Source organism: Thermoflexus hugenholtzii JAD2 (genome assembly GCF_900187885.1).
GTDB lineage: Bacteria > Chloroflexota > Anaerolineae > Thermoflexales > Thermoflexaceae > Thermoflexus > Thermoflexus hugenholtzii.
The window spans coordinates 1-55,699 of the sequence record NZ_FYEK01000020.1 but is presented as its reverse complement, the minus strand read 5'-3'; the positions used below and the strand labels follow the sequence as shown (position 1 = coordinate 55,699).

General features: G+C 68.4%; 52 protein-coding genes, 1 tRNA gene, 1 pseudogene and 2 riboswitches (1 of these 56 cut by a window edge). Of the genes and pseudogenes, 9 read left to right on the top strand and 45 right to left on the bottom strand.

Annotated features, from left to right (window positions below):
• The 5 genes from gatA to CFB18_RS04905 form a co-directional block, all read right to left on the bottom strand.
• Nucleotides 1-952 carry the 5' portion of an Asp-tRNA(Asn)/Glu-tRNA(Gln) amidotransferase subunit GatA gene (gene gatA / locus CFB18_RS04925; RefSeq protein ID WP_200808084.1) on the bottom strand. Its footprint begins 551 nt before the window's first position, so only the first 952 of its 1,503 coding nucleotides appear in the window; it begins with the start codon at nucleotides 950-952; its stop codon lies off the left edge, out of view.
• Between the two features lie 11 nt (nucleotides 953-963).
• On the bottom strand, nucleotides 964-1,257 hold the full coding sequence (gatC, locus tag CFB18_RS04920; protein ID WP_088570690.1) for an Asp-tRNA(Asn)/Glu-tRNA(Gln) amidotransferase subunit GatC: 294 nt from the start codon (nucleotides 1,255-1,257) through the stop codon (nucleotides 964-966).
• A 148-nt stretch (nucleotides 1,258-1,405) separates the two neighbouring features.
• Entirely contained in the window at nucleotides 1,406-2,656 is a 1,251-nt protein-coding gene (locus CFB18_RS04915) for an MFS transporter (RefSeq protein ID WP_088570689.1), read from the bottom strand.
• Nucleotides 2,656-3,789 carry a GNAT family N-acetyltransferase gene (locus CFB18_RS04910; protein ID WP_088570688.1) on the bottom strand — a complete coding sequence of 378 codons (1,134 nt, stop codon included), beginning with the start codon at nucleotides 3,787-3,789 and terminating at the stop codon, nucleotides 2,656-2,658. Before CFB18_RS04910 ends, CFB18_RS04915 begins: the two co-directional genes overlap by 1 nt.
• Before the next feature lie 50 nt (nucleotides 3,790-3,839).
• Nucleotides 3,840-4,757: a diacylglycerol/lipid kinase family protein gene (locus tag CFB18_RS04905; RefSeq protein ID WP_159461583.1), complete on the bottom strand. Its 918-nt coding sequence runs from the start codon at nucleotides 4,755-4,757 to the stop codon at nucleotides 3,840-3,842.
• Nucleotides 4,758-5,080: 323 nt separating this feature from the next.
• On the opposite strand from CFB18_RS04905, the gene CFB18_RS04900 reads away from it, so the two are divergent.
• Nucleotides 5,081-5,455 carry a roadblock/LC7 domain-containing protein gene (locus tag CFB18_RS04900; protein ID WP_088570686.1) on the top strand — a complete coding sequence of 125 codons (375 nt, stop codon included), beginning with the start codon at nucleotides 5,081-5,083 and terminating at the stop codon, nucleotides 5,453-5,455.
• Nucleotides 5,456-5,547: 92 nt separating this feature from the next.
• Nucleotides 5,548-7,152, top strand: a complete 1,605-nt coding sequence (locus CFB18_RS04895) for a CTP synthase (RefSeq protein WP_088570685.1) — start codon at nucleotides 5,548-5,550, stop codon at nucleotides 7,150-7,152.
• On the opposite strand, the gene CFB18_RS04890 is transcribed toward CFB18_RS04895, so the two are convergent.
• The 5 genes and pseudogenes from CFB18_RS04890 to CFB18_RS04870 all read right to left on the bottom strand — a co-directional run bounded on the left by CFB18_RS04890 (nucleotide 7,149) and on the right by CFB18_RS04870 (nucleotide 10,008).
• Complete coding sequence (locus tag CFB18_RS04890) at nucleotides 7,149-7,568, bottom strand: hypothetical protein (RefSeq protein ID WP_088570684.1); 420 nt, start codon at nucleotides 7,566-7,568, stop codon at nucleotides 7,149-7,151. The genes CFB18_RS04895 and CFB18_RS04890 overlap by 4 nt on opposite strands.
• Before the next feature lie 93 nt (nucleotides 7,569-7,661).
• Nucleotides 7,662-8,193 (bottom strand): annotated as a pseudogene (locus tag CFB18_RS16490) (inorganic diphosphatase).
• A 122-nt stretch (nucleotides 8,194-8,315) separates the two neighbouring features.
• Nucleotides 8,316-8,816: a HEAT repeat domain-containing protein gene (locus tag CFB18_RS04880; RefSeq protein ID WP_088570683.1), complete on the bottom strand. Its 501-nt coding sequence runs from the start codon at nucleotides 8,814-8,816 to the stop codon at nucleotides 8,316-8,318.
• Nucleotides 8,817-8,837: 21 nt separating this feature from the next.
• Entirely contained in the window at nucleotides 8,838-9,275 is a 438-nt protein-coding gene (locus CFB18_RS04875; protein WP_088570682.1) for a hypothetical protein, read from the bottom strand.
• Nucleotides 9,247-10,008, bottom strand: a complete 762-nt coding sequence (locus CFB18_RS04870) for a DUF6062 family protein (protein ID WP_088570681.1) — start codon at nucleotides 10,006-10,008, stop codon at nucleotides 9,247-9,249. Before CFB18_RS04870 ends, CFB18_RS04875 begins: the two co-directional genes overlap by 29 nt.
• 35 nt (nucleotides 10,009-10,043) lie before the next feature.
• Nucleotides 10,044-10,126, bottom strand: a riboswitch (Fluoride riboswitch).
• Nucleotides 10,127-10,277: 151 nt separating this feature from the next.
• Here CFB18_RS04870 and CFB18_RS04865 point away from each other — a divergent pair.
• From CFB18_RS04865 to CFB18_RS04855, 3 genes are all read left to right on the top strand, one after another.
• Nucleotides 10,278-12,287: a heterodisulfide reductase-related iron-sulfur binding cluster gene (locus CFB18_RS04865; RefSeq protein WP_088570680.1), complete on the top strand. Its 2,010-nt coding sequence runs from the start codon at nucleotides 10,278-10,280 to the stop codon at nucleotides 12,285-12,287.
• 35 nt (nucleotides 12,288-12,322) lie between these two features.
• Nucleotides 12,323-12,820 carry a DinB family protein gene (locus CFB18_RS04860; protein ID WP_088570679.1) on the top strand — a complete coding sequence of 166 codons (498 nt, stop codon included), beginning with the start codon at nucleotides 12,323-12,325 and terminating at the stop codon, nucleotides 12,818-12,820.
• Nucleotides 12,821-12,919: 99 nt separating this feature from the next.
• On the top strand, nucleotides 12,920-14,047 hold the full coding sequence (locus CFB18_RS04855; RefSeq protein WP_088570678.1) for a coiled-coil domain-containing protein: 1,128 nt from the start codon (nucleotides 12,920-12,922) through the stop codon (nucleotides 14,045-14,047).
• A gap of 26 nt (nucleotides 14,048-14,073) precedes the next feature.
• On the opposite strand, the gene cbiR is transcribed toward CFB18_RS04855, so the two are convergent.
• The 5 genes from cbiR to CFB18_RS04830 all read right to left on the bottom strand — a co-directional run bounded on the left by cbiR (nucleotide 14,074) and on the right by CFB18_RS04830 (nucleotide 18,152).
• On the bottom strand, nucleotides 14,074-14,985 hold the full coding sequence (cbiR, locus tag CFB18_RS04850; protein ID WP_088570677.1) for a cobamide remodeling phosphodiesterase CbiR: 912 nt from the start codon (nucleotides 14,983-14,985) through the stop codon (nucleotides 14,074-14,076).
• A 109-nt stretch (nucleotides 14,986-15,094) separates the two neighbouring features.
• On the bottom strand, nucleotides 15,095-16,333 hold the full coding sequence (locus CFB18_RS04845) for an MFS transporter (RefSeq protein ID WP_088570676.1): 1,239 nt from the start codon (nucleotides 16,331-16,333) through the stop codon (nucleotides 15,095-15,097).
• A 30-nt stretch (nucleotides 16,334-16,363) separates the two neighbouring features.
• Nucleotides 16,364-16,732: an SHOCT-like domain-containing protein gene (locus tag CFB18_RS04840; protein WP_088570675.1), complete on the bottom strand. Its 369-nt coding sequence runs from the start codon at nucleotides 16,730-16,732 to the stop codon at nucleotides 16,364-16,366.
• A gap of 42 nt (nucleotides 16,733-16,774) precedes the next feature.
• Entirely contained in the window at nucleotides 16,775-17,761 is a 987-nt protein-coding gene (locus tag CFB18_RS04835) for a GNAT family N-acetyltransferase (protein WP_159461582.1), read from the bottom strand.
• Between the two features lies 1 nt (nucleotide 17,762).
• Nucleotides 17,763-18,152 (bottom strand): DUF2089 domain-containing protein, encoded by a 390-nt coding sequence (locus CFB18_RS04830; RefSeq protein WP_088570673.1) that lies wholly within the window; start codon nucleotides 18,150-18,152, stop codon nucleotides 17,763-17,765.
• Between the two features lie 236 nt (nucleotides 18,153-18,388).
• Between CFB18_RS04830 and gyrB the strand changes: the two genes are divergently transcribed.
• Entirely contained in the window at nucleotides 18,389-20,407 is a 2,019-nt protein-coding gene (gene gyrB, locus CFB18_RS04825) for a DNA topoisomerase (ATP-hydrolyzing) subunit B (protein WP_088570672.1), read from the top strand.
• A 243-nt stretch (nucleotides 20,408-20,650) separates the two neighbouring features.
• Nucleotides 20,651-24,295 (top strand): HEAT repeat domain-containing protein, encoded by a 3,645-nt coding sequence (locus CFB18_RS04820; protein WP_143597521.1) that lies wholly within the window; start codon nucleotides 20,651-20,653, stop codon nucleotides 24,293-24,295.
• A gap of 25 nt (nucleotides 24,296-24,320) precedes the next feature.
• Here the strand turns inward: CFB18_RS04820 and CFB18_RS04815 are convergent, their stop codons facing one another.
• From CFB18_RS04815 to CFB18_RS04805, 3 genes are all read right to left on the bottom strand, one after another.
• Nucleotides 24,321-26,264: a glycosyltransferase family 39 protein gene (locus CFB18_RS04815; RefSeq protein ID WP_159461581.1), complete on the bottom strand. Its 1,944-nt coding sequence runs from the start codon at nucleotides 26,262-26,264 to the stop codon at nucleotides 24,321-24,323.
• 113 nt (nucleotides 26,265-26,377) lie between these two features.
• Entirely contained in the window at nucleotides 26,378-27,568 is a 1,191-nt protein-coding gene (locus CFB18_RS04810; protein ID WP_159461580.1) for a methionine adenosyltransferase, read from the bottom strand.
• A 176-nt stretch (nucleotides 27,569-27,744) separates the two neighbouring features.
• Nucleotides 27,745-27,898: riboswitch (SAM riboswitch) on the bottom strand.
• Between the two features lie 152 nt (nucleotides 27,899-28,050).
• Nucleotides 28,051-28,848, bottom strand: coding sequence for a TlyA family RNA methyltransferase (locus tag CFB18_RS04805; protein WP_088570668.1), 798 nt, complete (start codon nucleotides 28,846-28,848; stop codon nucleotides 28,051-28,053).
• 96 nt (nucleotides 28,849-28,944) lie between these two features.
• Here CFB18_RS04805 and CFB18_RS04800 point away from each other — a divergent pair, with 96 nt between their 5' ends.
• Nucleotides 28,945-29,361: a hypothetical protein gene (locus CFB18_RS04800; protein ID WP_088570667.1), complete on the top strand. Its 417-nt coding sequence runs from the start codon at nucleotides 28,945-28,947 to the stop codon at nucleotides 29,359-29,361.
• Nucleotides 29,362-29,374: 13 nt separating this feature from the next.
• Here CFB18_RS04800 and CFB18_RS04795 read toward each other — a convergent pair whose 3' ends face one another.
• Together CFB18_RS04795 and CFB18_RS04790 are read right to left on the bottom strand one after the other, a co-directional pair.
• Complete coding sequence (locus tag CFB18_RS04795; protein ID WP_088570666.1) at nucleotides 29,375-30,295, bottom strand: isoaspartyl peptidase/L-asparaginase family protein; 921 nt, start codon at nucleotides 30,293-30,295, stop codon at nucleotides 29,375-29,377.
• Between the two features lie 76 nt (nucleotides 30,296-30,371).
• The gene (locus CFB18_RS04790; protein ID WP_143597520.1) at nucleotides 30,372-31,748 is read right to left on the bottom strand and encodes a S8 family peptidase; all 1,377 of its coding nucleotides are present in this window, start codon (nucleotides 31,746-31,748) and stop codon (nucleotides 30,372-30,374) included.
• A 233-nt stretch (nucleotides 31,749-31,981) separates the two neighbouring features.
• Between CFB18_RS04790 and CFB18_RS04785 the strand changes: the two genes are divergently transcribed.
• Nucleotides 31,982-32,218 (top strand): hypothetical protein, encoded by a 237-nt coding sequence (locus CFB18_RS04785; RefSeq protein WP_088570664.1) that lies wholly within the window; start codon nucleotides 31,982-31,984, stop codon nucleotides 32,216-32,218.
• 116 nt (nucleotides 32,219-32,334) lie between these two features.
• Here the strand turns inward: CFB18_RS04785 and amrB are convergent, their stop codons facing one another.
• From amrB to CFB18_RS04665, 25 genes are all read right to left on the bottom strand, one after another.
• The gene (gene amrB, locus CFB18_RS04780) at nucleotides 32,335-33,744 is read right to left on the bottom strand and encodes an AmmeMemoRadiSam system protein B (RefSeq protein ID WP_088570663.1); all 1,410 of its coding nucleotides are present in this window, start codon (nucleotides 33,742-33,744) and stop codon (nucleotides 32,335-32,337) included.
• A 45-nt stretch (nucleotides 33,745-33,789) separates the two neighbouring features.
• The gene (locus tag CFB18_RS04775) at nucleotides 33,790-34,074 is read right to left on the bottom strand and encodes a DUF503 domain-containing protein (RefSeq protein WP_159461579.1); all 285 of its coding nucleotides are present in this window, start codon (nucleotides 34,072-34,074) and stop codon (nucleotides 33,790-33,792) included.
• On the bottom strand, nucleotides 34,065-34,922 hold the full coding sequence (locus tag CFB18_RS04770) for a lipoate--protein ligase family protein (protein ID WP_159461578.1): 858 nt from the start codon (nucleotides 34,920-34,922) through the stop codon (nucleotides 34,065-34,067). The genes CFB18_RS04775 and CFB18_RS04770 overlap by 10 nt, the downstream gene beginning before the upstream one ends.
• Nucleotides 34,892-35,080 (bottom strand): HicB family protein, encoded by a 189-nt coding sequence (locus tag CFB18_RS04765; RefSeq protein WP_088570727.1) that lies wholly within the window; start codon nucleotides 35,078-35,080, stop codon nucleotides 34,892-34,894. The genes CFB18_RS04770 and CFB18_RS04765 overlap by 31 nt, the downstream gene beginning before the upstream one ends.
• 103 nt (nucleotides 35,081-35,183) lie before the next feature.
• Entirely contained in the window at nucleotides 35,184-35,642 is a 459-nt protein-coding gene (locus CFB18_RS04760; protein ID WP_088570660.1) for a GIY-YIG nuclease family protein, read from the bottom strand.
• Nucleotides 35,639-36,706 (bottom strand): tRNA epoxyqueuosine(34) reductase QueG, encoded by a 1,068-nt coding sequence (gene queG, locus CFB18_RS04755; protein WP_088570659.1) that lies wholly within the window; start codon nucleotides 36,704-36,706, stop codon nucleotides 35,639-35,641. The genes CFB18_RS04760 and queG overlap by 4 nt, the downstream gene beginning before the upstream one ends.
• A 3-nt stretch (nucleotides 36,707-36,709) precedes the next feature.
• On the bottom strand, nucleotides 36,710-37,888 hold the full coding sequence (locus CFB18_RS04750) for an acyl-CoA dehydrogenase (RefSeq protein WP_088570658.1): 1,179 nt from the start codon (nucleotides 37,886-37,888) through the stop codon (nucleotides 36,710-36,712).
• 97 nt (nucleotides 37,889-37,985) lie between these two features.
• Nucleotides 37,986-39,314 (bottom strand): LCP family protein, encoded by a 1,329-nt coding sequence (locus tag CFB18_RS04745; RefSeq protein WP_088570657.1) that lies wholly within the window; start codon nucleotides 39,312-39,314, stop codon nucleotides 37,986-37,988.
• 10 nt (nucleotides 39,315-39,324) lie between these two features.
• On the bottom strand, nucleotides 39,325-39,720 hold the full coding sequence (gene cdd / locus CFB18_RS04740; protein WP_088570726.1) for a cytidine deaminase: 396 nt from the start codon (nucleotides 39,718-39,720) through the stop codon (nucleotides 39,325-39,327).
• Nucleotides 39,721-39,797: 77 nt separating this feature from the next.
• On the bottom strand, nucleotides 39,798-40,562 hold the full coding sequence (locus CFB18_RS04735; RefSeq protein WP_088570656.1) for an amino acid ABC transporter permease: 765 nt from the start codon (nucleotides 40,560-40,562) through the stop codon (nucleotides 39,798-39,800).
• Nucleotides 40,563-40,572: 10 nt separating this feature from the next.
• A complete protein-coding gene (locus CFB18_RS04730; RefSeq protein WP_088570655.1) occupies nucleotides 40,573-41,214 on the bottom strand; it encodes an amino acid ABC transporter permease in 642 nt (213 codons plus the stop codon).
• A gap of 94 nt (nucleotides 41,215-41,308) precedes the next feature.
• Nucleotides 41,309-42,199, bottom strand: a complete 891-nt coding sequence (locus CFB18_RS04725; protein WP_088570654.1) for a transporter substrate-binding domain-containing protein — start codon at nucleotides 42,197-42,199, stop codon at nucleotides 41,309-41,311.
• Nucleotides 42,200-42,268: 69 nt separating this feature from the next.
• Nucleotides 42,269-42,997, bottom strand: coding sequence for an amino acid ABC transporter ATP-binding protein (locus CFB18_RS04720; RefSeq protein WP_088570725.1), 729 nt, complete (start codon nucleotides 42,995-42,997; stop codon nucleotides 42,269-42,271).
• A gap of 100 nt (nucleotides 42,998-43,097) precedes the next feature.
• Nucleotides 43,098-43,171: transfer RNA gene (locus tag CFB18_RS04715), tRNA-Arg, on the bottom strand.
• A 52-nt stretch (nucleotides 43,172-43,223) separates the two neighbouring features.
• On the bottom strand, nucleotides 43,224-44,627 hold the full coding sequence (locus CFB18_RS04710) for a sensor histidine kinase (RefSeq protein ID WP_143597519.1): 1,404 nt from the start codon (nucleotides 44,625-44,627) through the stop codon (nucleotides 43,224-43,226).
• A gap of 14 nt (nucleotides 44,628-44,641) precedes the next feature.
• A complete protein-coding gene (locus CFB18_RS04705; protein WP_088570652.1) occupies nucleotides 44,642-45,322 on the bottom strand; it encodes a response regulator in 681 nt (226 codons plus the stop codon).
• A gap of 34 nt (nucleotides 45,323-45,356) precedes the next feature.
• Nucleotides 45,357-45,743, bottom strand: coding sequence for a zinc ribbon domain-containing protein (locus CFB18_RS04700; RefSeq protein ID WP_088570651.1), 387 nt, complete (start codon nucleotides 45,741-45,743; stop codon nucleotides 45,357-45,359).
• 12 nt (nucleotides 45,744-45,755) lie between these two features.
• Nucleotides 45,756-46,541 carry a hypothetical protein gene (locus CFB18_RS04695; RefSeq protein WP_088570650.1) on the bottom strand — a complete coding sequence of 262 codons (786 nt, stop codon included), beginning with the start codon at nucleotides 46,539-46,541 and terminating at the stop codon, nucleotides 45,756-45,758.
• A gap of 205 nt (nucleotides 46,542-46,746) precedes the next feature.
• Nucleotides 46,747-49,608: an alpha-mannosidase gene (locus tag CFB18_RS04690; protein WP_088570649.1), complete on the bottom strand. Its 2,862-nt coding sequence runs from the start codon at nucleotides 49,606-49,608 to the stop codon at nucleotides 46,747-46,749.
• A 42-nt stretch (nucleotides 49,609-49,650) separates the two neighbouring features.
• Complete coding sequence (locus CFB18_RS04685; RefSeq protein ID WP_088570648.1) at nucleotides 49,651-51,075, bottom strand: CehA/McbA family metallohydrolase; 1,425 nt, start codon at nucleotides 51,073-51,075, stop codon at nucleotides 49,651-49,653.
• Between the two features lie 11 nt (nucleotides 51,076-51,086).
• Entirely contained in the window at nucleotides 51,087-52,172 is a 1,086-nt protein-coding gene (locus CFB18_RS04680; RefSeq protein ID WP_088570647.1) for an ABC transporter ATP-binding protein, read from the bottom strand.
• A gap of 88 nt (nucleotides 52,173-52,260) precedes the next feature.
• Nucleotides 52,261-52,431, bottom strand: a complete 171-nt coding sequence (locus tag CFB18_RS14945; protein ID WP_143597518.1) for a DUF433 domain-containing protein — start codon at nucleotides 52,429-52,431, stop codon at nucleotides 52,261-52,263.
• 61 nt (nucleotides 52,432-52,492) lie between these two features.
• Nucleotides 52,493-53,320: a carbohydrate ABC transporter permease gene (locus CFB18_RS04675; RefSeq protein WP_088570646.1), complete on the bottom strand. Its 828-nt coding sequence runs from the start codon at nucleotides 53,318-53,320 to the stop codon at nucleotides 52,493-52,495.
• Nucleotides 53,317-54,225, bottom strand: coding sequence for a carbohydrate ABC transporter permease (locus tag CFB18_RS04670; RefSeq protein WP_088570645.1), 909 nt, complete (start codon nucleotides 54,223-54,225; stop codon nucleotides 53,317-53,319). Before CFB18_RS04670 ends, CFB18_RS04675 begins: the two co-directional genes overlap by 4 nt.
• 94 nt (nucleotides 54,226-54,319) lie before the next feature.
• The gene (locus CFB18_RS04665; RefSeq protein ID WP_088570724.1) at nucleotides 54,320-55,618 is read right to left on the bottom strand and encodes an extracellular solute-binding protein; all 1,299 of its coding nucleotides are present in this window, start codon (nucleotides 55,616-55,618) and stop codon (nucleotides 54,320-54,322) included.
• Between the last annotated feature and the right edge of the window lie 81 nt (nucleotides 55,619-55,699).

The following is a 55,699-nucleotide window of genomic DNA, read 5'->3' as shown; positions in this document are numbered from 1 at the left end:
CGATCAGATAGTAAGTCGGCAGGGCGTAGCGGGTGTGGGGCAGGGAGACCTCGATCACCTCCGCGCCCAGCTCGGCCAGGACCTCAATGGCCTCCCGGACGGCCCGCTCCACCTCCGGCTGCATCCCGGGGATGAAATACTCCGGGGGAACCCCGACCCGCATCCCCCGAAGATCCGGGATCAGGGCCTGGGTGTAATCCGGGACGGGCGCCGGCCATGAGGTGGCGTCCCGTGGGTCCGGCCCCGCGATGATCTGCAACAACAGCGCCGCATCCCGCACGTCCTTGGTGATGGGCCCGATTTGATCCAGGGAGGAGCCATAGGCCACCAGGCCGTAGCGGGAGACCCGTCCGTAGGTGGGCTTGAGGCCCACCACGCCGCATAGCGCGGCCGGCTGGCGGACGGAACCCCCGGTGTCGGTGCCCAGGGCTCCGGCGCAGAGGTCGGCCGCCACCGCCGCCGCACTGCCCCCGGAGGATCCGCCGGGCACCCGCTCGGGGTTCCAAGGGTTGCGAGTGGGCCCGAAGGCCGAGTTCTCCGTGGAGGAGCCCATGGCGAACTCATCGGTGTTGGTCTTCCCCAGGAAGACCGCCCCGGCCTCCCGCAGCCGGGCCACCGCGGTGGCGTCATAAGGCGGGACGAAGTTCTCGAGGATACGGGAGCCACAGGTGCAGCGCACTCCCCGCACGCAGATCACGTCCTTAATGGCCAGGGGGATCCCGTTGAGCGGCGGGAGCGACGTCGACGGATCCCGTCGCCAGGCCGTCCAGCGGGCGTCCGCCTCCCGGGCCTGGGCGAGGGCTTCCTCCGGCGTCACCGTGATGTAGGCGTGCAGGAAGGGATCGAGGGCCTCGATGCGGTCGAGATACGCCCGGGTGACCTCCACCGCGGAGATCTCGCCGCGCCGCAGATGCTCCAGGGTCTCGTGAATCGTCCACCGCCAGGGGGCCACGGCCTGCCTCCTCAGTCGAACTCCAGGATCGGCTGCACCTGAAAACATCCGTCCGCCTGGGCGGGGGCGTTCCGAAGCAGCTCCTCCCGGGACATCGGCTCCCCCGGCTCATCGGGCCGGAAGACGTTGCGGATCGGCAGGACGGTGGCCGTCGGCGGGATCCCCGAGGTATCCACCTCCTGCAGCTGGCGGAAATACTCCAAGATGGCGGAGAGCTGTTCCGCGTAGAGGGTTTTTTCTTCTTCCGTCAGAGCCAGCTTGGCCAGCTCGGCGATGTGCTCCACTTCCTCCCGGGAGATCGCCATGATTACCTCCGGTGCATTCCTGGAGATAAAGGCCTGGATTTAAAGAGATCGGCCGCTCTCACTGAATTATAGTGCAGCGCGAGCCTCTGCTTCAGACAGGAGCGGGATCCAGCGTGCATCACCGGATGGGGGAACCGAGGGTTCAGGGTCAAAGCTGGACCCGGGATTCCGGCTCATAGACCAGCCTGCGCATGCTGAGGGTCGCCAAGCCGCCCACCGCGATCATCAGGAGGCCGGCCCCCAGGAGCACCGGGCGAGGCCCCCACAACTGCCCGAAGAGCCCGGCGCTCCCCTGGGCCAGGGCCAGGGCCCCGTTGACCGAGAGGTTAAGCAGGCTATCCACCCGCCCACGCAGGCCATCCGGGGTCAGCTGTTGCATCAGGGTGGCCAGCCCCGCCCGGGCGATCACCACGCACAATCCCATCGCCAGGGCGGCGATGAGGACGAAGGCGAAGGTCTGGGCCTGACTGAAGAGCACGGTGGCCAGGCCGGCGGCCGCCAGGGCCAGCCCCACGGCCCGGTGCGGAGGAAGCCAGCGGCCCAGCAGCGGCATCCCGCCCAGCCCCAGTGCCAGGCCCACGCCCATCATCGCCATCGTCCACCCGAAGCCTCCGGCTCGCACGTTCAGGACCTCCGCCAGGAAGGCCAGGCCGAGGACCTGGACCGTCCCGATCCCCACGGTGGCGAAGGGAGTGATGGCCGTCACCCGGCGGAGGGCCCGTTGCTCCCAGACGAAGCGAAGGCCCTCTAACAGATCCCGGCCGGGGGAGTTCTGCAGGGCAGGCTGGGGGCGATTGACGGCCGGCGGCAGGCGGATACAGGCCAGGCTGATGGCGGAGATCAGGAAGGTGAGGCTGTCCAGAACGAAGGCCGTGTAAGGGCCGAAGCGATCCACGAAGAGGCCAGCTGAGATCCCCCCCACGATCAGGGCCAGGATGTAGCTGGCCTGGAGCACCGCGTTGGCCTGGAGCAGGTGGGCGGGCGGGACCAGGGCGGGGAGCACGGCGTTGCGGGCGGGGTAGAAGAAAAGCCCGGCGATGGCCAGGGCCGAGGCCAGCGGATACATCCGCCACAGATCGGCGTTCGTCTGCACGGTCAACGCGCCCAGGACGATCAGGGCGCGGGCGATGTCCGAGCCGATCAGCACGAAGCGGCGGGGCCATCGATCCACGAAGACCCCGCCCCACAGCCCGAAGAGGATCTGAGGGACGGTGATGGCCAGGGCCAGCCCCCCGAAGGCCGCCCGGGAGTCCGTCAGGCGGTTCAGGAGGCTCAGGCCGGCGATGAACAAGAACTGATCGCCCACCTGCGAGAGGAACTGGCCCAGCCAGAGCAGGGTGAACGACCCTCCGAAGGGCCAGAGCGCCCGCCCCTTCCGCCAGAGCGTCCGGGCCCACATCACAGCGGCAGCTCATACATGCGGTAGATCTTATACAGCCGCCCGCCCATCGTCCGGATGTCCCGGTTCATCATCAGGTTGTTCTCCAGGATCCAGGACATCTCCGCGCGCCGGTAGCCCTTGGGCAGAGCCGCCTTCGCCGTCTCGTAGTAAAACAGGGCGCTCACCCCCTGGGCGCGCCAGCTCTCCACCACCCCCATGGCCAGCACGCGGATGGTGTCCACCACCCGGCGCACTTTCCAGTAGTAAAGAAGCTTGATCAACGTCCACCACTCCGGCACCCCGGGCCGCGGGTAGGCTTTGCGCAGGGCCTGGTTCAGATCCGGCAGGGTTAGGGAGAAGCCGATGGGCTCGTCATCGACCTCGGCGATGAACACCAAATCCGGGTCCACGAAGCGGATCAGCTGGGCCGCCATGTGCTCGATCTCCGCATCCGTCAGCGGCACGAAACCCCAGTTCCGCTCCCAGGCGGAGTTGTAGACCTTCTTGATGCGATCCAGTTCCTCCCGGAAGCGCCGGATGTTTCCCGGGCGAACCCGGAACTTCGCCCGGCTCTTCAGCTTCTCCACCACCCGGACCAGCTTCTCCGGCCAGTTGAAGACCTCCACTGTGAGTTCATAGGCGTAGAGATCCATCGCCTTCTGGAAGCCGAAGCTTTCAATGAAGTCCCGGTAATAGGCAGGGTTGTAAGCCATCAGGATGCGCGGGGGCTCTTCGAAGCCCTCAATGAGGAGGCCGCACTCCTCGTTGGTGCTGAAGGTGGCCGGGCCCCGCAGGGCCGTCATCCCCCGCTCCCGGACCCAGTCCCGGGCGGTGGCCAGCAACGCATGGGCGGCCTCCCGGTCCGGCAGCACCTCGAAGGCTCCGAAGAACCCCACCCGCTCGTTGTGGAAAGCGTTGTGCTGGTGATTGATGAGGGCAGCGATGGTGCCCACCGGCTCCCCATCCCGCCGGGCCATGAAAAGGGCCACCTCCGCGTGCTGATAGAAGGGGTTCCGCTGCGGGTCGAAGAAGGCCATCCGCTCGCTGATCAGCGGAGGCACCCAGTGAGGATCACTCCGGTAAACCCGCCAGGGGAACGTCACGAAAGCCCGGCGCTCCGCCGGCGTCCGGCATTCCTGAATGGTTAGCATACCGGCTCGGCTCCTCCACAGGATGCGAGGCGCGGAGGCGGACGTCGCCCTCAGGCCAGGAAGGGCAAGGCCCGGGGGAGGAGGCGGAAAGCGGCGGGAGCCTCCCCGATGAGCTCCCCCTCCGCCTGCAGGAACATCCGCTCCTGGGCTTCCACATGGACCTCCCGGGCGCGCCGCCAGGTGATCTTCGGATGCGTCAGATGGGTTCCCCGATACACCCGGGGGAGGTTCCAGACGATCTCCCCCTTCCCGAGATCTCCCAGCACGATGACGTCGAACCAGCCGTCGTCGACAGCAGCCTGAGGGGCGATGAACATCCCGCCTCCGAAGTAACGACCGTTGCAGACCAGCACCGAGTTCATCCGCCCGGCGTGCTCCTCTCCGTCCAGGCGGAGGCGGACGGTTTTATTCTGATACATGAGGAGCGTGAGGAAGAGATAGACCAGATAGGTGCCGGTGGCGCCGAAGGCCTTGATCCCCCGGTTGGTGCGATCGGCCACCTCCCCATCGAAGCCCAGGCCGGCGGCGTTGACGAAATAACGGGTGACGGTCTCTCCGGCCCGCCGGCAGGTCACCTGCCCCACGTCCACCCAGTGCACCCGCCCCTCCCGCAACCGGAGGGCCGCCGCCACCGGGTCCCGGGGCAGCCCAAAGGTGCGGACGAAGTCGGAGCCGGTGCCCAAGGGGAGCATGCCCAGGCGGATCCGCTGCATCCGCTCGGGATCCTCCAACGGGAGGCCGTTGAGGATCTCGTGGAGGGTCCCATCGCCGCCCACCCCCACCACGGTGGTGAACCCGGCTTCGATCCCTTGACGGGCCAGGGCCGTGGCGTGGCCCGGCTCCTGGGTGAAGACGACCTCCATCCGGATCCCTTCCACGCGCAGGCGGGCCTCCAGCCCGCCCCACCGGCGCCCGGTGCGGCCGTTGCCGGCCACCGGATTCACGATCACCCACCAGCGCTCCTCCACTGCCCCTCGCTCCAATGGCGATTTGGCTCGCTGATTGAAATCGGTCTCCGCCGACACCTTTCCCCGGTCGGCGCAGGCCGACCACTGGCCGAAGGCCTTCACGCCGATTGAAATCGGCCTCCCAAGGCGCTGCGCGCCAGGCGTCGGCCTCCGCCGACGCAAAAACACCTTTCCGGTCGGCGCCCAGGCTGACCATCGGCCGAAGGCCTTTTGAGGCCGAATTCATTCGACACCGCCGGGAAGGAGAGCTCCCAGGCGTTGACGGCCTGGGGAGGCCATGGTATGCTCAGAGCGGTAAATCCTCAAGCCGTGGAGCGACTCCGATGGCCAGGTCCCGCACCGAGCTGATCGTGCAACGACTGAAGGACCTCCAGGCCAGCACGCCGGACATCGAGGCCTCAGCTCTGGTTTCCGTGGATGGGTTGATCATCGCCTCCGCGCTCCCCCGGGATGTGGAGGAGGATCGGGTCTCCGCCATGTCCGCGGCCATGCTCTCCCTGGGGGAGCGGATCGCCAGCGAGCTGGGGCGAGGGACCCTGGACCAGGTTTATGTGCACGGTTCCAACGGCTACGTGATCCTGATGGCCGTGGGCCAGGAGGCCGTGCTCACCGTCCTGGCGCGGGAGAACGCCAAGCTGGGTCTGGTGTTCCTGGACATGCGCCGGGCAGCCCAGGATCTGGCCAAACTGATGGGGTGAACCGGCAATGGGATCCGGGAGCTCACGTCGATGGGGAGCGGCCCAACAGCCCTCCCCATCGACGTTTATAGGGGCTCTGGGAGGAGAGAGCGATGACCAAATACATCTTCTGCACCGGCGGCGTGGTGAGCAGTGTGGGCAAGGGCGTGGCGGCGGCGGCCCTGGGCCGGGTGCTCAAGGCCCGGGGGCTCCGGGTGACCATGCAGAAGCTGGACCCTTACATCAACGTGGACCCAGGGACCATGAACCCCTTCCAGCACGGGGAGGTCTTCGTCACTGAGGACGGCGCGGAGACGGACCTGGACCTGGGGCATTACGAACGGTTCATCGATGAGAACCTGACCCGGGCGAGCAACGTCACCACCGGCCAGATCTATGCGGAGGTGATCGCCAAGGAGCGCCGAGGGGATTACCTGGGCGGCACCGTCCAGGTCATCCCCCACATCACCAACGAGATCAAGCGGCGCATCGGGCTGGTGGCCAAAGCCCACCAGAACCCCGACGTGGTGATCGTGGAGGTGGGCGGCACGGTGGGCGACATCGAGGGCCTCCCCTTCCTGGAGGCCATCCGGCAGATGCGACGCGACGTCGGCCGGGACAACGTCCTTTACATCCACGTGACCTGGCTCCCCTACATCGGCGCCACCGGCGAGCTGAAGACCAAGCCGACCCAGCACAGCGTCAACACCCTGCGCAGCGTGGGCATCCAGCCCGACGCCATCATCGCCCGGGCCGACCACCCCGTCCCGGATAGCCTGCGGGAGAAGATCGCCCTGTTCTGCGACGTGGATCTGCGGGCGGTGATCCCGCTGCCCACGGCGAAGATCCTCTATGAGGTCCCCCTGATGTTGGAGGAAGCCGGGCTGGGGGATTTCGTGGTGGAACGCCTGAGCCTGCCGGCCCGCGAGCCGGACTGGACGGAGTGGTCCCGCATGGTCAGCGAGATGCGCCGTCCCAAGGAGAAGCTGCCCATCGCCCTGGTCGGCAAATACGTGGACCTCCACGATGCCTATATCAGTGTGCGCGAGGCCCTCATCCACGCGGGGGTGGCCCATGGGGTGGACGTGCAGATCGAGTGGATCGCGGCGGAGGATCTGGAGCACGGCCGTGGCTGGGACCGCCTGCAGCGCGTCCACGGGATCGTGGTGCCGGGCGGGTTCGGCTATCGGGGCGTGGAAGGGAAGATCCTGGCGGCCCGCTACGCCCGGGAGAATCGGATCCCCTACCTGGGCCTGTGTCTGGGGATGCAGGTGATGGTGATCGAGCTGGCTCGCTACGCCCTGGGCTCCGACGAGCCCAACAGCACGGAATTCAACCCCCACACCCGCTACCCGGTGATCGACCTGCTGCCCGAGCAGCGGGACATCACGGACCTGGGGGGGACGATGCGGCTGGGAGCCTATCCTTGCGTGCTGGTGCCAGGGACCCGGGCGGCCCAGGCCTATGGGATGGATCTGGTTTACGAGCGGCACCGGCACCGCTTCGAGTTCAACAACGCCTATCGGGATCTCCTGCAGCGGGCGGGGCTGGTGCTGAGCGGCCTCTCCCCTGACGGCCGGCTGGTGGAGATCGTGGAGCTGGCCGATCACCCGTTCATGCTGGGGACCCAGTTCCACCCGGAGTTCAAAAGCCGGCCCAACCGCCCGCACCCGCTGTTCAAAGCCTTCATCGCCGCCGCGGCCGCCCGACTGGATTAACGGGGCCGGCCGCCGGGATCCGTCCTTTCCTCTTCACACGCCCGAAGGCGTGCTCGCAGATCCGCGTTGGCGTCCCGCAACGTCCGAAGCTCGGCCTCCAGACCGCTGAGCCGCAGCTCCAGGGCCTGCACCGTCTTCAGGAGCGTGAAGGCGCGATAGCGCATGACGGCAAGCTCCGCTTGAAGCCGCAGCGGATCCCTTTGCGGATCCTCCGAGGCCTCAAGGGGCCCACGATTCGCTCGCTCGCCGAGCAACCTCATGCCCTCGATCAAGGCGACACGGGCGATCTCCTCCGGGCTCCGCCCATAAGAAGCCGCCAGGACATGCAGCTCCTCAAGGGTCTCGGAGAGCAGAGGGATCGAAAGCGTGACGATGCGAGCGTCCGGGAAAAACGTCCTCTCAAAATCCTCCAACATCCCTGCCTTCCCTCCTCAATGGGCTCAGTTCCGGGCCCCGGAAGCAGATCCGCCGGCGATCATCCCGCCGCGGCCTCCACCGGTTGGGGTCCTTCACTCCCCTTCGCGCGCCGCGTAAAGCCGGACGGCGTGAAGGATCCGCTCCTTGGCCCGATCCGCGTTCTCCCATCCCAGCGTCCGCACCCGCCCCCCCCTCCAGATCCTTGTAGACCGCGAAGAAATGCGCAACCTCTCGGAGGAAATGTTGGGGAATGTCCGAGATATCGTGGTAATCCTGGAACAGCGGGTCCATGGCAGGGACCGCCAGGATCTTATCATCCGGCACCTCCCGATCCATCATCCGGAACAATCCGATGGGCCGCGCCACGATGATGCACTCCGGGAACGTCGGCTCCGTGACCATCACCAGAACATCCAGGGGATCTCCATCCTCATAAAGGGTCCGAGGAATCAAGCCGTAATCTCCCGGATAATGGAGGGGAGAATAAAGAACTCGATCGAGGCGAAGCATGCCCGTCGATTTGTCGAACTCATATTTATTGCGAGATCCCTTGGGGATCTCCACCACCACATGGATCATATGGGGCACATCCGGTCCGGGCAGAAGATCCTTCCACAGGTTCATCGCTGCCTTGCCTCCGGATGGAAAAGATTTCAAAGATCGAGATCCTCAGGCCAGTTACCTGCCCTCCGAAACCCAAGGCGCTCGCTCATCTCGAAGAGAACCAGGCTGCGATGGCCCTCCTTTCATCCCTCCTCTTGGCTCACCAGGCGAGAACCGGCTTTCCACGCTTCCCGGGCCGCCTGCCGCACTACCCCGGAGGGGTCGTTCAGCGCGCCCCGCAGGGCTTCCCGCGCTCGAGGATCGTCAAAGGCCGCCAGGGCCTTCACCGCCGCCAGGCGCACGGGGAGGGGGCTCTCCATCCGCAACAGCAACGCCAGGGCGGGGATCGCCCGCGGATCCCGCAGACGTCCCAGGCTGCGCACCGCAGCCTCCTGGACGCCGAAATCCCGGGCGCGGAGGGCCGCCTCGATCAAAGGCGGCACCGCCCGTGGATCCCCCAGCTGCCCCAGGACGGCCGCCGCGGTCGCCGCCCGGGTCCGCTCCGGATGCCAGAGGGCACGGAGCAGCTTCTCAAAGAAATCGCGCTCCTCCGTCAGGGAAGCCCCACAGGCCGGGCAAACCGCCTGCTCCCCTGCAGGCAGCTCCGCCCAGCACTCCGGACAGAACCGGGTGATCCGTTCCATCCCGCGCCCCCCGCCGGACGTTCAGGCTCCACCCACTCCGCCTCCGGGATCCATTGCCCCGGCCGCCGAGTCCCCCTGCAGACGGCGCAAGGCCTCGCGAAGCTGGGCGTTCTCCTCCCGGAGGCGACGGACCACCTCCTGCAGCCCGGTGCTCATGGTCTCAATGGCCCCATGGCTGAGCTCCCAACGCTGGAGCGCTTGCTCGCATTGAAACAGCCGGAACCTCACCACCGCGTGGCGTCCTTCGAGCTCCACCAGGCGCCGGATCAGGCGCTCTACCTCCTCCGCGGAATGGGTCCCGGCGGCCACCCCGGAGAGGACCGCCTGACCCTCCGCATACGCGGCTCCCAGCCCCAGGAAGAAGAGCAAACCCTCCGTGGGGCTCAGGCCCCGGGACGCCCAAAGGGCCTGCCAGCGCTGCGCGGTCTCCTCATCCACCTCGATCGTCCAGCGAACCATCCCCTTCTCCCTCCCCGACGAAGAAGGCGACCACCCGGATCCACGAACGGCGCTCCTCCGGGCTCATCGGCTCATGGCGATAGTTCCAGTCGTGCTTGCGGATGTATTCCCGCAGCGCGCCGAGCAGGCGTTGAAGGCGTCGGACGGCATCGCCGGCCAGATCCGCCAGAGCCTGAGGAGCGCGCGTGCGGGCGCAGATCAGGGTCATCCGCAGGTGAGGCAGGCACAGCCCATCCGAAGCCGCGTAGCGCGCCCGGACCTCGGCGTCCCCCAGCCCTTCGACCAGCCACTCCGCATACGCCCGCGCGGTCTCCTCCCCCAGCCGGCACACCCGACAGCGCGCCCGCCCCTGCAAGCCGGGGATCCCTTCGGGATCCCCTGAGCGGGGGAGGCGGAGGACGTGAGCCAGCCGCCGGTGAAGGGGGAGCGGATCCATGGCTGGCTCCCGGGCCATCGCCTCCAGGACGGGGATCACCCGCTGCAGGAGATCCTCATAGAGGATCGCGTTCCCGAGGCCATCCCCGTAGCGGCGGGCCTCCAGGCGTTGCAGCTGCCAGGCGTGCCGCGCACAGAACCCCAGGCCGGCCGCCCACTGCTCCCGCGTGGCGGGATCGTTCACGTTCTCCCAGAGCAGGTTCTCTAGGTAACGCGCCTCCGCCTCCCGCTGCAGACGACACAGCGGGCAGCCCGGCTGTCGCAACGCATGCTGCAAAACCGCCAGCCCCCAGCTCATCCGCTCACCCTCCAACAAAAAAGCCTCTATCCCGCTTCGGGATAGAGGCTATCAGCCATGCCTCGCATGGCAGTTCGCGGGGATCCCCCGCCCGGCGAGCCTCATCACCGGATTCATTCTTGTGTTTCTATTTTATACCAGATCTTCCGATACTGTCCAATCGATCCCCGCGCCACTGCCCCATCTGAACATCTCCCGAACACCCTCTGTGCTAAACTCAAAACCGCGCTCCAGCGCCGCATGGATCCCGTCCGCGGGAGGGAGTCGCGATGCCCGAGCGGATCAACCTCTGGAACATGCCTGCATGGGCCCAGCCGGCCGTCTACGCCTTCCATGCCCTCTGTCTGGCCATCTTCCTTCTTTCCTTTTATCGACGCATTCGGATCTGGTGGGCCGTCGGCCGGCCGGAGATGCGTTTCGATCGCCTTCCGGAGCGCCTGAAGCGGGTCCTGATCTATGTCCTGGGGCAGCGCCGGGTGATTCGGGACCCCGTTGGGGGCCTCTCCCACGCCTCGCTGTTCTGGGGATTCGTGATCTTCTTCATCGGGACCACCCTGGCCTTCATCGACGCGGACCTGTTCAAGTTCCTGCGGGGGGAGATCTATCTGGTCTACGAGTTCGTGCTGGATCTCTTCACCCTGCTCGCCCTGATCGGGATGGGAGTCCTCGCATGGCGTCGATACGCTGCCCGCCCGCCCAAGCTGAGCTACGGCCGCCGCTTCGATCTGGCCATGGCCTGGCTGGCCGTCCTCATCATCACCGGCTGGCTCCTGGAATCCTTCCGCATGGCCGTGCAGCGCCCGCCCTGGGGGCCCGCTTCCTTTATGGGATGGGGGTTGGGCCAGCTCTGGATCGCCATGGGCCTGGGGGAAGAATTCCTGCGTCCCCTCCATCAGGCGACCTGGGCCTTCCACGCCGCCCTGGCCGGCCTCACCTACGTCTTCATCCCGGTGGGCTTCCTGGTTCACATCGTCTCCTCCACCCTCAACGTGTTCTTCTCCCGCATGGACCGGCCCAACGGGGCCCTGACGCCGATCCCGGACCTGGAGACAGCAGAACGGCTGGGCATCGAGACGTTGCGGGATCTGACCTGGGTGCAGCTGCTCAACGGGGAGGCCTGCACCGAGTGCGGCCGGTGTCAGGCGGCTTGCCCAGCCTACGCCGCCGGGACGCCCCTCAACCCCAAGCAGGTGGTGCTGGACGTGCGAAACACCCTCCACGCCCTGCTGCCGCCCACCTTGAACCCCTTCGCCCCCATCCGGGTGGATGAGGAACGCATCGTCCTAACTGGGGCGGTGACCCCGCGCGAGGCCCTGTGGGCCTGCACCACCTGCTACGCCTGTGTTCACGAATGCCCGGTGCTGATCGAGCACGTGGACCTCATCGTGGGCATGCGACGCTACCTGACCCTGATGGAAGGGGATGTCCCGGCCTCCCTCTCCAACACGTTCCGCAACACGGAGCGGGCGGGCAACCCATGGGGGCAACGGACCTCGCGCCTGGAATGGGCGAAGGGCCTGGACGTCCCGGTGATGGCGGAGAAGGGGGAGGCGGAGGTCCTCTTCTGGGTGGGCTGCGCGGGGGCTTTCGATCCCGGCGGCCAGCGCACCGCCCGGGCCATTGCCCGCCTGCTCCAGGCCGCGGGGGTGGACTTCGCCGTGCTGGGGGATGAAGAAACCTGCACGGCCGAGTGGGCCCGCCGCGCGGGCCACGAGGCGATGTATGTGGCGGCCACCGAGGCCATCCTGGAGACCCTGCGTGCTTATAAGTTCCGCACCTTGCTGACCATGTGCCCGCACTGCTATAACACCTTCCGGAACGAATACCCACAGTTCGGCGGGCGCTTCGAGGTGGTCCACCACACGGAGTTCCTGGCCCGCTTGCTGGAAGAAGGGCGCCTCCAGCCCCGGCGCCCTGTCTCCCGGCGGCTCACCTTCCACGATTCCTGCTATCTGGGCCGTTACAACGGGATCTTCGATGCGCCGCGGCACCTACTACAGAGGAGCGGGACCGAGCTGGTGGAGATGGCCCGGAGCCGGGAGCGGGGGTTCTGCTGCGGCGCCGGCGGGGCCCAGGTCTGGATGGACACCCCTCAGGCCCGTCCCATCCACCTCCAGCGGCTCGACGAGGCCATAGGGACAAGCCCGGAGGCGGTGGCGGTGGCCTGCCCCTTCTGCCAGCTGATGCTGACCTCCGCCGCCCAAACCCGGGGCGTCGCCGAGCGGCTCCCGGTGCGGGATGTGGCGGAGATCCTGGCCGAAGCCGTGATCGAGCCCTAATCCTAAGGAACCCGAGCGCTGCTTACGGCGTCGCGATGGACGCGCTGCTCCGACGCCTGGACTCCACGCTGGAGGACCTGCGCTGGGCCCTCGCCCAGGTCCCCCCGGAGCGGGAGGCGCGCCGCCCTCCCCCCGCCCTGGGCGAGTGGTCCGTGCGTCGCCATCTTTACCACCTCTGGTTCTATGAGCACCACATCGCCCTGCCCCAGATGCGCTACGCCTTAGGCCTGCAAGGCCCCCTCCTTCCCGGCGAGGTCCCGGATGAAGATCTCGCCTGGCCCCGGGAGATCCCCGCCGCCCGCTGGCTGGAGCAGCTGGAGGCCGTCCGCCGGGAGACCATCGCCCTGGCCCGTCCCCTCCCGCCGGAGGTCTGGACCCGGCCGGTGTCGGGGACGGTCTGGGGAACGCGGACGCTGGCCTGGATCGTTACCAAGACCCTCCAGCACACCTATGAGCACATGACCACGATCCTCCAGATCGCCCTCTTCTGGGAGATGGCCGCCGCCTTCGAGCCGCGGTGGATGGCAGAGTGAGCCCCGGAGTCGGTGAGGACGACGATCCGCACAACGGATCTCACACCCGTCTTCGAACCCTTGTTTTGTGTTACAATATCGCGTTGAAGGAGGCACGTGATGGCACTGACGGCGGAAGACCTGCGGGATCTGGTCGCCCTCTTGCAGGCCCACCCCGAATGGCGGAAGGTCCTCTGGGCCCTGCTGGCCTCGGAGGAGGTCCTCCGCATGCCCACTGAGCTGGCAGACCTGCGGGACGAGCTGGCCCAGCTTCGGGCGGAAACCGAACGCCGGTTCACGGAGCTGGCGGAAGCCGTTCGCCGTCTGAGCGAGGCCTTTGTGAACCACCGTCAGGAGTTCCTAGCCCACCAGGCCCAGGTCAACGCCCGCCTCGAAGAGCTCAGCACGGCGGTCCGTAACCTGACTGAGACGGTTCATCACCTCACTGAAACTGTTCATCACCTAAGCGAGATCGTGGGCAATCTGGCCCAGACCCAGCTCGGTCTGGCCGAGGCCCAGCGCCGCACCGAGGAGAACCTCCAGCGCCTGGCCGAGGCCTTCGCCGCTCACCGCCAGGAGTTCCTGGAGTTCCGCGCCGAAACCGATCGTCGCTTCGCCGAGCTGGCCGAAGCCCAACGCCGTCACTACGAGGAGTTCGCCGCCTACCGGGTCGAGACCGATCGTCGGTTTGCCGAACTGGCTGAGGCCCTCCGGATCCTGACCGAGCGGGTGGACCGGGTGGAGCGCCGCCAGGAGGACCACAGCCGGGACCTGGGGCAGCTCAAGTCGATGCGCCTGGAAGCCCTCTACACCGAAAAGCCTGCTGCCCTCTTCCGCCCCCTGCTGCGGCGGGCCATCGTCGTCCCCGATGTGCGCAAGATGGAGATCCTGGAGGAGGCCGAGGCGGCTGGGCGCATCACGGAAGAAGAGGTCGACCGGGCTGCCCCTCTGGACGCGCTGGTGGAGGGCTTCCACCGGCGGGAGGACCGCCGGGTGGTTCTGGCGGTGGAGATTTCCTGGCAGGGGACCACGAAGGACGTGGCCCGGGCGGCGGAGCGGGCGGCTATCTTCGCCCGGGCTTTGGAGGCGGAGGTGATCCCGGTGGTGGCGGCGAAGGAATTGACGGCGCCGGCGCGGCGGATGGCTCGGGCGCGGGGGGTGTGGTGGCTGCAGGACGGGAGGGCCTTCGCCCCCCAAGAGATCCCCGAGGAAGGGCCGGGGGAAGACGAGGTGGAAACCCCCACATAGGGCCTGACGGATCCTTCCCCCACGCCTCACACTTCGAAAGGCGATCCCGCCAGGCCCGCCTGCCTCAGGAAAGCCAGGGAGGCCTCAGCAGCATCCAGGCTCAGCTCGAAGATCACCGGCCCGGCGAACCCATGGGCCTCCAGGGCCCGGAAGAGCTCCCCCACCGGGACCGCTCCCTCCCCGAGGGGAAGATGATCGGCCCAGGCGACAGAGCCATCAGGCCGCTCGCGATAATCGCCATCATGCAGGTGCACCTCCGCCAGGCGGGGGAGGCAACGCGCCAGGGCCTCCCCGAAGCCCACCGGGCCCGGCTGCCGGGAGATCACATGGCCGGTGTCAAAGCAGATGGAGAGATCCAGCGCCTCCGCCAGCTCCAAGGTGAGCTCCAGAGGGAACTGGATCGTCTCCAGGGCCAGGGAGCGGGAGGGCAGGCCGGTGCGTCGCAACAGCTCCTCGATGCTGCGCGCCGCCTGTTCCTGGAACCGGCGCATGAGCGCCAAACGGGGGCCTCCCGGAAGGCCCGGCAACGTGAAGAACTCCGCAGCCAGGGGCCCCGCCCCGTGAAGCACATAGACCTCCGGCTCCAGCGGGGCCAGACGGAACACCGCTTCCACCAGCACATCCACGGAAGCGCGACGGATCCCCTCCACCGGGCTGGAGGGATCCAGCGTCCAGAGCGGAAGATGGACCGTGTAGCGCAGGCCCCGCGCTTGTTTCAGGTCCTGCAAGCGGCGAAGCGCGGGGAGGGCGAAGGACTCCGGGAGCACCACCTGAAGGTCGGGGTTCAGCTCGATCAGATGGAACCCACGATCCGCGATCCGCCCCGCCAGCTCTGCGGCATCCACCCAGGTCTCCCCCCGGACGCCCGACGCTGGGGGCCACAGGAGCTCCAGGAGCAACGGAGCCTGAAGGAGCTGAACACCGAAACGCCAGGGCATCGTCCTCCTCCTTACCGAAACGCTGGATACCGCTTCAACGCCGGGCGCAGCGTGGCTTCTCTACCACGAAGGAAGGCCGGTCTGGGGGAGCATCTCCCTTCCCCACCTCTCATGGCTCAGCGACCCCGGCCGGCGCCTGCTCCTCCATCTGCACTACGGAAGGGATCCCCAGGCCGATCCCCCCCGCCAGGGCGCAGGCCAGCCCTCCGGCCACAAACCAGACGCGCACGCCCAGGGCATCCGCCACCGGCCCGGCGATGGCCATCCCCAGAGGAGAGATGAGACCGACGACGCTGGAGACCACCGTCAGCACCCGACCCTGCAGGGCAGGTGGCACCACCGCCTGGAGGATGGCCAGGATCGGCCCGTTGGTCAGCACGTTCATCAGGCCTCCCACGAACATCACACCCAGCGCGAACGGAAAGGCCCCGGCGGGAAGAAGCCCCAGCGAGAGGATCGCTGCCCCCATCCCGATCAGCCCGACCAGGGTGGTGTGAATGCGCCGACGGAAGCCTCCCCACGCGCCCAGAAGGAGCCCGCCGCTGATGATCCCAGCCCCCCAGGCGGATTCCAGAGCGCCCAGCTCCAGGGCGCCGCCCCGGAAATGCCGAATCACCAGCAGCGGAAGCAGCGCAAACGCCGGGTTCACCAGGAAGTTGATCAGCGCCCCCATCCCCATCAGGATCAACGCCCCTGACCATCGCCGCACATACTCCAGGCCTTCCCGGATTTCTTGCCATCCCACAGGCCGCGCCGGGCCGAAGCCCCCTGGATAAGGGATCCGCACGAACCCCAGGGCCAGCATCGCCAGTGCCGCCGTCACTACATCCACGAGCAGCACCCCCGGGAGGGGAAGGAGGCCCAGCAGGAGCGCCCCGGCGGGAGGAGCGACCATATTCAGGGCCCCGCTCAAGGCCTGGTTCAGCCCGGCGATGCGAGCGAGATAACGCTCCGGGACCAGCAGGGCGATTGAGGCCTGAAGGGCGGACCAGTGGAAGGTTTCCAGGATGGACCGGAGGAACAGGGCCGCGTAGATCGGGCCCAAATGCAACATGTCGGCCCGAGCAAGCAGGATCAGGAAGAGGGTGATGGCCGCCATCCCCCCATCGGCCCCCAGCATGATCCCCCGGCGATCCCAGCGGTCCACTAAGGCACCGATCACCGGCCCCAGCAGGACCCCCGGCAGGAGAATCAGCAATGTGGCGACGGAGAGGGCGGTGGCGGAGTCCGTGGTGCGGGCGATCCACCAGACCAGGGCGAACTGGATCAGCATGCTCCCGAACAGGGAGAGGGCGTGCGCGATCCAGACGGCCCAGAAGGCCCGCGAGATGCCGTCCGGAGATCGCATCGAAGCGCTCCCAAGACGAGATCCTCGCGCTCACTCCACGGTGATCTCCACGCGCTCGCCCTCCTCTTCGTCCAGGACCTCCACCAGCTTCCCGCTGCCGCTCGCCCGCAGCTGTTCGAGCCACTTCTGGAGGTCCAGCCCCGCGATCTCCGGCGCCAGCCGCTCACCGATCCGCAGCCCCAGATCCAGCAGGCGCAGCGGGACGTTCACATGCACCCGGGGGCGTCCGGTGGCCACATCGGTGACCCGGATGCGCAACCAGCGGCCGGTCGATAAAGGAGAGCCCTCCGCCTCCTCCGCCTCCTGGAGGGCCCGCAGCAGCTCCAGGCCCTGCTCGGCGGTGATCTGCCCGGCTTCGATCATCTTCAGGATCCGCAGCCACTCCACATCCCGCGTCATCGGTGCCTCCTGATGAAAAGGGTCGTGCGCGGCGTTTTCCCATCAACGCGGGGACGCTGCGCTCAGGTCGCAACCCATGCCGATCAACGTACGCGCCAGCTGGAACCCAGCGGCCAGCAAAGCAGCGGAGAGAGCAGGCTCCCCGCCGGTGAGGGCCACGAGCGGGAGGCCCCGAGGAGCCTCCTGCAAAGCGGCGGTCACCAGCCACTGGACTTGCAGCGGCGTCGCTGAAGGATCCACGAAGGGCCGGAGCGTCCAGCGGCCCTCCCGCCGCGTCCAGGCCGCTAGGCCCAGCATCCTGCCATCCTCCGCCTCCAGCACCCAGAGCCCCCTCCCGCACGGCCGAAGAGGTCCCCAAACCAGAGCGGTCGGGAGGAGATCCAGGGGCTCAAACAGGCGCATCGCCGGGTTCTCCCAGGCCGCGACATGCGCCATCAGGGGGGAAAGCTCCGCCGCCCGGGCGGGGCGCACCCAGCATCCCGGGATCTCCAAGATGGCCGCTCCCAGCTGTCCCGCATGCCCTCCCGTCTCCCGCCGCCAAAGCTGGATCCGCCCGATCTCCTGAAACCCCAGCGACCGATATAGCTGGAGAGCAGGCGTGTTGTCCGCCCGGACCTGAAGGACAGCCCGGCGGGCCCCGGAAGCCCGGGCGTATTCCAGGCACGCGGAGACCAGGGCCCGGCCGATCCCCCTCCCCCGGAACCCCTCCGCCACTGCCACATTGGCGATCAGCCAGTCCCCTGAGCCCGGCCGGAGGCGGCGGACCATCGTGTAACCCACGATGCGGCCGTCCTCCACCCAGACGTAGCCAGGGGCGAAGGCCTCCCCGGGAGGGAGGAACCACTCCAGCGCGCGCAACAGCCATCCCCACCGCGCCCAGAAGCGCATCTCCCGCAGGATCCGCCAGCCCGCCTCATCCAGCTCCCCCGCGAAGGCCTCCGCCAGCAAATCGGCGATCCCCCGCAGATCCCGCCGCACGTCGGCAGGCCGCAACCCTCGATTCGCTCCCCGGCGGGCCGTGATCACCATCTCACGCCTCCGGAGATCCCGGGCGGCCACGGAGCCGTCGCAACGCCTCCTCATAGGAAATCCGGCCTGCCGCCAGCTCCTCCAGGATCTGTCGCCGCTCCTCCGGGCCGGGGGGCGCTTCCTCCTCCGCCTCATAGCCCATCGCCCGCAGGATCTCCTGCAGCCGCTTGCGCAGCGTCGGATACGAAAGCCCCGTCAGGCTCTCCAGGCGGGTGAACTTCCCCTCGCTCCGCAGGAACAGCTCCACAAAGGCCAGCTGCTCCGGCGTCAACCGCGCCAGCCGCCCCAGACGGAACCGCCCCTCAATCCGCGCCTCACAGGCCGGACACTGCAGGGCCACCACCTCCAGCCCCGCCCCACACACCGGACACACCCCCAGCCACCTGTTCATCCCCCCATATCCCTCGAGGAAATTAAAAAATCTCTTTTTAAGAATTTTAAGCAGATCTTTCAAAAAAGTAAAGTCCAGGAAGCTTCGGTGCAGGATGCGGGATCGGTCCGGTGGGGGATGCAGTGGGCGGGGCCGGCCGGGGAGGACGATTTGCGTTACAATTAAAGAGATTTCTTGCGTCCGCTCCGGGTCTGAGGGGAGCGGGATCGTCGAAGGGAGGGAGGCAAGGAGGCGATATGGCGAACGAATCGCGCAGGCTCAACCGATCCGTTGCGGACGGCGCTTCCGCGGCCGTCTCGACCTATGACGCCAGCCAGATCCAGGTCCTGGAGGGCCTGGAAGCGGTCCGCCGGCGCCCTGGGATGTATATCGGCTCGACGGACATCCGGGGTCTCCATCATCTGGTCTACGAGGTGGTGGATAACGCCGTCGACGAGGCCCTGGCGGGGGTGTGCACCCACATCCTGGTGGAGATCCTGGAGGACGGCAGCGTTCGGGTGACGGACAACGGCCGGGGGATCCCGGTGGACGTGCATCCGCAAACCGGGCGGCCGGCCCTGGAGGTGGTGATGACCACCCTGCACGCCGGCGGCAAGTTCGGGGGTGGCAGCTACAAGGTCGCCACCGGCCTGCACGGCGTCGGCGTCAGCGCCGTCAACGCCCTCTCCGAATGGCTCGAGGCCGTCGTCCAGCGGGACGGCTACCGCTATCGGCAGCGTTACGAGCGGGGCCGGCCGGCCACGCCGGTAGAGCGGGTGGGGAAGGCGGACCCTCAGGGCTGGTATGCCCACCCACGCTTCCCTCCCGCCCCGCATGGCACCATCGTCCACTTCAAGCCGGATCCCGAGATCTTCCGGGGTGGGATCGACTACAAGTTCGAGACCCTGGCCCAGCGCTTCCGGGAGATGGCCTTCCTCACCCGGGGCCTCACCATTACCCTGGTGGATCAGCGGGAGGACCGGGAGATCACTTTCTACTTTGAAGGCGGCATCCGATCCTTCGTCCGCTACCTGAACCGCAACCGCCAGCCTCTCCACCCCATCTGGTATGTGGAGAAGGCCGTGGGGGACATCCTGGTGGAGGTCGCTTTGCAATACACGGACGCCTACAACGAGACGGTGCTGGCCTTCGCCAACAACGTGAACACGGTGGATGGGGGAACCCATCTGACGGGCTTCCGCGCCGCCCTCACCCGCACCCTGAACGATTACGCCCGCAAGGCCGGCCTGCTTAAGGAGAGCGACCCCAACTTCACCGGGGAGGACGTGCGGGAAGGCCTCACCGCGGTCATCAGCGTGAAGCTCCCCGAGCCTCAGTTCGAGAGCCAGACCAAGAGCAAGCTGGGCAACGCCGAGGTGAAGGGCGCGGTGGAATCCGTGGTCGGCGAGGCCCTGGCCCGCTGGCTGGAGGAGAACCCCCGGGAGGCGAAGGCCATCATCCAGAAGTGCCTGACCTCCGCCCGCGCCCGGGAGGCCGCCCGCCAGGCCCGCGAGCTGGTCATCCGCAAGAGCGCCCTGGAGTCCCTCACCTTGCCCGGCAAGCTGGCCGATTGCTCCGAGCGGGATCCGGCGAAGGCGGAGCTGTTCATCGTGGAGGGCGATTCGGCCGGCGGCTCGGCCAAGCAGGCCCGCGACCGCCATTTCCAGGCCATCCTTCCCCTGCGGGGGAAGATCCTCAACACCGAGCGCGCCCGCCTGGACAAGATGCTGGCCAACGAGGAGATCAAGGCCCTCATCTCCGCCATCGGCACCGGCATCGGGGATCAGTTCGACCTCTCCCGCCTCCGCTACGGGAAGATCATCATCCTGGCCGACGCGGATGTGGATGGAAACCACATCCGCACGCTGTTGCTCACTTTCTTCTTCCGACACATGACCCCCCTCATCGAGAACGGCCACGTCTACATCGCCCAGCCACCCCTCTACCGCATCGAGGTGAAGAAAACCAAAGAGGTCTTCTACGCCTACTCCGACGCCGAGCGGGACGAGATCTTCGCCAAACTGCGCAAGCGAGGCATCGACCCCTCCGACGAACGCCAGGTGGTCACCCAGCGCTACAAGGGACTCGGCGAGATGAACCCGGAGCAGCTGTGGGAGACCACCCTGGACCCGGCGCGGCGGATCCTGCTCCAGGTGACCATCGAGGACGCGGCGGAAGCAGATCGCGTGTTCGATATGCTGATGGGCGCCGCGGTGGAGCCCCGCCGCCGCTTCATCCAGGCGCACGCCAAAGAGGTGCGCAACCTTGACGTGTAGGCGCATCCCAAAGCGCCAAATCCATACGCTGGGCGGACGCTTCGGGCGTCCGCCCAGCCTTTATGGAGAAATCAGTCTGGAAGATTAAACCATATCCATGGAAGACCGGACAGCGGTTTCCGTAACAGCCAGGGGTTCAAACGGGCTTTCGGAGCTCGTCCGTCTTGCCCAACACGAGGAAATTTGCGGGCCCATCGCCGCAGCATCGCCATATCCTGAGAAGATCTCGAGGAGATGAGAACGATGGTCGGCGGGCAGGGGACAGAGGTGCTCCACTTGTTGTTGCAGGCGCGGACCGATCTCATCCAGTGGGTGATGCTGGCTCTGGCAGCCGCTCTGGGGGCGTTGCTGACGCTGCTGATCCCGTTGCTTCTCCATCGCGCCGGGGCCTTCCTGAGCCGCCGGGTCGGCAGATCGTTCCGGGAAGGAAACCTCCGGCGGGTCGCAGCGCGCATCCAGCCAGTCCTCCCCCACGCCACCGGGCCCCTGCAACACCTCATCGCTCCGATCCCGCTGGAGCAGGTCTTCGTAGTCCCTCCGCTGATCCTCCGCCAGCCCTCCTCCGCCAACGCCCCCACCGCGCTCCGCTGGTGGATCGTGGGCGGACCGGGATCCGGGAAGACCACGCTCCTGCAGATGCTGGCCCTCCGCTGGTCGGAGGCCGTCCGGGGACGGCCGCAGGGCCTGCTGGCGCTGCTCCGGACGCTGGCGGCGGACCGGGTGCCCGCCGCCGCCACCTTCACCGCTCAAATCCCTTTCTATTTATCGGCCGCCCACTACCAGCCTCACCTCCCCCTGGGCCCGCAACTGGCAGGGCTCCTCTACCGGATCAGCCGGGGAGCGCTCTCTCTGCCTGCGGATCAGGTGGAACGCTGGCTACAGCAGGGCCGGTGCGCGCTGCTGGTAGATGATCTGGGGCAAACGGATCGCCCGGACGCGGAGGCCACCCTCCTGGAGGCGCTGGAGGAGCTGGCCGCTCGAACGCGATGCTCCATTGTGATCGCGGGGAACAACCCGGCCCTGCGGCTGGAGGGATTTGACGGCTTCGACCTCGCCCCCTGGTCAGATCCCCAGATCCAGACGCTGATCGAGCGCTGGCAGGCGGCCCTGGGCCGCCGCAAAGGGCCTGCCCTTCCAGATCCCCAGGCGTTGCTGTCGGCGCTGCGGGAGAATGCGGAGCGCTGGGAGCTGGCCCGCCAGCCCGGATTCCTGAGTGGGCTTCTCGCTCTCGCCGTCCAGAGCGGGGGCCTGCCTGCGCGTCGCTCCGCCCTCTACGCCCAGCTCGTCCCGATCCTGATGGACCGCCCTCAGGCTCTCCCCCCGGAGGAGGATCTCCCGGCCTCCCTCAAACGGACGGCCCTGGAACATCTGGCCTGGGCGATGCGCTGGCTGCGCCGCTCCTCCCTCCCCATCGGATTCATCGAAGAAGATCTATCGGATCTCTTGCGTCAGGATCCCCGCTTGGAGACGGCCCAGGTCCATGCCGCCCTCTCCTGGCTGCGGGAGCGCTGCGGGTTGATCACTCCCGGGTCCACCATCGCCTTCCGGCATCCGGCCTTCGCCTCGGCCCTGATCGCCCAATCCGCCCTGGCGGATCCCTCGCGGCAGGCCCAGCTGGTGCAGCAGGCCGAGGAGCCGGAATGGCAGGAGGCGCTGGTGATGCTCGCCGGCCTGAGCGAGCCCGCGGCCGCACGGCGGCTCTTGACGGAGCTTCTGGAGCCGGAGGACGACTTCTTCTACACCCGAACCCGGCTGGCCGGCCGATGCCTCATGGAGGCTCCGCACCTTCAGACGGAGATCCGGGACGCGATCGTGGGGCGCCTGCGGACGTTGCTGACGGAGGCCCCCTATTCGTTCCTGCAACAGGAGGCCGCCTCCATCCTGGCCGGCATCCCGGGCCAGCTGGAGTGGCTGGCGGATCAGCTCCGCCGTCCAGATCTGCCCTTCAGCGCCCGCGCGGCCATTGTGGAAGCCATCGCCCGGGAGCAGGGCCCCCGCGCCGTTGGGCTCTTGGCCCTGGCCCTGCGGGACGATCGCATTCCGCTTCCGATTCGAGAGCAGATCGCCGAACACCTCGGGCATCTGGGGGATCCCGCCATCGCCCGGGACCTCCTGGATCTCATCGGGGATGAGAGCCTGGGGGTGGAGCTGCGGCGCAAGGTGGTGATGGCCATCGCCCGCATCGGCGATCGATCTCTGGGCCCAGCCCTGGTCGAGCACCTGGGCCTTCCCTGGCTGAACCCCATCGTCCGCGAGACCCTTCTGGATGCGCTGCGCACCCTGGGCGATAGCCGCATCGTGGAGGAGCTGGTGCCCCTGATCCGGGATCCTGACCTGCCGCTGGAGCTCCGGCGCCGAATGATCGAGACGGCGACGGCTCTCGCCGAGGCCTCGCATCTGGAGACCTTGCTGACCCTGGCGGAGGATCCAAACCTGGAGGTGAGCCTCCGGGCGGCGATCGTGAACGGCCTGGCCGAGGCCGGCTTCCGGGAGTTCAGCCCGTGGCTGATAGGCCTGCTCCGGGAAGGCCCCCGCCACCGCCTTCGGGCACAGGTGAGCACGTGGATCCTCCGCTCAGGCAGCCCCTTCCGGCCGTGGCTCGAACGCCTGGGCCACTGGCTCGGCCTGGCCGGCGCGGAGCAGGAGGAGTTCGCCCGCCTGCTGTTGCAACGGCAGGCGATCATCGCCCTGGGCCGGCTGAAGGAGGCCCGCGCAGTCCCCTTGCTGCTGCAGATCCTTCAGGACCCTCAGGCCCATCCCTCCCTGCGGGCGCTGGTGCCGGACGCCCTGGCCGCCATCGGGGCCCTCCGTGCAGTCCCCCAGCTGCTGGAGGTCCTGCGAGACCGCCACGCCGATTCCACAATCCGCGAGCGGATCGCCCTGGCCCTGGGCGCGATGCGCGCGTCCGCCGCCATCCCGGCCCTCCTGGAACGGCTGCGCGATCCCACCGAAGATCCCTTTATCCAGGCCCGGGCGGCCTTGGCCATCGGGTTGATCCGCGATCCCTCCGTGGCCCCCGAGCTGATCCCCCTGTTGCGCGCGGAGAACCTCCCGGTGACCGCTCGCCGGGCCATCGCCGACGCCCTGGGGACGCTCCGGGCGCGCGAGGTGGTGCGTTCGCTGATCCAGCTGTTGCCCGATGAGCGAATCCCCTCCTCGGTGCGGCAGGCCATCGCCGAAACCCTCGGCGTCCTGGGCGCGGCGGAGATCGGCGAGGAGCTGATGTGGCTGGCGCGCGACGAGCGGATCGATCCACATGTGCGGGGGGCCATCGCCCTGACCCTCGCCACGCTCCATCATCGCCCGGCAGCCCCGGAGATCCTCGCCATGCTCCCGGACGTCCGGATCGATCCGGCGATCCGCCAGGCCATGGCGGAAAGCCTGGGGAACCTGTGGGATCCCACCTTGATCGCCCCCCTGGCCCGGCTGCTTCTGGAGAGCGCCCTGGATCTCCCCGTCCGCCAGGGGATCCTCCGGATCCTGGAGCGCCACGGCGGGCCGGAGGCATTCCCGACCTTCTGGATCCTAGTTCGGAATCCGGAGACCCCGATGCCGTTGCGGCGGGCGGCCGCGGATGCCCTGGTCACCTGCGCCGGGCCGGAGTTCGAGGAGACCCTGCTGACCCTGGCCCTGGATCCCGAGATGCCGCCCTACATCCAGGGGCGCGCTCTGGAGGCGCTGCGTCGGGTGGGGAACGATCCCGACACCGTGCAGGCGCTGATCCGGGCGCTGCCGGCGTCGGAGATGCCCAACGCGGTTTTCCTCACCGTGATGGAGATCGCCCAACGGGCTCGGGTGCGGTTGCTGCTCCGGGAGACCCTCTCTCCTTCCGCCCCTGAGGAAGGGCGTCTCCGGCCGCCCGAAGGGGAAGGCCGATCGGCGGGTTAACCGCGGATGAGGCGTTGCGGAACGGTTATGGGGACCGGGCAGAGCGCTCGGCCTCCTCCACCGGAATGGCGACCGCCTCGCCGCCTCCCCGAAGCGGGAGGCGCGCGCCATCCTCCCACCGGTAAAGGCCCACCCAGACCCTTAACGGCCCCTGAAGGAGCGTCTCCGGGAGCGGGATGACCCGAACCTCCCGGATGCGGTCGCCGGGTCGCCAGACCCCCGTGTTGTAGGCGCCCTCGGCGATCCCGCCATCGTGCTGGGCCTGCGGTGGGATGGCCGGGGGCCACCGGGGCGCCTCCGTCTCCCGGTAGACGTGGACGAAGACGCTGTAATCCCGGGAGGGCTGCCCCACCGCCTCCCAGTCCAGCGTCACCGTGAGGAACCGTCCCGCCCGCACCGCCATCCCTCCCTGCAACGCGATCCCATCCGCGAAGACCGCGCGCAGATTCGAGCGCATCCGATCGGGCGGCTCCGCCCGCATCACCCGGTAGCGGGGAACGCGCTCTCCCGGCCACGGGGGCGGCGCCCGCACCGAAAGCAGCGCGCCCGGAGGAAGCCACCGCCGCAGGAGCGGGACTTCCTCGTATTGCCAGCCGATGACCATCGCCGGAGCCGGGGGCGGATCGGGAGGATCCTCCGTCAGCCGCCGGATCCGCACGCCGGATTCCCCCCAGAGGAGGAACCGCATCTCCGCCCGCCCGGCCCAGAGGCGCTCTGAGAGCACCACGGTCCCGGAGGGCTCCGCGCGCCGGAAGGCGCGGATCTCCTGGGCCACCTCCCACGAATCCAGGGAGAAGGCCCCGCGCACCTGGGCCTGGGCCCACCATCCCGGATGGAAGTAAGCGACGGCGTGCCAGGGGAAGCTGAGGCCGAGCCCGCCCCCGAGGAGGAGGGCCGCCGCCCAGGGCGTGCGGGCCCAGCGGGCCGCCGCCCCGGCAAGGGTCCACAGGCCGAGGGCGGCCCAGAAGACCACCACCGGCAGCGCCCCGCTGGCCCGCAGGTAATGGGGGGCCTCGGTAGCCAGGAACGTGGGCAGCAGCATGGCTATCCCCCACAGGGCTGTGAAAGGCGCTCGGCGAAAGGCCTGGATCCCGCCGACCAGAAAAGCGAAGGCCAAAAGGGGATCGAAGACCGGGCGGCTCTCGGTGTTGTGGCGCGGATACGAGTCGCCTTGCCAGAAAAACATCCCGCCTACCCGCAGGGCCTGTTCCTTGGCCACCCCCAGCCAGGGGCGCCCGCCCTGGAAGGCCGCCGTCTGCTCCCCACGGAGGGTGAACTCCGCCGGGTGCGTGAGGAAATAGGCGATCAGCGGCGAGGCGGTGAGCAGCGCGCATCCCAGGAAGGCCCCGATGGCTCGAACCCGGAAGCGATCCGGCGCCCGCCAGCGCCCGAGCAGCAACTCCAGGGCGATGGGGAGAACCGTTATGCGGGCGGCCAAGTAGGTATAGAAGCTCAGCCCCCAGATCCATCCAGCCACAGCCCAGTCCCGCTCCCGGCCGCTGCGGGCGGCGCGGGTGAAGGCCCAGAGGGTGAGAGCGGCCGCCAAGGGGAACAGCCCAGCCCGGAACCCCACCCGGCTGAGGTTCAGAGGCCAGAGCAGAAAAGCCATCAGCGCCCCGCTCAGGGCACCCACCTCCCAGCGCCGGGAGATCGTCCATGCCATTCGGAAGGCCGCGGCCACCGCGAGCAGGCCGATCATGCTGGCGGTGAGCCGCAGCGCGTAAGGGGTGGGCCCCAGGATGGCGATGGCGCTGGCCACCAGATAGATGAACAGGGGCTCGCGGCCGTTGTTCTCCGGGAAAAAGATCCGCACCTCCCCCTGCAGCACCCGCAGCGCATCCAGCCCGTAATACGCCTCGTCATACCAGAGCCCATAGGGGATGTGAGGCAGGTCCAGCCAGCGGAGCAGAGCGGCGAGCCAGAGCAGGGCGACCGCTGCCAGCCATCGTATCCGGGTTCGTCGGGGCATCCCGCAGGCTCCACACAGCCGGGAATCGCGCGGAGGATTCCTCCAAAGGGCTGAGCGGGGCATCGGTGCGCCCGCTCAGCCCTCGAAGGCGTCCGTTCCCTGGGCAGGAAGGCTCAGAACAGGGAGACCTCGCCGGCGATGATCTTACGGCGGACCTGGTGGATGTTGGAGAGGTGTTCATCCACGATCGCCCGCACGGCCTCCTGGATCCCCGGGGTGAGCCGGCCGGAGCGGACCCGGACGGCGGCGTTGGCGATCAGCGGCTGATCCAGTGGCTTCCCGATCTGGGAGAGCAGATACACGGTGGCCTCTCGGATCTCCGGAAGGCGGGCGACGATGTCCCGGGCGATCTCCAGGGCCAGCACGTTGTAGACCTTCCCGACGTGGGAGATGGGGTTCTTGCCAGCGGCGGCCTCCAGGCTGGAGGAGCGGAAGGGGGTGATCAGGCCGGTGATGCGGTTCCCCCGGCCGACGGCGCCATCGTCGCCCATCTCGGCGCTGGTCCCGGTCAGGGTCAGGTAGAAATCCCCCCGCTTGGCGTGATCGGCGGTGTTGACGTCGACCCGGACCGTTCGTCCCTCCAGGGCGGGGAGGCTGGAGACGAAGCGCTGCAGCGCCTCCTGCACCCCCCGCTTGGCTTCTTCATACTCCGCCGCATCGTGCACCCGGGTGGCGATGAAGGGGACGGCCACGGTCAGGATGACCTGGTTCCCCTGGCGCAGCCCCATGACCTTGACGTCCTCGCCGATGGGGAACTGGTTGATCAGCTCGTAGTTGAGATACTGGGCGGCCTGGTAGACCGCCTCCTCCAGGCCGCTGCGGGGCCAGTGGGCGACGCCGAAACTGGTGTCGTTGGCGGTCACCTGATGGACGATGTCGATCAGCTCGCTGGCGCCGCGCCCGGCGAAGCAGTCGATGATCACATGCTTCACCGGATCCAGATAGCGCATGGTCTCCCGCAGATAGGCCCGGGCGGCCTCGATGGCGATGGTCTCCATTGGGATCGCCTGGCCGTTGTAGTAGGGGGTGCCCCGGCCGGCGATCTGGATGCGGATGGGTTTCAGCAGCTCTCCGCCGCCGAAGCGCACCGAGACCTCTCCGGCGACCAGCTGGACCTTATCGAAGTTGTGGTGCAGCGCGCCGCCCAGGTGCTCCTCGCACCAGTGGGTGTATTCCCGGCTGATGCGCTCGGCGATGCCGTCGCACAGGCTATCCGGATGCCCGATGCCCTTCCGCTCCACGATCTCCACCGGAAGGTCCTCGATGTAAGGGCCGCCGGCTTCGGAAACCACGATGTTCCGCATCCCGGGTCCTCCTTTCATTCAGGATGACTCCCTCTTACGAGGGTTCGTCCCCTTCCGAACTACACGACCCTGTCCCATCCGGCGGGGCGCGGACATAAAAACACCCCGCCGGGAGGAGGGGCGGGGCAAAACAAAAGCCTCTTCTGGGAAGAAGAGGCACATCGCCGCTGCGGGCCACCTCATCTCCCAGACCGAACCGTCTGCCGGATTTGGCACCATCCCCGGGAGCGCTCCGCCGGGGGGCGGCGTGCTCCCCGGTCGGCCCTGATGCTCCACGGGAGGTTGCCGAGGCTTCGTCGGGCCGGGTCCCTCCGCCTCTCTCGATGAGTGCCACGCTCTATTCAATTGTCCCGGGATGAGGCCTCATCGCTTTCCACGACGCCATCATCCCTTTTGCGTTTATCTTACCACAGCAAAAGAAAATGTCAACTGGATTCTCCTCACCCTGCGGGACTTTCGGGTTAGGGCCATGGAAGCCGGTGCTACTCCCGGGCTGGGGGATGGGCCTCCAGTTCGGCGAACGCCTCGTGGAGAAGGTTTTCGACATCCGTCGGCCCCTCTCCCTTCTGCAGCCAGAGGAGGAACTCCACGTTGCCCGCCGGCCCCAGCAGCGGCGAGGGGATCAGCCCCCGGGGCCACCAGCCATGCGCCCGGCTCCACTCGATCAGCGTCCGCAACACCCGTTCGTGGACCGCGCGGTCGCGCACCACGCCCCGTTTGACCTCGGCGCGCCCGGCCTCAAACTGAGGCTTGACCAGCACGATGGCGTGGCCCTCCGGGACCAGCCAGCGGTGGGCATTGGGAAGGATCAGCCGGACCGAGATGAAGGAGACGTCCATGGTCACCAGATGCACGGGCTCCGGCAGTTCCGTGAGATAACGGGCGTTGGTCCGTTCCATCACGATCACCCGTGGATCCTGGCGCAGCCGCATGTCCAGCAGGCCGTAGCCCACATCGATGGCGTAGACCCGGGCCGCCCCATGCTGGAGCAGGCAATCGGTGAAGCCCCCCGTGGAAGCGCCCACATCGGCGCACACCGCCCCCCGCACGAGGACCGGGAAGCGGGCCAGGGCAGCAGCCAGCTTCAGGCCGCCGCGGCTCACATAGGGGAAGGGCTCGGTGATCCGCACCGGCGCGTCCGGCGGCACCAGGGCCCCGGGCTTATCCACCACCCGATCCCCCACCCGGACCCGGCCGGCGCGGATCAGGCGCTGCGCCCGCTCCCGGCTCTCCGCCAGCCCTCGCTCCACCAGCAGAAGATCCAGACGAACTCGAGCCATCGCCTTCTTCCCATAAACCGGATCCGCGCTTCTTGCCGCCCACGGCTTCTCCGGGCAACATGAAAGCACAGAAAACTCATCTATGGTGGAGGTTTCATGGGCTTCTCCCTCAACCCGGAGGCATGGCGGTGGCTGGGCAACGGGCTGATCCTCCTGGGCGTGCTGGTCTGGGTCCCCTTCCTCACGGCGACGGTGGCGGGGGAGGACTGGCCGATCCTCCCCTTCCTGGCGGCGCATCTCGCGGGCGTGCTGGGCGGGTGGCGGCTGCGGGCCCGGGCGGCGGCAATGGAAGGACGTCCAGGCGAGGCGCAGCATGGTGGTCGGCGGCGCTGGCTCAGCCGGCTCCTGATCTATCTGGGTGTGCTGGCCTGGGCCCCCTATTTCTATCAAACCCGGATCCTGGGGCGAGAGCTGGACATCTCCCCCTACCTGGCCGCGCACCTCACTGGGGTCCTCAGCGGGGTCGCCCTGCGGCTCAGCCTCGAGCTGGAGCGGCTCCGGACTCGCCGGTGACCAAGCCCCGCGCTCACTCCGGCGCGCGGATCCCGGCCTCCAGAACACGTCCATCGGTCCACGCCCAGCTCATATGGGGCGTGTTGTGGGCGATGCCGATGCGGCCCTCCCGGTCGATGGCGATCAGCCCGCCCCGCCCATTCACCCGCTCCTCCAGCAGGCGGATGGCAGCCGTCACGGCACCCGAGGCGGAGAGCCCCAGGGCCATGAAGTCGCAGGCGGTCTTGGCGATCACCACCCGCATCAGGGTCTCCCCCCATCCGGTGGCTACTGCCGCCCCGCTCCGGTCGTCCGCATAAGCCCCGCAACCGATGAGGGCCGAATCCCCCACCCGGCCCGGCCACTTGTTCGACATACCACCGGTGGAGACCGCGGCGGCGAGGCGGCCCGCGGCATCCATAGCCGCCGCCCCGACGGTATCCATCGGCCCGGAGAGAGCCTGCGCCAGGATCTCCCGGAGATTCACAGACCCTTCCGGCCGGGGGAGCTCCTCGCCCAGGCGGTCCCGGGGAGCGGCCAACTCCGCATCGTCCGCCATGGGGAGCTCGAGCAGCTCGGCCAGGGCCTCCGCGGCCGGGCCCACGAGGAGGACATGGGGGGTGCGCTCCATCACCGCCCGGGCCAGGAGGATGGGGTTGCGGACTCGACGGACAGCCGCCACGGCCCCGGCGCGCAGGGTAGTCCCCTCCATGATCAGGGCATCCATCTCCACCGTGCCCGCTCGGGTTCGCACGCTGCCCCGCCCGGCGTTGAAGGTGGGGTCATCCTCTAACACCCGCACGGCGGCCTCCACCGCGTCCAGGGCGAAGCCGCCGGCCTCCAGGATCGACCATCCCGCCTGCACCGCCCGGCGGCATCCCTCCACCGCCGCCGCGTGGCGCTCCTCCGGGATGGTCCCCGCGCCACCGTGAACGATGAGGATCGGTCGCGGCATCAGAGCGCCTTTACCGCAAGGGAAGTTGGCGTCTCCAAGGATAACCGGGCTCAGGGGTCGGCCGCCAGTTCCCTCCTCACGGGCAGACGAAGGGCGGCGACATCACCAGCGGGAGATATACCCGATAGGGCCCGGGAGGCGGGCCGGGTGGGGGAGGCACCACGCTGCGGACCGCCGCTTCGGCGTTCAACCGGCCGTATCCATAGATGTCATCCCGCCCGGGGGTCCCCAGGTCCACAGCGGTGCGGAGCAGGGCGCCGCACACCTGGCTCGCTGTCAGGGCCGGCCCCGCCGACCACACCAATCCCGCCACCCCCGCTACATGGGGCGTGGCCATGGAGGTGCCATCGGCAAAGTAATACCACCCCCACATTGTGGAAAGGATACTCACTCCCGGCGCAGCGATGTCCACATGGGATCCCCAGTTAGAGAATGATGCCCGCTGATCCGAGGAATCCGTGGCGGCGACGCCGATCACCCCGGGATAGGCCGCCGGATAGAACAGCTCATTGACGCCATCGTTCCCCGCCGCCGCCACGATCAGGGCGCCCTGGCCCTGGGCGTAGGCGACGGCGTCGGCGAGGACGCGGCTGGGATATGGGCTCCCCAGGCTCAGGTTGATGACCGTGCGCTTTCCGAAAGCCACCCCCCAGTCGGCGGCATACCGGATCCCATCCGCCACCCACGAAGCATAACCCCCTCCACTTGCATCCAGGACCTTCACCGCGAGCAGGTCACAGCCCCAGCACACGCCGGCGACGCCTTGGCCGTTGTTCGTATTCGCCCCGGCGATCCCCGCCACGTGGGTGCCGTGGCCATGGTCATCCATTGGATTGTTGTCGCTGTTTGCGAAATCCCACCCTAACCACAGCCGGGAGGAGGCGAGATCCGGATGGGTGTAATCCACCCCCGTGTCCACGATGGCAATCCAGACCCCGGCGGTCCCGGTGATGACGTCCCAGGCCTGGGGGGCGCGGATCTGCGGGAGGTTCCACTGATAGCCGTAGTAAAGATCGTTAGGGGTGAAGGCGATGCGGACCGGGCGGTCAACCTCGGCGGTTTCGACGTCGGGGCGCTGGCGCAGCCGCGCCGCCAGGGCCTCGGGGTCCTCCCCCGGCGGCACCGGGATACGCCACCAGCGGGGGACGGCTAAGGCCTCGGCGCCGGGGAAGCCGGCCGCGGCCAGGCCTACCCGGAAAGCACCCGGCGGGACGTCCGCCTTGCGCTTCACCAGAACGCCGAGGCCCCGGGAGGCCGAGGCCGTTTGCGCATGCGCTGCAGGCGGTGGGGCCGAATCAGCCAGGGTCGGCGGGGGAAGACAACGGCCATCCTCCAGCGGGAGAAAACACGCCGGCGCGGCGGAGGCGCCGGATGCACCCGGCCACGGCCTCGCGACCGGAAGCCCTCCCAGGATCCAGGCCAGCACCAGGACGAGCCGTCTGGACCCACGCATCATGCACCTCCTCCTTCAACCGTTGATATGCACAATTTTAGACCCGAGGTGGACTCCCCAAACCGACGGCATCGGCGTGCGAGTCAAAAGAGGGTTTGTGGGATAAAATGGATTTCTGGATCAGCAGCGGATGTTCGGGGACTCCTCGAACTTCGGACCTCCGATCCTCGGCCATCCCGCAAAAGGCAGAGCGCAACTCGTGCGAGGCAAGCCGGATCGCCATAGGAGGCCGGATGTTCTCGGACACCCATCCGAAGATCAGGGTCCTTCAAATCGAATGGATCCGGCGTATGCCGCCGTGGAAGAAATTCGCGATCGTGGATAGCCTCAACGAGACCGTCCGCACGCTGGCCATCCGCGGCATCCGACAGCGCCATCCCCAGGCCACGCCCGAAGAGGTGCGCCGGATGCTGGCGGAGATGATACTGGGGGCGGAGCTGGCTGAAAAGGTGTATGGCCGTGCTTGGTGAACGGACGATGTCCTTCGATGGGAGCGCGCCACGGGGAAGATGGAAATCAAGGGAGGGCTGGTCGCCCAGCTCCATAGAAGGCCGGATCGACGCGCCCCCTCTCCGCAGTGCGCTTCCTACGATTCCCCAAACACCTCCGCCTCGAAGCGGAAGAGGCGGGCTTCCGGCCACCGCCAGGCGTCCTCCGGGAGGCCCGCTTTGAGGCAGATGGCCCGCAGGAAGGCCTCCCGATCCCATCCCTGCTCCACCGGGACCTGGGGGAGCAGCAACCCCGTGCGGCCCCCCGCCAGGAGGAAGAGGCCGTCCCGCCCGATCACGATCTCCTCAGGGTCGGCCACCGGCCGCAGCGGGGAGAGGACGCTGATCTCATATTCCAGATGGGGCAACTCCTCCACGGTCACAGGAGGAAAACGGGGATCATCGAGGGCGGAGAGCACCGCCACCCGCTGCACGGCGTGGGCGAGATCCGAGCGCGGCCAGACCTCCCCCCGGCATCCCCGCAGGTGGCCGCCCCGGGTCAGGGTCACGAAACAGGCGCGGGGCAACTGCAAGGCGGGGGACGAAACCGACAGCTCCGGCAGGGGCCGCCCATGCACCGCGTGGGTCACCGCCTCCCGGGCGATCTCCAGAAGGGTGTGCCGATCCTCAGCGCCAAGGGGGGGATCCGGCTCCCGGGCGAAGCGGATAGCCGCGTAGCCCACCACATGGTCCTTGCGCCCGTAGGGGACGTCACTGGAGTTGGCGTAGCGGAGCAGGGTCGTGTGGACCGCGCCGGTGCGCCGGGCGTAGGCCATGGCCGTGCGCACGGGCCCCTCGCCGCACATCAGCGTCGCCAGCCCCGGGATCCGACGTGCCATCCATTCGGCGATGGTATGGCGGAGCAGCTCCTCATCCAGTGAGAGGATGGCACCGATGGCGCTGAGGTCCACCTGACGGGCGTGCTCATCCCGCGGGTAATGGGAGAGGTCGCTGCTGGCGATGACGATGGCCCGCCGGCCGGCCAGGGCCCGGGCCAGGGCATCCGCGAGGGCCTCGATGTTCTCCGGGGAAGGCTCCCCGATCATCACCGGGACGAAGCGCAACTCGGGGAACAGCCGCTGCAGAAAGGGAAGCTCCACCTCGATGGAATGTTCTTCCAGATGGACCTCGGGGACGAAGCGCAGCGGCGGGCCTGCGGCCAGCAGGGCGTCGGCCAGCTCCTCATCGATGGGGATCTCTCCCAAGGGAGTCCGCCACGCACCCCGGGCCCAGACAGAGATCTCGCGGAAGAAAGGCTCCACGTGGTTGGTGCCCAGCACCACCACAGCGTCGTAAGGACGGCCCTCCAGCTGCCGGAACCCCCACGCGGCCACATGGCCCGAGTAGATGTAGCCGGCGTGGGGGACGATCAGGGCGGCCGGCTCGGTCTCATAGCGAGGTGCCTCCGCGAGCAGGCGATCCACCATCTCCTGCAGCGCCCCCGGGTCCGCCGGGTAGAAGGCGCCGGCCACCGCAGGCTCGCGGACAAGCGTGGTCCGATACGCCATCCCAGGCTCCTTTCCCTGTGAACGGGCGAGCGCCCGCGGGAGCGTTCACAGGATCGCGATCTCCCAATCCACCACCATCACGTCCGGCCGATGGGCCTGGATCCAGCGGACGGCGCCCTCCAGGGTAGCGTGGATGTGGCCGGCGTCGTTGGAGATGGTGGCCAGGCCCAGCCGGGCCGATTGCGGGAAGTCCTGATGATCGATCTCCGCCGCCGCCACGTTGAAGGACTGGCGCAGATGGGCGATAAGGGATTTCATCACGCTGCGCTTGTCTTTCAACGACAGCGCCTCCGGCAGATGCAGCTCCACCGTGCAGGTGCCTACGACCATCGCCATGCTCCTTGCTGGGGCTCCCCTTCCCGCCGCAGGATGGCCACGCGATCCCGCCACGCCGGGATCCGCGCCGCCTCCGCCGGGATCAGGTCCCCCGGAAAGACATGGATGTTCAGGAGCTCGCGGAACGCGATCAGGATCGCCTCCGCCGCCACCTCGAAAGCCACCGGGTGCCCCACGGCCTCCCGAAGGGTGATCGCCCGCCGACGGAGCCGTTCGGGATCCGGCCCGCGGCGTAGATACCGGGCGATGGCCCCCGGGTCGCCGTCCAGGGGGAGGGAGCCGTGCTGCAGCACCACGCCGCGATGACGCCACTGGGCGCTGCCCATGATCTTGCGCCCGCCCACGGTGAGCTCGGAGTCCGTGGGCACCTCGAAGCAGACGAACCCCTCGCCCCGGACGCGCGGATCCAGCGGGGGGGCCAGGGCGACGTCGGGGACGCCCAGGGCGCGTAAGGCGGCCGCGAAGGCCTGGGCGAACCGGCGGAAGGTCTCCGGTATGCCGCCGGCCGCCCGGGGGTCGGCCTCCGGGAAGATCACGCTGTAAGTGAGCTCCTCCGCGTGGAGGATGGCTCGTCCCCCCGTGGGCCGCCGCACCACCTCGACCCCATCGGCCCGACAGCGCGAGAGATCCACCTCCTCCACCGGCTGGCTCCGCCCCAGGCTGAGGCAGGGCGGATCCCAGCGGTAGAAGCGCACTGTCGGCGGAGCTTCCCCGGCCGCCACGGCCTCCACAATGGCCCCATCGATGGCCATCTGGGTGGCGCCGTCCGCAGGAGGCGACCACAGCAGACGCCAGCGGGCGGGCGGGAAGGTCACGGGCGGGACAGGCGATCCTGCAGCCACTCGATCAACACCTCCTCCAGCTCCCGGCGACATTCCTCCAGGGTCGCTCCGGTGGCGTAGACCTCCGGGTACATCTCGATCTCCCCGTAATAGGTCCCGTCCTCCAGCTGGCGGAAGCGGGCCTTTTCCATCGCGGCCTCGACCAATGCGGAAAACATCGATTCGCTCCTCCCGGTGGCTCAGGGAAACCCGCGGGGCGCCCGCGCCCCGGAGCGCCCTCCTGGCGGATGATCCCCATCGAGTCCCCTTCTCTCACTCATTTTAACGCATCCAGGCGGACCGAACGCCTGCATCCTCACGCTCCGGGAAAGCCCGGAGGCCCTGGGCGGCGAGTAACTGAAGGAATCCTTCGGGATCGGGGACGGCGAAGAGATGGGTGGGGCAGCGGCAGTCGCTGCTTCCGAAGTGCGGGATGGCGGGGGGCAGGTGTTCGGCCAGGGCCCGGGCCAGGGCGCACTCCGCCGCGGGATCCTCAGTCTCCCTCACGAAAGCGCCCCGCCATTGCCCGGCGGTGAGCAGGTAATCGATGTGCCAGCGACGTGTCGAGCTCCGGCCCTCCGCCACCCTCCGGTGGCGCTCCAACCGTTGGAAGCCTCCGGGCCCCCGGGCCGAGCCCACATAGGCGTAGGTCCCAGCGAGGGGCCAGCGCCCGAGCCGGCCGATGACCACCTCCCCCCACGCCTCCAGCCACAGCACATAAACACCCCGCGCGGCTTTCATCCCGGACCCTCTAAAAGGACCTGGGCTTCCTCTATCCGTTCCAGAGCCCATGCGGCGTGCTCCTGCAAGATGGGATCCTCATCGGCCCGCCAGCGTTCGAGCAGCGGGCGGAGCGAACGCGCCCGCAGGTTCCCCGCGACCACCAGGGCGTTGCGCACCAGCCCCCGCCGTTTGGCCCGGCGGATGGCGCTGCGGCGGAACCGCGCCCGGAATGCTGCCTCATCCATCCCCAGGATCTCTGCCAGGGCCAAGCGGGGGATCCCCTCCCGGGGCTGGAAGGCCGGCTCGGCGGTCGGCCGGGCGAACCGCCGGTTCCAGGGGCAGACTTCCTGGCAGATGTCGCACCCGAAGATCCAGTCCCCGATCGCTGCCCGCCGCTCCATCGGGATCTCCTCCCGCCGCTCGATGGTCAGGTAAGAGAGGCAGCGCTCCGCCTCCAGCGTGCGATCGGGGCGGATGCAGCGCGTCGGGCACGCCTCGATGCAGCGGGTGCAGGTGCCGCAGTGGTCCGTCGGGAAGGGCGGGTCGGGCTCCAGCTCCAGATCCACCAGCAGGATCCCCAGGAACAGGTAGGAGCCCAGGCGGGGGTGGATGAGCATGCTGTTCTTGCCGATCCATCCCAGGCCGGCCTGGACGGCCCAGGCCCGCTCCAGCACCGGCCCGGTGTCCACGTAGATCCGTCCCCGCACCGGGCGGCCGGCCTCCCGGTTGAGGAACTCTAAGAGCGCCTCCAGGCGCTCCCGCAGGACCTCGTGGTAGTCCTCCCCCCAGGCGTAGCGGGCGACCCGTCCCTGCGGAACATCCTCCCGGGGCGGCGGGAAATCCCCGGCGTAGTAGTTCATGGCCCCCACGATGACGGAGCGGGCCTCCGGCCAGAGGTGGCGGACGTCCCGACGCTTCTCGATGGCCTCGGGCCGGGTGAGGTAGGCCATGGTGGCCGCGCGGCCCGCGCGGACCCATTCCTCGTAGCGATCGGCGGAGGGCGTGGGGCCCGCCGCGGCCACCCCGATCAGGTCGAAGCCGAGGGAGCGGGCATAGGCTTTCAGGCGTTCCTTGAGGACCACGGCTCACACCACATCCGCGGGGAGCGGCTCCGCCCGGACCAGCCCCAAGATGTGGCGGGCGATGACCAGGCGCTGGATCTCGCTGGTGCCCTCCCCGATGGTCATCAGCCGGGCGTCCCGGTAGAGCCGCTCCACCGGGAACTCCCGGCTGTAGCCGTAGCCGCCGTGGATCTGGATGGCGTTGCGGGTCACGCGCTCGGCCATCTCGCTGGCGAAGAGCTTGGCCATGGCCGCGGCCTGGGTGTAGGGGAGCCCCTGATCCCGCAGCCAGGCCGCCCGATACACCAGCAGCCGGGCGGCCTCGATCTCCACCGCCGCGTCGGCCAGCATCCACTGGACGGCCTGATAGGCGGCGATGGGCTGGCCGAAGGCGGTGCGCTCCTTCGCGTAACGGACCGCCTCCTCGAAGGCGGCCTGGGCCAGGCCCACCGAGAGGGCCCCGATACCGATGCGCCCTCCGTCTAAGACCTGGAGGGCGTAGGGCAAGCCTCGCCCCGGCTCCCCCAGGAGGTGATCCAGGGGCACCCGCACATGATCGAAGGTCACGGCGTGGGTGGGGGAGCCGTGGAGCCCCATCTTTTTCTCCGGCGGGGCGATGGAGAGGCCCGGGGCGTCCGTGGGGATGAGGATCAGGCTGAGGCCGCGCTTGCCGGCCTCCGGGTCCGTGCGGCACAGGGTGACGATCACCTCGGCGATGCCAGCGTTGGTGCACCACATCTTCTGGCCGGTGATCACCCACTCGTCCCCATCGCGGACCGCGGTGGTGCGCACGGCCCCCAGGTCGCTGCCGCAGTGAGGCTCCGTCAGGGCCAGGGCGGCCAGCCCGTTGCGGCCGCTGGTCAGGGCCGGCAGCCACCGCCGCTTCTGGGCCTCGCTGCCGAAGAGGAGGATCGGCGCCAGTCCCAGGCCGTTGTGGGCCGCCAGGGAGAGGGCGGTGGAGCCGCATCCCCGGGCGATCTCCTCGATGGCGATGGCCGCGCTGACGTGATCCAGCCCTGCCCCGCCGTAGGCCTCCGGGACCGTCAGGCCCAGCAGCCCCAGGGAGGCCCCTTTGCGGACCGCCTCCCAGTTGAACTCGCCGCGCTCATCCACATGGCGGGCGCGGGGCTTCAGCTCCTGCTCGGCGAACTCCCGCACCGCCTGTCGGAACAGCCGTTGCTCCTCGCTCAGGCGGAAATCCATGGCGCCTCCCGAAAACGCGAATCTCGGTCTCCTCGCTTCACAGCCTTCCTCCTCTACAGGGGGCATGCCAGGCCACGCGGGGACGCCGCGGCATCCCTTATGGCCCCGCCAGCTCCGGGAAGTCCGCTCCCAGGCGGATGACCAGATCGCAGGCGCAGGCGAGATCCGGCGTGGGCTGCACCGCGGTGAGGGGGAGGCCCAGCCATCCCGCCACCTGGCGGCCCGCCTCCAGGGCCTCCGGGCGGGCCAAGATGCGGGTTTCCCCGTAATCGGAGCGATCCGCGTTCCCCACCTCCACGATCTCCGCGCCGAGGGAGCGGAGGATCTCGGCCACCCGGGTCGCCAGGCCCGGCCGCAACGTCCCGTTCCGCACAGAGATCCGGGCCTTCAAGTGCATCGGCTGGGGCCCGAACAGGTCCGTCAGGGCCTCCTGGACCTTCTCAGGGATGCGGACCAGCACCTCAGCCCCATCGGGAGTCGTGGCGGGGATGGTCATCGAGGGACCGATGGTCACCATCCGGATGCGGTCATCGGGGATGCGGGCGGCCAGGCGGGCGAGGGCGATCATCTCCTCCAGGGAGAGGTTCGTGCGGACCCCGTCCTTCACCGTCTCCCAGAGCGCCGGGGCCCGGGCGATCAGCTCCGGCAGCATGTTCAGCCGAAGCACCCGCTCCCGCACCGCCTGGATCACCTGCTGCTGGCGGCGCATGCGATCGAAGTCCCCCCCACGGGTGGCCCGCGTCCGCGCGTATTTCAACGCCGTCCGCCCATCGAGATGCTGGCATCCCGCCTCGATGTGGAAGGGCTCATATCCGTAACGGGCGTCTGGATAATGGGGATCATCGATGGCCTCCGGGACGCAGAGCTCGATGCCGCCCAGCAGATCGATGGCCTTCTCAAAGGTGGTGAAGTTCACCCGCACGTAATAGGAGGTGGCGATCCCGAAGTTATAGCGCAGGGTCTCCTGGGCCAGGGCGATCCCGCCGCCCGGGTAGCCGTAGGCGTCCCCCAGAAAGTGGGCCGTGTTGATGCGGTTCTCCCCGAAACCGGGGATCGTCACCCACAGATCGCGGGGGATGGAGAGCACCCCGGCGGAGAGACCCACGGGATCGATCGTCACCACCATGATCGTGTCGGTGCGCCAGGGGCCCGACTCCCCCTCCCGCTGATCGATCCCCAAAACCAGGATGTTCACCCGCTCCTTCCCGGTCCACTCCGGAAGATGGAGGGGGCCGCTGTGGGTGGTGGGAGAGGAGGAGACCGAGGCGCCAGGGGGCGGGAGGATGGGGACGGCGCGCAGGGCCTCCTGGAAGGCCAAGCGATACGCCCCGAGGCCCAGCCCTGTCCCGATCCCCAGCACCCCCAGCGCCCAGAGGAGCCCGAGGAGGGGGAGCCGCCGCCATGGCGTCTGGATCCCGGGTGCCATGCCTGTCTCCTCAGCGAACCGCCTGGAGATCCCGGGGCCCGAAGGGTTCCGGCAGCAGGGCCCGCAGGGAGGTCTCCCGCACGTGTCCTTTCGCGTCGACCAGGAGGATCCGCAGGTCGGGGGAGAACTCGGAGAGGACCTGGCGGCAGGCTCCGCACGGCGTGCCGCCGTTTTCGGTGGCGACCGCGATGGCGGTGAAGTGATGCTCCCCTTCGGAGATGGCCTTGAACACGGCTACCCGCTCCGCGCACAGCCCAAGGGGGTAGACCGCGTTCTCCACGTTGCATCCGGTGAACACCTGGCCGGAGGCGCTCAGCAGGGCGGCCCCCACCCGGTAGCCGGAGTAAGGGGCATAGGCCCGCTCACGCATCCGGAGGGCCAGCTCCACCAGTGCCCGATCTTCCATCCGTGGGGTTCCTTTCCGCTGGAAGTTCATGCACGGGAATTATAGCGCAGCCGCCTCTTCCGATCGGGGGGCTGGCCCTACCCGCGGTGAAGCCCCAGCCGGCGCTCCAGCGTCCCAGCCAGCCGGCCGAGGGTGTAGTTAACGAGGAAATAGATCACCGAGATCACGTAGAGGGTTTCCATGGGGTTGCGCTCCCCTTGAAAGAGGATCACCCCCCGCCGGTAGAGCTCGATGAACCCGATGATGGCGCCCAGGGAGGTATCCTTCACCAGAGTGGCGAACTGGGCCACCAGCGGGGGAAGGGCCCGTCGGAAGGCCTGGGGGAGGATGACCAAGCGCATCGCCTGGCCGTAGGTCAAGCCCAGGGAGCGGGCGGCCTCCCACTGGCCTCGGGGGAGGGAGAGGATGGCCGCGCGCAGGGCCTCGCCGTTCACCGCGCCCGTGTAGAGCCAGAGGGCGGCGATCACCGCCGCGTCGGGCCGGGTCAGCGCCTCCATCCCCAGCTGCCGGCCCAGGGCGCTCAGGCGCAGGAAGAGATAAAACATCAGCCCCAGGAGGGGGAGAGCCCGGATGCCTTCCACCAGGGCGATCACGGGGTAGCGGAGCCAGAACGGGCCGCTCAGGCGGGCCAGAGCGAAGAAGAGGGCCAGCGGGATGCTGGCCAGGATGGCGATCGCCGAGGCCTCCAGGGTGAGGAGCAGCCCCAGGGCCAGGAACCGCCAGGTGGATCCCTCGAGGAACGGCGCGAACCGCGCCGGCTCCATACGGAAGGCCAGGGGGATCAGGGCCAGCACGATCCCCACGCCCGCCAGGGTCTGCCAGGGTCGCTCCGATGCCTGCATCCCCTCCGCCTCAGAAGAGGATCCGCAGACGGCGCTCCAGAAAGTTCACCAGCCCGCTGAGGGGCACGGTGATCACCAGATAGAGAAGAAAGGCGATCAGCATCGGCCAGTCAGCGAAGGTGCGGCCGATGACGAACTCCGCCTGATACAGCAGTTCCTCGACAGCGATGGCCGAGGCGATGGAGGTGTTCTTCACCAGGGCGATGAACACGGTGCCCAGGGGCGGGATCATCATGCGGAAGGCTTGAGGCAGCAACACCAGGCGGACCATCTGGGGGAAGGTCATGCCCAGGGAGAGGGCGGCCTCGATCTGACCCCTGTGGACCGACTGGAGGCCGGCCCGCACCACCTCCGCGACGAAGGCGGCCGTGTAAACCCCCAGCCCGGCCACCGCGCTATCGAAAGAAGTGGGGAGCCGGATTCCCGCCTTGGGCAACCCGCTGTAGACGAAGACCAGCACCGGCAACAGTGGGATATCCCGGAAGAACTCCACATACCCGGCGGCGAACCAGCGAAGGGGAGGCACCGGGGAGACCCGCAACACCCCGATCAGTGTCCCCAGGGCCAACGCCACCCCCATGCTGGCGAGGGAGAGCCGTAGGGTCGTCCACAGGCCCAGAAGCAGGTAATGCCAGACGTCCGCCGTGCTCATGGTTCCACCCGAATGGGAGGCCTGGGATCCGTGCGGATAAGAACCGGCGGGGCGCCGTGAGCGCCCCGCCGGCGGATCTTCGCATCGGGGGGGATCACGGCTGGCTCACCGCCCGCCAATCATCCGGCGGGGGCTCCGGCACCGTGTCACTGGGGATCCACTTCTTGTAGATCTCCTTCCAGCGGCCGGAAGACTTAAGCTCCCGGATCACTGTGTTCACCACCTCCAGGAGCTCCTCCTCGCCCTTCTTCACCCCCACGCCATAGGGCTCCACCGTGAAGCGCCCTCCGACCACCTTCCACTTATCCGGCTCCTGGCGCACGAAGCCGTAGAGGATGATGTCATCGGTGGTCACCGCGTCCACGCGGCCGGCGTCCATGGCCGCCACCGCCTCCGAGTAGGTGTCGAAGAGCACCACCTCGATGTTCAGCCCCTTCTGATCCGAGATGGCCCGGATGTTCTTCTCCGAGGTGGAACCCTTCACGGTGCCCACCCGCTTGCCTTTGAGGTCATCCAGGCCGTTGATGGGGCTGTTCTTGGGGACCAGGAGGGACTGGCCGGCGACGTAATAGACGACGGAGAAATCGATCTCCTTCAGGCGCTCCTCGTTGATGGTCATCGTCGAAGCCACGATGTCCACCACGCCCTCTTTGAGGAAGGGGATGCGGTTCTTGGAAATGGCCTCCTTAATCTCCACCGCGTTGGGATCGCCGAAGATGTACTCGGCGACGGCACGGCAGATCTCCACATCGAAGCCTTCCACCTGGTTGGTCTTAGGGTTGAGGTAACCGAAGGTGGGGATGTCATACTTCGTGCCGCAGATCAGCTTGCCGCGATCCTGGATCTTGCGCAGGAGGGTTCCTTCGGGGGCGAGAGGGGCGCGGCCCTTTTGAGGGGCCGGCGTGGCCCCGGGCGCCTGACAGGCTGCCAGGACCAGGGCGAGGGCCAACCCGAGCAAGGCCATTCGAGATAGTCTGAGCGCCATCGTCCACCTCCTGAGATTAAAAATGGCCTCCCGCCGCGGGGGTGAGGCCGCAACGGAAAGCCTTGCTCGCTAATGACGCAGGACCTGGCTCAGGAAGACCCGGGTGCGCTCGTGCCGGGGGTTCTCGAAGATCTCATCAGGGGTCCCGATCTCTACGATTCGGCCCCCTTCCAGGAAGACCATGCGGTCCGCCACGTGTCGGGCGAAGCCCATCTCGTGGGTGACCACCACCATGGTCATCCCCTCCCGGGCCAGATCCTCCATCACGTCCAGCACCTCCTTGATCATCTCGGGATCCAGGGCGCTGGTCGGCTCATCGAAGAGCATGATCTTCGGCCGCATAGCCAGGCCTCGGGCGATGGCCACCCGCTGCTGCTGTCCGCCCGACAGCTGGGCCGGGTAAGCGTGGGCCTTCTCGGGGATCCCCACCCGCTCCAGGAGCTGCATGGCCAGCCGCTCCGCCTCCGCCCGGGGGATCTTCTTCACATGCACCGGACCGAGGATGATGTTCTCCAGCACCGTCAGATGGGGGAAGAGATTGAACTGCTGGAAGACCATCCCGATCTCCTGACGGAGGCGGTTGACGTTGATGCGGGGATCGTGAACCGGGATGCCGTCCACCCACAGCTCACCGGAGTCGATGGGCTCCAGCCGGTTGATGGTGCGGATCAGGGTGCTCTTCCCGCCCCCGCTGGGGCCGAAGATCACCACCACTTCCCCTTCATAGATGTCCAGCGTGATGTCCCGCAGAACGTGCAGATTCCCGAACCATTTGTTCACCTGCCGGAAGGAGATGATCGGCCGGGTCCCCATCCGCGCTTTCCCCACATCCATGGATTCGCTCCCCGCGAACACACCGGAACACAAAGCCGGGCGTTCCGCCCGGCTTCTTCTCAAGTGCCCCCGGCGGGATTCGAACCCGCAACGCAGGACTTAGGACGCCCTTGCTCTATCCAGTTGAGCTACGGGGGCCTCTCGCTTTTTCCATTATAGCACATCCGTAAGGATGCGGGGCGCGGCCACTTTATGGGCGGGAGACAATGGGGAGGGTGAAGAAGAAATGGGAGCCCTGGCCGGGCTGGCTCTCGACCCCAATACGGCCTCCATGGGCCTCGATCAGGTGGCGGGCGATGGCCAGCCCCAGCCCCGACCCCCCGTCCGCCCGGGCCCGGGATTTCTCCGCCCGGTAGAACCGATCGAAGACATAGGGCAGATCCTCCGGGGCGATCCCCACCCCGGTGTCGCGGACGCTCACCTGCACTTGATCCCCGAGGGGCTGGGCCTCGATGGTGATCCGGCCGCCGGCAGGCGTGTAGCGGAGGGCATTGGTGAGCAGGTTCATTAGCACCTGCCGCAGACGCCCCGGATCCCCCCACGCCGGCGGCAGCCCTTCCGGAAGATGCACCTCCAGCCGGATCCCCTTCTCCGCCGCCTGCAAGGCGATGCGGTCGGCGGCCTCCTCGATTAGGGATCGCAGGTCCACAGGCCTCCGCTCCAGCCGCAGCTGACCGGCCTCCGCCAGGGCGAGGAGCCGCAGGTCCTCCACCAGCCGGGCCAGGTGCCGCACCTCGTCGTGGACCTGGACGATCTGTTCCGGCACCAGGGGAAGGACGCCATCCAGCAGCGCCTCCAGCTGCCCCTGCAGGATCCCCAGGGGGGTGCGGAGCTCGTGGGCGATGTCCGCCAGCATCTGACGCCGCTGCTGCTCCGCCCGGGCCAGCGCCTCCGCCATCTGATTGAACGCCCGAGCCACCTCCCCCAGCTCCCCAGCCTCCCGCGCCGGGATGCGCGCGCCGAGATCCCCCCTCGCGATCCGCCGGGACGCCTGCTGGAGGGCCTGGAGCGGACGCATCAGCCGGAAGAACACCCAGGAGCCCGCCCCCAGGGCCAGCGCGATCCCGAGCAGCGTGCTGAGGGCGATGGCCCGCCGCACCTGAGCCAAGAACTCCGCCGAGGGCCCGGTGGGGCTCTCCACCTCGCCGATGAGCAGCCACCCCACCGTCCGCCCCGCCACGCGGATCGGGACCCCCTGCTCTCGCGCCGCCGGGAGGAGGGTCCCCACTGCGCTCCCCTCGGAATCCAGCCGGACCCGCCCCGCCTCGTCGGTCAGGATCAGGCGGTGGCCCATCATCCGCCACATCGCCCGGTTCATCCCCATCATCCCCATGGGCGGATGCATGGGCCCCATGCCGGGCATGGGCATCGGCATGTCCTCAAGCACGGCCTCCACGCCCTCCCAGCTCCCAACCCGGGCGTAATATGCAGCGAAGAGCGGGGCCAGCCCTTCCGCCCAGCGCCGGTTCCCCCGGGCCACATAGACCCGGAACTCCCCTGCGGTGGCCAGGGCGATCAGGAGGGCCGTGGTCAGCAGGCTCAGGACGACCACGCCGATGAAGGCCAGGGTCAGCTTCGCCCACAGGCTCCGCATCCGGATCCCCCCGCTCACTCCTCCCGAAGCTTGTAGCCGACCCCATAGACGGTGAGGATATACTGCGGGTTGCGGGGATCCGGCTCGATCTTCTGGCGCAGGTTCTTGATGTGCGCGTCGATGGTCCGTTCATATCCTTCGTAGGCTGCGCCCTGGATCCGCTCCAGCAGCTGCAGTCGGGTGAAGACACGGCCCGGATGGCGCGCCATGGCCGTCAGCAGCTCGAACTCCGTGGGCGTCAGACGGACCTCCCGGTCGCCCACCCGCACCTCCCGGCGCTCCAGGTCAATGACCAGATCCCCCACCCGGAGGACGGCGGGCGGGGAGATCTCCCCCTGTGCCCGCCGCAGGACCGCGCGAACCCGCGCCACCAGCTCGCGCGGGCTGAAGGGCTTGGTGATGTAATCGTCCGCCCCCAGCTCCAGGCCCACCACCCGATCCTCTTCCTCCACCCGCGCCGTCAGGATGAGGATGGGCACCCCGGACTCCCGCCGGATGGCGCGACAGACGTCGAAGCCATCCATGCCCGGCAGCATCAGGTCCAGGACGATGAGGTCGGGCCGCTCCCGCCGGAAGGCATGCAACGCGCTGGGGCCGTCCCCCACCGCGATCACGCGGAACCCCGCCTGCTCCAGGTAGGCCCGGATCACCTGGCGCATCCGGGGCTCGTCCTCCACCACCAGCACCGTCCGCATGCCGACCCTCTGCTCTGCCTGACTCCGTGAGCCTTCAACCCTGCCGTGCCGACCCGCCGGTCAACGAAGCCCCACAGTAGGGGCAGTGGGCCCAGTCCGCCTGGACGGGGCGGCCGCACTGCGGACAGCGAGCCGCCGGAGGCGCAGCGGGGGGCAGGCCGCCGGCCCGGGTCACCTGCTGGATCCCCCAGACCACCGCGGCGATGATCAGGCCGAGGAACAGCAAGGGGAGCAGCAGGCCCAGCAGCATCATCCACAGCCCGAAGCCCCAGCCCATGCCGCCCCAGCCCCAGCGCCCCATCATCGGGCAACCCGGGCACCCCCAGCCCCACGCCGGGCCGGCCAGCAGGCCCAGGGCGCCGACCAGCAGGACCAGCAACACCAGCGCTCCGATCAGCAGGCCAATCCAGTTGCGGCTCATGGTTTTCCTCCTTCACAGGGAAATTATGGACAGGAACGCGAGGGCCGCGCCATCGCCCCCGAAGGATCCGTGCTCCCCCTCATGGCCGTAGACCATCCGCAGGAAGCTCCCATGCCAGGTATGCACCCACACCTGGCCAGTGCTGCCGTGCACGCTGAGCATCCCAACGATCCGGCCGTCCCGCAGGATGTGCAGCGTGTAGTAGCCGTAGAAGGGATCGGCCTCCTCATCTACCGTGGCCCCCGGCATCGCCGAATCCAGGTAAGCCTGGGCGATCCGCCGCGCCTCCTCCGGCGAGAGGCGCATCTCCCCGGAGACGCCCCACCCGCTCCCCATCATGCCGTGGTTCCTCATCATCCCGTAGCGGGCGTTCCACATCATGTTGGGCCCCGGCTCCGGATGGGCGGCCCCGGTGAACCGATCGATGAGAAACTCGAAGGCGTAGCGGCCGGTGGAGCGCTCCCGCGCCTGGGCGTAGAAGTGGTTATCGAAGGCCATGACCTCAGCCAGCTCCAGGTCTGGGTTCCCATAGGCGGCGATGACATCGCGGGCGATGCGCACCGCCTCCTCATCGGAGAGAGGCGTCCCCGGGATCGCCCCCCACCCCATCCCACTCCACGGACCCGTCCTCCCGCCGGGCCATCGGCCCGGCCCCGGAGCCGAGGGGACCGGCCCGGCCCCGTCGAAGGTGGGAAGGGTCCATCCCATCGCCATCCGTGCGATGCCGATTCCAACCCCCACCATCCCGATCAGAAGCACCAGCAACACCAGCGCCCCCACGATTTTCCAACGCTTCATCGGCTTCCTCCCGCCTGTGGATCTCACTTCCACCCTGGATTCTGCCCGGGTCCTGTGAAGATCCTGCGAAGATCCCCCGGAGGAAGGATGAAGGCGTCGGGACTCTCCGGCATCCCTCCCGGAGGCGTGGCGATAAAAAGGGGAGGAGACCTCCTCAGGCCTTCCTCCCCGGCGCACCGCATCCGCCTGGGACCGGCTTCTGGCTTTATCCTTCCGAATGCCGGAGGAGCGGGGCGAGGACCACCCGCACGGTGACGATCTCCTTGGGGCGGGCCCGGAAGGTCAGAGAGGACCTCTCCGGGCGAAGGGGCTCCTGGAGACGCTCCATGAGGTCCGCCCGCCAGGCCGCCTGAACCGGCTGCCAGAAGGTAAGCCGGACCTGGACGACCTCCTCGGCGGCGTTATACCCTCGCACGATGAGGCCCTCCCCCTCCTCAGGGGCCTTCACAGCGGTCAGGACAAAGGCGGCCGGCTCTACCTCCAGGAACGGTCGCTCCGACAGACGGCCCGGGCCCGCCCTGGCGAGGGGCGGCGCCTGAAAGCGCTGGGCCTCCCGGATCGCCTCCCAACGGTCGGTGTAGGGGATCAGGCTGTAGCGGAAGGCCCAGCGCCCGATCATCTGCGCAGCGGGCGTGGGCAGCGGCGGCCCCGCATGCCCCCGCCGGGATCGCAGATCCCCCCGCGACAGCCAGCCCACGCACCGCAACAGGGTGAGGACCAGCTCCACCTGTCCCTCCGCGTCCGTCCGGGCCTCGATCTCCGGGAGCCCCTGGTTCGCCACCAGGAGCCCGCCGGTGGCGTCCTCCACGAACGCGAAGCCCTGCTGGGGGGCGGTAGGGGCCGGCTGCTCCACCCAGGAGTCATCGGCCCGGACGCGGAGGCCCACCGGGCGAACCACGAGGTCAAACGCCCCCTCCGTCACCCAGGTCTCGGACCGGATGCCGGTGGGGAAGACCACACGCAGGCGGTGATCGGCCGCCCGATTGTCCACCACGACCTCCATATCGACCCGGGGAACTCCCGGTCGCAGCCATGCCCGCACGGCGATCGACAGCGGGATCATCTCCGCGGAGCGTCCCCGGCGGTCCGGCCGCAGCCCGGCCGGGATCTCATATGGCAAATCGACCTCCAGGCACTGACCGAACGGCTCCTCCTCCCAGGCCTCCACCCGGGGCGGCGCCGCCGGGCGGTCCACCCGCCGATCCTCTGCCGGCAGCTCATGGTTGTAGACATCCCCGGCATCCCCTTCATCTTCGAAGCGGTTCAGGCCGCGCCACCGCCGGCCCGTCCGGAGATCCTCCAGCTGCAGGGTCCCATCTGAGGGATCCGCTGTGAGGCGGAAGAACTCGTTGGCGATCTCCGGCTCCGCCCGGGGACGTCGGGTGACCAGGCGGGGTGTCCCGGGGCGGATCTGCAGCCGGTAGGCCTGGAGGCCGACCCCCCGGCCCTCGGGGAGGACGAAGGCCCAACGGGAGGCTCCTCCCATCGCCGCCGAGACCGTCCATGGGGCCGTGATGGCCGGTTGTCGCTCCCCCAGCTGGCGGGCCACGCGAACGACACGGGTGATCATCCCGTGATCCATATCTGCGGAGGCGTCCGCCCACTCCGCCCAGATCCGCTGCCCCTCGAGATCCACCCACACCCGCTTCGCCGCATAGGGGCCCACGTAGGCCCAGAGCAGGCGGTTCAGGAAGCCCGGCCACTCCGTCGAGCTGACAGTCCAGCGCGTCTCGTCAGGCGTCCCCCGCTCCACCTGAAAGAGCGGGAGCTCACGCCCTTCGGGATCCAGGAGGCAATACGTCAGGCCCGGCGGGAGGGCGGGGAGGGTCAGCTCCACGGGGCCTCGAACGGGGCCCGGGATCGGGCAGTAGACCAGCAGCGTCTGCTCCATTGACGCTGGGTCTGAGGCCAGCCAGCCGGGTGGGGCCTCGGCCGCCTCCGGCCGCAGGAGCCGCTCCAGGGATTCCCGACTCACCAGGCCAGCGATCTGCTCAGCGTGATCGAAGCGCGGCCGCATGTCTTCGTGAACCGCATCCACCCCCGTCCCGCAGATCGAATCGTGAAAGTGGTTCTGAAGGAGGAGCCGCCAGGCCTCGAAGAGGAAGGCCCGCCGATCCAGGCCGCAGAGAAGATGCGCGAAGGCCATCAGGGGCTCCGCGTAGCGCTCCAGCACGGTCTGGACGGCGGCGTTGCGCTGCTTGATCCAGATGCGGGTGGAGAGCACGCCGGGCAGGACCGGATGGCGTCGGCTGGAGCGCAGCTCCCCGTGAACCACGGGGAGATCCGACAGCCGCTCGCCGAGAGCAGTCCGCACCGCGGCGATGTAATCCGCCAGGGAAGCGAGGCGCAGGCGGAGATCCGGGAGATGCGTCTGGGCCGCCCGGAGCCGCTCCGTCAGCTGCGGATGGGGGAAGAGATGGTCCGTCCCGTTCATGAGCAAGAGGAGGGGAACCGGCGTGTGGGGCATCAGGGAGAGGGCCTGGGCCTTCAGGTAGGCCGCCAGGGCCTCCGCGTCCTCCGGGATCCAGGCGGCGTTCCCGTAGCCGTCCCGGAGATACACCGTGAAGATCCGGGTGCCGTCTGGGGCCTCCCACCAGAGGAGCGTGGGCTGCTCGTCCAGGCCGCGCTGGAACACGGCGGCCTCGATCCCGAACCCTTTCAGGATCTGGGGCAGCTGTCCCACATGGCCGAAGGGATCCGGCGTGTAGCCGATGGGCATCTCGCCGCCGAAGCGGCGGGCGATGCGAATCCCAACCTGGAGGTTGCGGACGAGCGCCTCCCCGCTCACCAGGAACTCGTCAGGGAGCACATACCAGGGGCCGATCCAGAGGCGGCCGGCCTCCACCGCTTGTCGGATCCGCGGCTCCAGATCCGGGCGCACCGTGAGGACGTCCTCCAGGATCACCGACTGGCCGTCGAGCAGGAACCCCCTGAAATCCGGATCCCCTTCGATCATCCGAAGGACCTGTTCGACCAGGTCCACCAGACGGTAACGAAAGGCCTGGAAGGGGCGATACCACTCCCGATCCCAGTGGGTGTGGGGGACGATGAAGGCTTCCGGTTGCATCCGCACGCCTCCGTGGGAAGATGTCCGCGTTCCGAGGCCGCTTCACGGCCCCTCCGGGCCCGGGCCTCCCCAGATGGGGTTGGTCATCGCGACCATGGGCAGGTCATCCGGGGTCTCCTCCGCGAAATGCCGCACGCCCCGTAGCTCCGCCCGGACGTAGCGATGGCGGCCCAGGTCGAGCTCCAGCACCCCCTCGAAGGGGGAACGATCCACCGGGAGGAAGAGGAGCTCCCCTTCCCGGGAGAGCAGCCGCAGATGCAGGCCCTTCCCTTCCCACACCCGATAGCGCACCCGGACAGCGCCGCCGGGTGGGACAGTCTCCCCCACCATCCAGGTCGTATCCCCGCGCTCGGCCGTGAGCTCCAGCCACGGGGCGTCCACGTCCGCGGTGATCACCACCCGGCCGGAGCGGATGGCCTCCAGGATGGCCGGGACCGTCCGATCCGCCGCATACACCCAGGTGGTGGGGTGGCCGACCTGATAAAAGGGCGTGCCCTCGCCGGGTCGGTCCTGGTGTTTATCGCTGCCGCCCACCGCCGTCACCCGGCGCCCGGCCCGCAACAGCCGGTCCCAGAAGGCCAGGGATTCCCAGTTGCGCAGGGGCCAGGGCCCCTGCCAGGCCTCTACCGCGTCCACCGGGAGATCCAGAGGATACTCCCAGGGCGGCCCGTCGGTCTTGGGATGGTTAATGGAGACCAGGGCGCCCATCGCGTGGGCGGCGTCGATGACCGCCCGCAGCTCCTCCACCGTCCGGCAGCGGAAATCCAGCCAGCGGGAGAGGCCCCAGGCGTTCATGTGGCCGTAATACGTGGTCACCTCCTCCCCCGGGATGAGCAGGAGATCCGGCCCGCTCCAGGCCCGCAGATAGGGGAAGTGGCTGACGGTGTTGTGCTCCGTCACCGCCAGGAAATCCAGCCCTCGCCGCCGGGCGGCGGCCACCAGGTCCTCTAAGGAGCCCGGCGCGTCGCTGTGGTGGCTGTGGCTCTGGAGATCCCCCCGCAGCCAGGCTGCCCCCCCGCCGGGCCGGGAGGGAAGCTCCTCGATTCCCCCCTCCGGGGGTGGGGGATGCGGGAGCGGCCCTTCCTCCTCGGAGGCCAGAACGGTCACTGCGCAGGCGCAACCCTGGGGGGCGATGCGGTAGAGCCCCAGGATCACGTGCCAGCGGCCGGGGAGGAGAGGGCCGGGCAGATAGCCTGGGGTGGCCGCCCAGGGCGTGAGCACCGCCTCCGTTCGGGCGCTCCCGCTCCAGCCCCGGAAGCCCTCCCCGCGCAGGAAGTCGGCCCCTCGCGGGTCGAACAGGCCCAGGTCGATGGCGTTCGGGCTCTCCGGCTGGCCCTGGCCCTCGAAGGTGTAGCGGACCTCAAGGCGGGCGATGCCAGGGGGGACCTCGAAGGGCAGGAGCACGTAATCCGAGGCCGCCTTGTCAGCCGGGGTGAAGCGGCCTTCCCAGCGCAATAGCGTCCGCATTGGCTTCCCCCTCACAGGGCCAGCTCGCCGCTCTCCCGGAAGAAGAGCGCCCGCTCCATCGGCACCCGCACCCACACCTGCTCCCGCAACACCGGCGGCTCATCCACCGACAGCCGCAGGGTGAGGCGCTCCTCGTCCACCTGAACCGTCACCAGCGTCTCCACCCCGAGCGGCTCCACCGCGTAGACCCGGGCGGAGAGATGGGTCGGCCCGGGCCCATCGGCCAGGGCCAGATGCTCGGGACGAACCCCCAGCCAGACCCGCTCGCCCTCCCGGAAGGCCTGGCGCAACGCCTCGACGCGGTCGGCCACCGAGAGCGCCTGGCCGTCCGTCAGGATCAGGGCGGACTCGGCCAGGTGGAGGCGGCCGGAGAGCAGGTTCATGGGAGGGCTTCCGATGAAGGTGGCGACGAAAGTGTTGCGGGGCCGCCGGTAGATCTCCAGGGGCGTCCCCACCTGCAGCAGGCGGCCCCGATCCATCACCCCGATGCGGTCCGCCAGGGCCATGGCCTCCGCCTGGTCGTGGGTGACGTAGACGGTGGTGATGCCCAGGGACTTCTGGAGATGCTTCAGGAAGCTGCGGGCCTCCAGGCGCAGCTTGGCGTCCAGATTGCTCAGCGGCTCGTCGAAGAGGAAGGCCTGGGGCTGGTAGACCAGGGCCCGGGCGACGGCGGCCCGCTGCTGCTGCCCGCCCGACAGCTGCCCCGGCCGTCGGTCCAGCAGATCCGCGATCTGCAGGACCTCCGCCACCTCCCGGACCCGGCGATGGATCTCGGGTTTGGCGTAACGGCGCACCTTGAGCGGGTAGCCAATGTTCTCCAGGACCGTCATATGCGGATAGAGGGCGTAGTCCTGGAAGACCATGGCCACGTCCCGGGCCTGTGGAGGGAGCTCGGTGACGTCGCGCTCCCCGATGAAGATCCGCCCCCGGGTGGGGCGCTCCAGCCCGGCGATCAGGCGCAGAGTGGTGGTCTTCCCGCACCCGGAGGGCCCCAGCAGGGCGAAGAACTCCCCGTCCTCGATGTCCAGGGTCACCGTGTCCACCGCCACCACCGCCCCGAACGCCTTCGTCACCCCCTCCAGCCGGATCCGCGCCATGGCACGCTCTGCCTCCTGAAGAAGATGCCTCGAGGATAAGGCTCCTGCACGCGGAGAAGGACACTGGATCCCAGTTGATGATCACGCGTTAAGATTCCGCAGCCAATTGCCCGAAGATGTGCTCTGCAGCACCTCGCCATGGAGAGGCGGTCCCATCCAGGACAAGGGAGCCGATCACCATCTGCACAGGGACACGGGTGCCTCGAATCACCCCGCCCAGGACCTCCGGATCCATGGAGATGTAATCCCGCCATTCCATCGACTCCCCCTTCGATCAAAGGCCTGCAGATCCCATTCTACCGGATCCATCTCGCCGGATCTCAGCGCTTGATCCCCCCGAAGAACCGGAACCCATAACGGGCGTTGACGAAGAGATAGAGAGCCAACACCGGGAGGGCGTAGAGCAGCGCGTAGGCCGAGGTGAGGGTAAGGATGGGGGTGCCCGCCTCGGTGTAGAAGGAGTAGATGGCGATGGCGGCGGGCATGCGCTCCGGGCTGCGCAGCAGCACGAAGGGGATGAGGAAGGCCCCCCAGACCTGCACGAAGGCCCAGATCCCCACCACCATCATCCCCGGCCGCAGCAGCGGCATCACCACATCCCATACCATCCGCCAGGGGCTCGCCCCGCAGACCATGGCCGACTCCTCGTAGGACCGAGGGAGGCCCTCCACGAAATCCCGCAGGATGAAAATGGCCGTGGGCAGCAGCCCCCCTGTGAAGGCCATAATCACCCCGACGTAAGTGTCCACCAGCCCCAGGGCATTGGCCAGAAGGAAGATGGGGACCATGGCCGCCGTGCCGGTGACCACCGAGGAGAAGAGGATCAGGCCATAGGTGAGGAGATCGTAGTAGGGCACCTCCGCCCGGGAGAGGGCGTAGGCGGCCAGGGTGGCCGCCAGGGTCACCACCAGCATCGTCCCCCCGGCCAGGATCAAGCTGTTGCCCAGAGCCCGCACGGCGAAGGTGTTGGCGAAGACGGCCTGGAAGTTGTCCAGGGTGAAGGGCCGGGGGATCTCCACCGCCAGGGTCCCCCGGGCGTTGAAGGGGGCCAGGGTCAGCCACAGCATGGGCAGGGCGAAGAAAGCGCCCACCAGGGCGGCGAAGCCGGCGAAGAGGATGCGGGAGAGAACGTAGCGGATCACCGTCATCGGGCACGGGCCTCCCGACGCAGGGTGGAGAGATAGGCCAGGGCCAGGGTCAGATTGATCAGCATCATCACTACCGCTACCGCCGCCCCGCGGCCGAACTCGAAATGCTGGAAGGCGACCCGGAAGGTGTAAATCGAGACCACCTCCGAGCGGAAGGTGGGGCCGCCCCCGGTGATCAGATACGGCGTGAAGGTGTTGAAGGTCCACAGGGTGATCAGGATCAGGTCCGTGACGATGTGGCTGCGGATGGAGGGAAGGATGATGTCCCGGAAGGCCTGATACGGGCGGGCCCCGGCCACCGCCGCCGCCTCCAGATACGAGGGAGGCAGCATCGCTAAGGCTGAGGAGAACAGCAACATCGAGAAGGCGGTCCCCCGCCAGGTGTTAAAGATGATGACCGAGAGCAGCGGCCGTTCGATCAGCCAGTCGACCCGCCCCAGGCCCAGGGCCGAGAGGAGGGCGTTCAGGGTCCCCCGATCCCGGTCCAGGTAGGCCACCCACATGAAGGCCACCACCACGTCCGGGATGATCCAGGCCAGGATGACCAGGGTGTAGAGGACCTCCCGCAGCAGGCCCCGGCGTCGGTGGAAGGCCCAGGCGATGGCCAACCCCAGCCCCGCCTGGCCGATCAGGCCTGAGCCGACGACGAAAAGGACGCTGTTGCGCAGGGCGTTCCCGAAGTAGCCCCGCACCGCCCAGTTCTCAGGGTCGAAGAGATACCGGAAGTTGGCCAGGCCCACGAACTGGGGCCGCAGGGCCGTCTCCCCGGTCAGGGTCTGGTTGGTCAGACTGATCCAGAGCACCCAGAGGGAGGGAAAGACCAGGAAGACGGCCACGAAGAAGAGAGCGGGCAGCAGAAACAGCAGCCCGATGGGAAGGGACAGGATGGGGCGACGCTGGACCACCGGTTCCTCCTCGCATGCTCCTCCCGATGAGGCCCGGGGCGCCGCCTCCCGACACCCCGGGCCTCCCGGATGACCTCACCACCCCCGTCGGGGCCTAGCGCGGCATGAGGTCCAGGACGTTGTCCGGCCCGACCAGGTCCGTCACCTCCTTCGCGTAGGCCTCCATGGCCCGCTCCGGCGTCATCTCGCCCGAGACCACCCGCTCGGTGGCCAACTGGGCCGCTTGGGAGACCTTGGGATAGACCGGGAGCATGGGGCGGACCGTGGTCAGCGGCAGCAGCTTGACCAGCTCCGTCATCACCGGATCCCCCGTCACCGGCACGTCGTCCCGGGCCCGGATCCGCGGCTCGATCTTCTGAAACTCCATCAGCATCTCCTTGCTGAACATGAACGAGAGGAAGGCCCAGGCCTCCTTCGGGTGCTTGGTGTTGGGGTTGAGGATGAAGCCGGTGCCGCCGGAGATGGTCACGAAGTCCTGGCCCCGGTAGCCCTGGCCCGGCTCCTTGGCCGGGATCTTGGCCCAGCCCACCACCTCATCCCGGTTAGGGATGGCCCACTCGGACTTAACGGCCGGGTTGACCACCGAGCGCCAGAAGTAATCCCCCTCCCACAGCATGGCGATCTTGCCGTCGCGGAACAGGGCGAAGGATTGGTTGCGGCCCTCCTTGATGAGCTGGAGGCGGGCGTCGCCCAGCTTCTCATCGAGGTAGACCCGCTTGTAGAAGTTCAGGGCGTCCAGCATCGCCGGGCTGCGCACAATCCACTTGTTTTGGTCCCAATCGTAGATGAAAGAGCCCGCCGACAGCAGCACCGGGTAGAAGCCCTGCATGGTGGTCGCCTCGCCCATGGCGGTCCCGGCGTTGACCTGCATAGGGATCACATCGGGGAGGGCCTTCTTGATCTGCCGGGCGGCGGCGAAGATGTCCTCCCAGGAGGTCGGCTGCCAGTCCGCCGGCAGGCCGGCCTTCTGGAAGAGGTCCTTGCGATACCAGATCACCCGGACGTCGGTGCCGGTGGGGATGCCGTAGCGCTTGCCCTGATACATCAGCAGCGCCTGCACCCGGTCCGGGATGTGAGCCCAGCCCTCCCACTGGTTGACCTCGGGGCCGGCGATCTCGTCCAGCGGCTTGATCAGCCCGCCGGCGACGAACTCCGCCGTCCAGAAGCCGTCGAAGGCCATCACGTCGTGGCCCTTGCCGGCTTTGAGGTCCAGGGCGTATTGGGCCTTGAGCTCCTCATCGCTGCCCCCGAACTCCACCAGCCGCACCTTGACGGGGGTCCCCTTGGCGGCCATCTGCTGCTCGAAGGTGGGGATGACGGTCTCGGTGAGCCACTTCACCGTGTTGGCGTTCACCCCGCCCTTGACGCAGCGGCAGGTGATGGAGATCTCCACCGGGGCCGGCGTGGGGGAGGGCGCGGGGGTGGGGCTGGGGGCCGGCGTGGGCGGCGGGGCGGCGGTCGGGGTGGGCGTCGG

Bases quoted from the DNA above. Each gene is read 5' to 3' on its own strand.
- gatC (WP_088570690.1), bottom strand. From the start codon at position 1,257: ATGGCGATCTCCCGGGAGGAAGTGGAGCACATCGCCGAGCTGGCCAAG.
- CFB18_RS04915 (WP_088570689.1), bottom strand. From the start codon at position 2,656: ATGTGGGCCCGGACGCTCTGGCGGAAGGGGCGGGCGCTCTGGCCCTTC.
- CFB18_RS04910 (WP_088570688.1), bottom strand. From the start codon at position 3,789: ATGCTAACCATTCAGGAATGCCGGACGCCGGCGGAGCGCCGGGCTTTC.
- CFB18_RS04900 (WP_088570686.1), top strand. From the start codon at position 5,081: ATGGCCAGGTCCCGCACCGAGCTGATCGTGCAACGACTGAAGGACCTC.
- CFB18_RS04895 (WP_088570685.1), top strand. From the start codon at position 5,548: ATGACCAAATACATCTTCTGCACCGGCGGCGTGGTGAGCAGTGTGGGC.
- CFB18_RS04890 (WP_088570684.1), bottom strand. From the start codon at position 7,568: ATGTTGGAGGATTTTGAGAGGACGTTTTTCCCGGACGCTCGCATCGTC.
- CFB18_RS04880 (WP_088570683.1), bottom strand. From the start codon at position 8,816: ATGGAACGGATCACCCGGTTCTGTCCGGAGTGCTGGGCGGAGCTGCCT.
- CFB18_RS04875 (WP_088570682.1), bottom strand. From the start codon at position 9,275: ATGGTTCGCTGGACGATCGAGGTGGATGAGGAGACCGCGCAGCGCTGG.
- CFB18_RS04870 (WP_088570681.1), bottom strand. From the start codon at position 10,008: ATGAGCTGGGGGCTGGCGGTTTTGCAGCATGCGTTGCGACAGCCGGGC.
- CFB18_RS04865 (WP_088570680.1), top strand. From the start codon at position 10,278: ATGCCCGAGCGGATCAACCTCTGGAACATGCCTGCATGGGCCCAGCCG.
- CFB18_RS04860 (WP_088570679.1), top strand. From the start codon at position 12,323: ATGGACGCGCTGCTCCGACGCCTGGACTCCACGCTGGAGGACCTGCGC.
- CFB18_RS04855 (WP_088570678.1), top strand. From the start codon at position 12,920: ATGGCACTGACGGCGGAAGACCTGCGGGATCTGGTCGCCCTCTTGCAG.
- cbiR (WP_088570677.1), bottom strand. From the start codon at position 14,985: ATGCCCTGGCGTTTCGGTGTTCAGCTCCTTCAGGCTCCGTTGCTCCTG.
- CFB18_RS04845 (WP_088570676.1), bottom strand. From the start codon at position 16,333: ATGCGATCTCCGGACGGCATCTCGCGGGCCTTCTGGGCCGTCTGGATC.
- CFB18_RS04840 (WP_088570675.1), bottom strand. From the start codon at position 16,732: ATGACGCGGGATGTGGAGTGGCTGCGGATCCTGAAGATGATCGAAGCC.
- CFB18_RS04835 (WP_159461582.1), bottom strand. From the start codon at position 17,761: ATGGTGATCACGGCCCGCCGGGGAGCGAATCGAGGGTTGCGGCCTGCC.
- CFB18_RS04830 (WP_088570673.1), bottom strand. From the start codon at position 18,152: ATGAACAGGTGGCTGGGGGTGTGTCCGGTGTGTGGGGCGGGGCTGGAG.
- gyrB (WP_088570672.1), top strand. From the start codon at position 18,389: ATGGCGAACGAATCGCGCAGGCTCAACCGATCCGTTGCGGACGGCGCT.
- CFB18_RS04820 (WP_143597521.1), top strand. From the start codon at position 20,651: ATGGTCGGCGGGCAGGGGACAGAGGTGCTCCACTTGTTGTTGCAGGCG.
- CFB18_RS04815 (WP_159461581.1), bottom strand. From the start codon at position 26,264: ATGCCCCGACGAACCCGGATACGATGGCTGGCAGCGGTCGCCCTGCTC.
- CFB18_RS04810 (WP_159461580.1), bottom strand. From the start codon at position 27,568: ATGCGGAACATCGTGGTTTCCGAAGCCGGCGGCCCTTACATCGAGGAC.
- CFB18_RS04805 (WP_088570668.1), bottom strand. From the start codon at position 28,848: ATGGCTCGAGTTCGTCTGGATCTTCTGCTGGTGGAGCGAGGGCTGGCG.
- CFB18_RS04800 (WP_088570667.1), top strand. From the start codon at position 28,945: ATGGGCTTCTCCCTCAACCCGGAGGCATGGCGGTGGCTGGGCAACGGG.
- CFB18_RS04795 (WP_088570666.1), bottom strand. From the start codon at position 30,295: ATGCCGCGACCGATCCTCATCGTTCACGGTGGCGCGGGGACCATCCCG.
- CFB18_RS04790 (WP_143597520.1), bottom strand. From the start codon at position 31,748: ATGCGTGGGTCCAGACGGCTCGTCCTGGTGCTGGCCTGGATCCTGGGA.
- CFB18_RS04785 (WP_088570664.1), top strand. From the start codon at position 31,982: ATGTTCTCGGACACCCATCCGAAGATCAGGGTCCTTCAAATCGAATGG.
- amrB (WP_088570663.1), bottom strand. From the start codon at position 33,744: ATGGCGTATCGGACCACGCTTGTCCGCGAGCCTGCGGTGGCCGGCGCC.
- CFB18_RS04775 (WP_159461579.1), bottom strand. From the start codon at position 34,074: ATGGTCGTAGGCACCTGCACGGTGGAGCTGCATCTGCCGGAGGCGCTG.
- CFB18_RS04765 (WP_088570727.1), bottom strand. From the start codon at position 35,080: ATGTTTTCCGCATTGGTCGAGGCCGCGATGGAAAAGGCCCGCTTCCGC.
- CFB18_RS04760 (WP_088570660.1), bottom strand. From the start codon at position 35,642: ATGAAAGCCGCGCGGGGTGTTTATGTGCTGTGGCTGGAGGCGTGGGGG.
- CFB18_RS04750 (WP_088570658.1), bottom strand. From the start codon at position 37,888: ATGGATTTCCGCCTGAGCGAGGAGCAACGGCTGTTCCGACAGGCGGTG.
- CFB18_RS04745 (WP_088570657.1), bottom strand. From the start codon at position 39,314: ATGGCACCCGGGATCCAGACGCCATGGCGGCGGCTCCCCCTCCTCGGG.
- cdd (WP_088570726.1), bottom strand. From the start codon at position 39,720: ATGGAAGATCGGGCACTGGTGGAGCTGGCCCTCCGGATGCGTGAGCGG.
- CFB18_RS04735 (WP_088570656.1), bottom strand. From the start codon at position 40,562: ATGCAGGCATCGGAGCGACCCTGGCAGACCCTGGCGGGCGTGGGGATC.
- CFB18_RS04730 (WP_088570655.1), bottom strand. From the start codon at position 41,214: ATGAGCACGGCGGACGTCTGGCATTACCTGCTTCTGGGCCTGTGGACG.
- CFB18_RS04725 (WP_088570654.1), bottom strand. From the start codon at position 42,199: ATGGCGCTCAGACTATCTCGAATGGCCTTGCTCGGGTTGGCCCTCGCC.
- CFB18_RS04710 (WP_143597519.1), bottom strand. From the start codon at position 44,627: ATGCGGAGCCTGTGGGCGAAGCTGACCCTGGCCTTCATCGGCGTGGTC.
- CFB18_RS04705 (WP_088570652.1), bottom strand. From the start codon at position 45,322: ATGCGGACGGTGCTGGTGGTGGAGGACGAGCCCCGGATGCGCCAGGTG.
- CFB18_RS04700 (WP_088570651.1), bottom strand. From the start codon at position 45,743: ATGAGCCGCAACTGGATTGGCCTGCTGATCGGAGCGCTGGTGTTGCTG.
- CFB18_RS04695 (WP_088570650.1), bottom strand. From the start codon at position 46,541: ATGAAGCGTTGGAAAATCGTGGGGGCGCTGGTGTTGCTGGTGCTTCTG.
- CFB18_RS04690 (WP_088570649.1), bottom strand. From the start codon at position 49,608: ATGCAACCGGAAGCCTTCATCGTCCCCCACACCCACTGGGATCGGGAG.
- CFB18_RS04685 (WP_088570648.1), bottom strand. From the start codon at position 51,075: ATGCGGACGCTATTGCGCTGGGAAGGCCGCTTCACCCCGGCTGACAAG.
- CFB18_RS04680 (WP_088570647.1), bottom strand. From the start codon at position 52,172: ATGGCGCGGATCCGGCTGGAGGGGGTGACGAAGGCGTTCGGGGCGGTG.
- CFB18_RS14945 (WP_143597518.1), bottom strand. From the start codon at position 52,431: ATGGAATGGCGGGATTACATCTCCATGGATCCGGAGGTCCTGGGCGGG.
- CFB18_RS04675 (WP_088570646.1), bottom strand. From the start codon at position 53,320: ATGACGGTGATCCGCTACGTTCTCTCCCGCATCCTCTTCGCCGGCTTC.